General features: G+C 34.3%; 44 protein-coding genes (1 of these 44 running past the window's edge). 17 read left to right on the plus strand and 27 right to left on the minus strand.

Annotation, left to right across the window (positions count from 1 at the left end; translation table 11 throughout):
- From M2326_RS05225 to M2326_RS05270, 10 genes are all read right to left on the minus strand, one after another.
- On the minus strand, positions 1 to 435 hold a 435-nt coding region (locus tag M2326_RS05225; RefSeq protein WP_264618496.1), incomplete at its 3' end, for a transposase.
- A 185-nt stretch (positions 436 to 620) separates the two neighbouring features.
- A complete protein-coding gene (locus M2326_RS05230; protein WP_264618497.1) occupies positions 621 to 2,081 on the minus strand; it encodes an FAD-dependent oxidoreductase in 1,461 nt (486 codons plus the stop codon).
- 814 nt (positions 2,082 to 2,895) lie between these two features.
- Positions 2,896 to 3,966, minus strand: a complete 1,071-nt coding sequence (gene arsB, locus M2326_RS05235; RefSeq protein ID WP_264618498.1) for an ACR3 family arsenite efflux transporter — start codon at positions 3,964 to 3,966, stop codon at positions 2,896 to 2,898.
- Positions 3,967 to 4,182: 216 nt separating this feature from the next.
- Positions 4,183 to 4,794 (minus strand): arsenate-mycothiol transferase ArsC, encoded by a 612-nt coding sequence (locus tag M2326_RS05240; RefSeq protein WP_264618499.1) that lies wholly within the window; start codon positions 4,792 to 4,794, stop codon positions 4,183 to 4,185.
- Positions 4,795 to 5,199: 405 nt separating this feature from the next.
- Entirely contained in the window at positions 5,200 to 5,667 is a 468-nt protein-coding gene (locus M2326_RS05245; RefSeq protein WP_264618500.1) for a DUF6428 family protein, read from the minus strand.
- 170 nt (positions 5,668 to 5,837) lie between these two features.
- Positions 5,838 to 6,170 carry an ArsR/SmtB family transcription factor gene (locus M2326_RS05250; RefSeq protein WP_264618501.1) on the minus strand — a complete coding sequence of 111 codons (333 nt, stop codon included), beginning with the start codon at positions 6,168 to 6,170 and terminating at the stop codon, positions 5,838 to 5,840.
- Positions 6,171 to 6,263: 93 nt separating this feature from the next.
- The gene (locus tag M2326_RS05255) at positions 6,264 to 6,524 is read right to left on the minus strand and encodes a heavy-metal-associated domain-containing protein (protein ID WP_264618502.1); all 261 of its coding nucleotides are present in this window, start codon (positions 6,522 to 6,524) and stop codon (positions 6,264 to 6,266) included.
- Between the two features lie 185 nt (positions 6,525 to 6,709).
- Positions 6,710 to 6,970 carry a heavy-metal-associated domain-containing protein gene (locus M2326_RS05260; protein ID WP_264618503.1) on the minus strand — a complete coding sequence of 87 codons (261 nt, stop codon included), beginning with the start codon at positions 6,968 to 6,970 and terminating at the stop codon, positions 6,710 to 6,712.
- A gap of 176 nt (positions 6,971 to 7,146) precedes the next feature.
- Positions 7,147 to 8,349, minus strand: a complete 1,203-nt coding sequence (locus tag M2326_RS05265) for an ammonium transporter (protein WP_264618504.1) — start codon at positions 8,347 to 8,349, stop codon at positions 7,147 to 7,149.
- Positions 8,350 to 8,393: 44 nt separating this feature from the next.
- Positions 8,394 to 8,732 carry a P-II family nitrogen regulator gene (locus M2326_RS05270; protein ID WP_264618505.1) on the minus strand — a complete coding sequence of 113 codons (339 nt, stop codon included), beginning with the start codon at positions 8,730 to 8,732 and terminating at the stop codon, positions 8,394 to 8,396.
- 598 nt (positions 8,733 to 9,330) lie between these two features.
- Here M2326_RS05270 and msrA point away from each other — a divergent pair.
- Positions 9,331 to 9,948, plus strand: a complete 618-nt coding sequence (msrA, locus tag M2326_RS05275) for a peptide-methionine (S)-S-oxide reductase MsrA (RefSeq protein ID WP_264618506.1) — start codon at positions 9,331 to 9,333, stop codon at positions 9,946 to 9,948.
- Between the two features lie 190 nt (positions 9,949 to 10,138).
- Positions 10,139 to 10,675 carry a peptide-methionine (R)-S-oxide reductase MsrB gene (gene msrB / locus M2326_RS05280; RefSeq protein ID WP_264618507.1) on the plus strand — a complete coding sequence of 179 codons (537 nt, stop codon included), beginning with the start codon at positions 10,139 to 10,141 and terminating at the stop codon, positions 10,673 to 10,675.
- A 181-nt stretch (positions 10,676 to 10,856) separates the two neighbouring features.
- On the opposite strand, the gene M2326_RS05285 is transcribed toward msrB, so the two are convergent.
- The 16 genes from M2326_RS05285 to M2326_RS05360 all read right to left on the minus strand — a co-directional run bounded on the left by M2326_RS05285 (position 10,857) and on the right by M2326_RS05360 (position 25,349).
- The gene (locus M2326_RS05285) at positions 10,857 to 11,879 is read right to left on the minus strand and encodes a glycoside hydrolase family 113 (protein WP_264618508.1); all 1,023 of its coding nucleotides are present in this window, start codon (positions 11,877 to 11,879) and stop codon (positions 10,857 to 10,859) included.
- Between the two features lie 173 nt (positions 11,880 to 12,052).
- Complete coding sequence (locus tag M2326_RS05290; RefSeq protein WP_264618509.1) at positions 12,053 to 13,003, minus strand: patatin-like phospholipase family protein; 951 nt, start codon at positions 13,001 to 13,003, stop codon at positions 12,053 to 12,055.
- A gap of 17 nt (positions 13,004 to 13,020) precedes the next feature.
- The gene (locus tag M2326_RS05295; protein WP_264618510.1) at positions 13,021 to 13,278 is read right to left on the minus strand and encodes a hypothetical protein; all 258 of its coding nucleotides are present in this window, start codon (positions 13,276 to 13,278) and stop codon (positions 13,021 to 13,023) included.
- A gap of 28 nt (positions 13,279 to 13,306) precedes the next feature.
- Positions 13,307 to 13,888 carry a sigma-70 family RNA polymerase sigma factor gene (locus M2326_RS05300; RefSeq protein ID WP_264618511.1) on the minus strand — a complete coding sequence of 194 codons (582 nt, stop codon included), beginning with the start codon at positions 13,886 to 13,888 and terminating at the stop codon, positions 13,307 to 13,309.
- Positions 13,885 to 15,255, minus strand: a complete 1,371-nt coding sequence (locus M2326_RS05305) for a putative hexosyltransferase (protein WP_264618512.1) — start codon at positions 15,253 to 15,255, stop codon at positions 13,885 to 13,887. Before M2326_RS05305 ends, M2326_RS05300 begins: the two co-directional genes overlap by 4 nt.
- Positions 15,252 to 16,733, minus strand: coding sequence for a glycosyltransferase (locus M2326_RS05310; RefSeq protein WP_264618513.1), 1,482 nt, complete (start codon positions 16,731 to 16,733; stop codon positions 15,252 to 15,254). The genes M2326_RS05305 and M2326_RS05310 overlap by 4 nt, the downstream gene beginning before the upstream one ends.
- A 4-nt stretch (positions 16,734 to 16,737) precedes the next feature.
- Complete coding sequence (locus tag M2326_RS05315; RefSeq protein ID WP_264618514.1) at positions 16,738 to 17,427, minus strand: glycosyltransferase family 2 protein; 690 nt, start codon at positions 17,425 to 17,427, stop codon at positions 16,738 to 16,740.
- Positions 17,424 to 17,816, minus strand: coding sequence for a toxin-antitoxin system YwqK family antitoxin (locus tag M2326_RS05320; protein WP_264618515.1), 393 nt, complete (start codon positions 17,814 to 17,816; stop codon positions 17,424 to 17,426). The genes M2326_RS05315 and M2326_RS05320 overlap by 4 nt, the downstream gene beginning before the upstream one ends.
- A 313-nt stretch (positions 17,817 to 18,129) precedes the next feature.
- On the minus strand, positions 18,130 to 19,722 hold the full coding sequence (locus M2326_RS05325; protein ID WP_264618516.1) for a 4Fe-4S binding protein: 1,593 nt from the start codon (positions 19,720 to 19,722) through the stop codon (positions 18,130 to 18,132).
- A complete protein-coding gene (locus M2326_RS05330) occupies positions 19,719 to 21,020 on the minus strand; it encodes an NAD(P)/FAD-dependent oxidoreductase (RefSeq protein ID WP_264618517.1) in 1,302 nt (433 codons plus the stop codon). Before M2326_RS05330 ends, M2326_RS05325 begins: the two co-directional genes overlap by 4 nt.
- A gap of 89 nt (positions 21,021 to 21,109) precedes the next feature.
- The gene (locus tag M2326_RS05335) at positions 21,110 to 21,874 is read right to left on the minus strand and encodes a hypothetical protein (RefSeq protein ID WP_264618518.1); all 765 of its coding nucleotides are present in this window, start codon (positions 21,872 to 21,874) and stop codon (positions 21,110 to 21,112) included.
- Between the two features lie 15 nt (positions 21,875 to 21,889).
- Positions 21,890 to 22,582 carry a TIGR04283 family arsenosugar biosynthesis glycosyltransferase gene (locus tag M2326_RS05340; protein WP_264618519.1) on the minus strand — a complete coding sequence of 231 codons (693 nt, stop codon included), beginning with the start codon at positions 22,580 to 22,582 and terminating at the stop codon, positions 21,890 to 21,892.
- Complete coding sequence (locus tag M2326_RS05345; protein WP_264618520.1) at positions 22,575 to 23,333, minus strand: DUF547 domain-containing protein; 759 nt, start codon at positions 23,331 to 23,333, stop codon at positions 22,575 to 22,577. Before M2326_RS05345 ends, M2326_RS05340 begins: the two co-directional genes overlap by 8 nt.
- A gap of 68 nt (positions 23,334 to 23,401) precedes the next feature.
- The gene (locus M2326_RS05350) at positions 23,402 to 24,274 is read right to left on the minus strand and encodes a sterol desaturase family protein (RefSeq protein ID WP_264618521.1); all 873 of its coding nucleotides are present in this window, start codon (positions 24,272 to 24,274) and stop codon (positions 23,402 to 23,404) included.
- Positions 24,275 to 24,868: a TIGR04282 family arsenosugar biosynthesis glycosyltransferase gene (locus M2326_RS05355; protein ID WP_264618522.1), complete on the minus strand. Its 594-nt coding sequence runs from the start codon at positions 24,866 to 24,868 to the stop codon at positions 24,275 to 24,277.
- Positions 24,858 to 25,349 carry a rhodanese-like domain-containing protein gene (locus tag M2326_RS05360; protein WP_264618523.1) on the minus strand — a complete coding sequence of 164 codons (492 nt, stop codon included), beginning with the start codon at positions 25,347 to 25,349 and terminating at the stop codon, positions 24,858 to 24,860. The genes M2326_RS05355 and M2326_RS05360 overlap by 11 nt, the downstream gene beginning before the upstream one ends.
- 185 nt (positions 25,350 to 25,534) lie before the next feature.
- On the opposite strand from M2326_RS05360, the gene M2326_RS05365 reads away from it, so the two are divergent.
- From M2326_RS05365 to M2326_RS05390, 6 genes are all read left to right on the plus strand, one after another.
- A complete protein-coding gene (locus tag M2326_RS05365; RefSeq protein WP_264618524.1) occupies positions 25,535 to 27,031 on the plus strand; it encodes a sulfatase in 1,497 nt (498 codons plus the stop codon).
- A gap of 706 nt (positions 27,032 to 27,737) precedes the next feature.
- A complete protein-coding gene (locus M2326_RS05370) occupies positions 27,738 to 30,824 on the plus strand; it encodes a SusC/RagA family TonB-linked outer membrane protein (RefSeq protein ID WP_264618525.1) in 3,087 nt (1,028 codons plus the stop codon).
- A 13-nt stretch (positions 30,825 to 30,837) separates the two neighbouring features.
- Positions 30,838 to 32,604 carry a RagB/SusD family nutrient uptake outer membrane protein gene (locus M2326_RS05375; RefSeq protein ID WP_264618526.1) on the plus strand — a complete coding sequence of 589 codons (1,767 nt, stop codon included), beginning with the start codon at positions 30,838 to 30,840 and terminating at the stop codon, positions 32,602 to 32,604.
- An 8-nt stretch (positions 32,605 to 32,612) separates the two neighbouring features.
- The gene (locus M2326_RS05380) at positions 32,613 to 33,077 is read left to right on the plus strand and encodes a hypothetical protein (protein ID WP_264618527.1); all 465 of its coding nucleotides are present in this window, start codon (positions 32,613 to 32,615) and stop codon (positions 33,075 to 33,077) included.
- Positions 33,078 to 33,168: 91 nt separating this feature from the next.
- On the plus strand, positions 33,169 to 36,090 hold the full coding sequence (locus M2326_RS05385; protein WP_264618528.1) for an outer membrane protein assembly factor BamB family protein: 2,922 nt from the start codon (positions 33,169 to 33,171) through the stop codon (positions 36,088 to 36,090).
- Position 36,091: 1 nt separating this feature from the next.
- Positions 36,092 to 36,781 (plus strand): T9SS type A sorting domain-containing protein, encoded by a 690-nt coding sequence (locus tag M2326_RS05390; protein ID WP_264618529.1) that lies wholly within the window; start codon positions 36,092 to 36,094, stop codon positions 36,779 to 36,781.
- Positions 36,782 to 37,530: 749 nt separating this feature from the next.
- Here the strand turns inward: M2326_RS05390 and M2326_RS05395 are convergent.
- The gene (locus tag M2326_RS05395; RefSeq protein WP_264618530.1) at positions 37,531 to 38,679 is read right to left on the minus strand and encodes a helix-turn-helix domain-containing protein; all 1,149 of its coding nucleotides are present in this window, start codon (positions 38,677 to 38,679) and stop codon (positions 37,531 to 37,533) included.
- A gap of 455 nt (positions 38,680 to 39,134) precedes the next feature.
- Between M2326_RS05395 and M2326_RS05400 the strand changes: the two genes are divergently transcribed.
- The 9 genes from M2326_RS05400 to M2326_RS05440 all read left to right on the plus strand — a co-directional run.
- Complete coding sequence (locus M2326_RS05400) at positions 39,135 to 42,665, plus strand: SusC/RagA family TonB-linked outer membrane protein (protein ID WP_264618531.1); 3,531 nt, start codon at positions 39,135 to 39,137, stop codon at positions 42,663 to 42,665.
- Positions 42,666 to 42,680: 15 nt separating this feature from the next.
- Positions 42,681 to 44,570 carry a RagB/SusD family nutrient uptake outer membrane protein gene (locus M2326_RS05405; RefSeq protein WP_264618532.1) on the plus strand — a complete coding sequence of 630 codons (1,890 nt, stop codon included), beginning with the start codon at positions 42,681 to 42,683 and terminating at the stop codon, positions 44,568 to 44,570.
- A 37-nt stretch (positions 44,571 to 44,607) separates the two neighbouring features.
- Positions 44,608 to 47,691 (plus strand): SusC/RagA family TonB-linked outer membrane protein, encoded by a 3,084-nt coding sequence (locus M2326_RS05410; RefSeq protein WP_264618533.1) that lies wholly within the window; start codon positions 44,608 to 44,610, stop codon positions 47,689 to 47,691.
- Positions 47,692 to 47,703: 12 nt separating this feature from the next.
- A complete protein-coding gene (locus M2326_RS05415) occupies positions 47,704 to 49,464 on the plus strand; it encodes a RagB/SusD family nutrient uptake outer membrane protein (RefSeq protein ID WP_264618534.1) in 1,761 nt (586 codons plus the stop codon).
- Positions 49,465 to 49,775: 311 nt separating this feature from the next.
- Positions 49,776 to 52,787: a beta-galactosidase gene (locus tag M2326_RS05420; RefSeq protein ID WP_264618535.1), complete on the plus strand. Its 3,012-nt coding sequence runs from the start codon at positions 49,776 to 49,778 to the stop codon at positions 52,785 to 52,787.
- 4 nt (positions 52,788 to 52,791) lie between these two features.
- Positions 52,792 to 53,484, plus strand: a complete 693-nt coding sequence (locus M2326_RS05425; RefSeq protein ID WP_264618536.1) for a fibronectin type III domain-containing protein — start codon at positions 52,792 to 52,794, stop codon at positions 53,482 to 53,484.
- A 304-nt stretch (positions 53,485 to 53,788) separates the two neighbouring features.
- Positions 53,789 to 55,630: a T9SS type A sorting domain-containing protein gene (locus M2326_RS05430; RefSeq protein ID WP_264618537.1), complete on the plus strand. Its 1,842-nt coding sequence runs from the start codon at positions 53,789 to 53,791 to the stop codon at positions 55,628 to 55,630.
- A gap of 318 nt (positions 55,631 to 55,948) precedes the next feature.
- A complete protein-coding gene (locus M2326_RS05435) occupies positions 55,949 to 56,185 on the plus strand; it encodes a sulfatase-like hydrolase/transferase (RefSeq protein WP_264618538.1) in 237 nt (78 codons plus the stop codon).
- Positions 56,186 to 56,229: 44 nt separating this feature from the next.
- Positions 56,230 to 57,671 carry the 5' portion of a glycoside hydrolase family 2 protein gene (locus tag M2326_RS05440; RefSeq protein ID WP_264618539.1) on the plus strand. 601 nt of this gene lie beyond the right edge of the window, so only the first 1,442 of its 2,043 coding nucleotides appear in the window; it begins with the start codon at positions 56,230 to 56,232; the stop codon falls past the right edge of the window.

Genomic DNA, 57,671 nt, shown 5'->3' on the forward strand with positions numbered 1-57,671 from the left:
ATCAACGATGATAGACTTCGAACGAATAATACCTTTTTCGATAGCAATGGCTACTGTTTTGTTTATCAATAGATTTAATAGGTCGGTATCCTTTAGACGTAGTTTTCTAAATTTTGTTAACGAACTCGGATTGATAACATCGTCTTCTGGATTCATATCCAAAAAATATTTGAAGGACATATCGTATTGAGAACGCTCCACGACATCAATATCGGAAACAGTATAGATTGTTTTAAGTAGTAAATACTTAAACATACGAACGGGACTTTCTGCCATTCGCCCATTATTGGGACAGTACTTATTTAACAACTCATCGTAAATGAATGAAAAATCAATCAAATCATTAATTTTTCTTAATAGATTTTCTTTTGGAACTATTAAATCATACAACGAAGAATACTCGCTGAATTGTATTGTTTGTTGTTGTACTAACATCTAAAAAACACTTATAATTAGATTTAAATATAAGAAAAAAGGAGTAGAAATCCATAGATATCTACTCCTTTTTATGTGTCAATTTATTAGAAAGACTTTTTCAGTGCCCTCTTGGTTAGGTTTAGGTCTTTTTTTTAAAGTTCAGACGAGAGTTGTCTGTAATAATTGTATAACCTTAGATTATTTTAATATTTATTTTTCCTATTTAAAACACGTCCTCTCGGCTCGTTGCCTTCATGGAGTACAATGTCTGAATGTAAAAATTGTGCAGCTTCTGCTGAATGTTTTACTTTAATAGCAGATCGTTCTAGCATTTCTAATTCGAAGGGATTTAAAACCGTTTTTCGCAATCCGTTTTCTCGCCAATTCGACAGTGGTCTGCATTCACGAGTGATCGTACGAGCAAGAGATAGTGCATCTAGTAAGGCTTGATTTGCTCCTTGTCCTTTGAAAGGACTCATAGGGTGAGCTGCATCTCCTAGTAGTGTTATGAAATTATTTTTTTGTAATAATTCTATATTCAATAATTCTCTGTCATAAACTGGATAGCCAGAAACCTGAGTTGTTAAAGTTGCAGCTAAAATTTGCGGAATAGGAGTATGCCATTGTGTTCTACGGCAGGCTTCTTCTTTAAGGGCTTGTGGCCCTCTAAGGCTTAATACCTTTGCCTCTTCTTCGGGCAAAGGGTAGCTTAGTTGCCACATTATCGAGTCTGAATCATAGGGCATGATGTAGATTCGCTCATTGCCATTGGCAGTTTGGAAGACTGTAGCAGAATCAAGTAAGCTGCTTTCAAGCCCATCAAGAGCAGTCAAAGAGCAAATACCCAAAATAACAATACAATCTAGGTAGCGCAAAGGGGTAAGGTCATCACCAAGGAGTAATTTTCGTACTGTACTGCGAATTCCATCTGCTCCAACCACTAGATCTGCCTTGATAGTTTTTAGTTCTCCATTTACTTCAAAGCTGAGGTTCATTTTTTCATCGTCAGACTGCTTAAAGTTAATCAACTGATGTCCCCACTTTACCGCATTGTCTGCACCGAGTTGTTCTAGTAATGCTAATCGCAACGACTGCCGCGCGATATGAATATTAGTTCGTTTGGGCGGTTTTTTTTCCTCACCTTGCATCCACTTTCTCATTCCCCATTCGCCAATTACTTTTCCATCTGTAGTATGAACCAAATGTCTGGTAGAAACAACTCCATTTTTTAAAGAAATAATACCCAATCCCTCGATCGCTTTACTCGCTTGTTGCAAAGTAAGTCCATAGCCTTGAGATCGAGCATTAAAGCTACTATCACGTTCATAAAGTGTAAATGGGATTCCACGGTGCAAGCAAGCCACAGCCAAAGCAACGCCACCGATACCACCACCTATTATAGCAATGTTGGGATAGTTTTCTGTGTCAACTTCGGGAGGGAATACGGAAGAAATTAAACCCGATCCAGCACAATTTGGGCAAGAATCTAGGTGTGCCTTAGGACGAATAGGAGCTATTCCGTCACCATTCGATTTTTCAAAATGTTCCAATGCTTTTTGATAGTCGAGTCGTACTTTTTTATTAATTCTTCTACTTTTTTTTCCTCGTCCATGGCAGTCAGGACAAAAAGTCCAACTAGTGGCTGAGTTAATGACTGGTTTCACTTGTTTTTTAATTTATGGAAACAAATATAAAACAATAATTAGGAAAGGAGATGAGAACCTTTGTAAGTTGGTTAGAACCAAAAAAAAATATAATTGTGGACGTTATTCAATAAGTGACATGATGGAGGTTACTTTATGTTTATAGAAACTATTGGTTGCATATGTGATTTAAGTTTTTTAATAGTTGCTATAAAGGGATATTTTTTTGTTGTGAAATTTTCAAACTGGAACAGTGTATCGGATTGTATCTGAAGTCAAGTCTAATAGCTATCGGGATTGCACAGCTTCAGGGCTGAAAATAAAGATTATAGGAGACTTCGAAAAGTGAATAAGTTAAGAATGATTTATTAATTTTAATCTTTCGGAAGAATAAAGCAATCATTCATAGTGCTTCATTTTTTGAGAATAAAACATTTGAATTTATATAGATTATAAATGAAAAGGCTTGTAATTATTTATTGTTGCCGATATACTTTGTGAGCATATAATGAAATTCTGCGCTAACTATTTGTGATTAATCCGAGCGATCGTGACTAGTAGAGTGGTAAGTATACCCAACGTAAACTAAATATAATTAGTGATAGGTTGATTAATCAGATTTTACTTTCACTTACTTATTTGGATAGTGATAATTTGCAAAATCTGTATGAAACACAAAAGGTGTATTTCTGGACGGAGGTGACATTGCGTGAGGGATTGCAGCTTGCTACCGAAGTAGCGCGAAAAGCCCGACCGCATTACTGAAAACGGGCTCCTCACCGCAAAGTAAGGAGCCCGTTTTTGAGTAATGGGGTCACGCCCAAATAATAATTTTTTAGGCAGTAACTGTGTAATATTTTTTCTGGAACCAGAAGGCCAAGTTTACCAATGCGATTAGGGCGGGAACTTCGACTAAGGGGCCTATGACTCCGGCGAAGGCTTGGCCACTGTTGATGCCGAAGACTCCAATGGCAACGGCTATGGCGAGTTCAAAGTTGTTTCCGGTGGCGGTGAAGGCTATGGCGGTTGCTTTGGAATAATCGGCTCCGAAGTATTTGCCCAAATAGAAACTGCTCACGAACATCAAGGTGAAATAAATCACGAGCGGAATGGCGATGCGTACGACGTCCATTGGGATTTGCACGATCAATTCGCCTTTGAGGCTGAACATGATGACGATGGTAAACAGCAAAGCGATGAGGGTGATCGGGGAGATGAACGGAATGTATTTGGTTTGAAACCATTCTTCGCCTTTGAGGGCAATCAGTCCGTAACGGCTGATGATACCGAGTGCAAACGGAAGACCGAGATAGATCCCAACGCTTTCGGCGATTTGTGCAATGCTGATGTTGACTTCGAAACCAGTGTAGCCAAAATAAGGAGGCAAAACGGTGATAAAAAGATAGGCATAAACGCTGTACAACAACACCTGAAAGATGGAGTTGAGGGCGATTAATCCTGCGGCATATTCGCGGTTTCCTTCGGCGAGATCATTCCACACTACAACCATAGCGATACAACGGGCAAGACCGATGAGGATGACGCCAATCATGTATTCGGGATAGCCGTTGAGGAAAAGTAGTGCGAGGGCAAACATCAAAATGGGTCCAACGACCCAGTTGAGTAATAAGGACGCACCTAGGATTTTGGTATTTTTGAAAACGGTTCCCATTTGGGAGTAGTTGACTTTGGCAAGTGGCGGATACATCATTAATATGAGTCCGATGGCGAGTGGAATATTGGTTGTTCCTGACGAAAACGAGTTGATAAACCCACTGCTAGACGGAATAAAATACCCAATTGAAACTCCTATTGCCATAGCAAGGAAGATCCACAAGGTAAGGTAGCTGTCAAGGAAGCTTAGTTTTTTTCGGTTGGCGGCTGGTGCGCAGTTGTTTGCTGACATTGTTTGTTTATTGGAGTGATTTAGGATATGACCCGAGCGATAGCGAACAGACGAAGTAATTATTGATAGAACCAAAATATAAGATTTTGTAAAGGGTCTTCGACAAGCTCAGCCTGAAAGAGCGCTATAAAATGTATTGTTATTTACAAGAAAATTAATCTTAGCTAATCTGTGTTCAATTTAGTTCATGCTTATTCATGGAATTAGTGTCTAATTTTATTTGATTAGTGAAAACACATAAAATAATTCGGTAGCGATTTGTACGCTTCTTTCTTGGTATTTTTCTACTTTTTGTGGTGTGTTGTCAAATGCTTTCGGATCTTCAAATGTAATTGGAATTCGTTTTTCGGCTCCTGCGATGAATGGGCAACCTTGGTCGGCGCTAGAACAGGTTAAGATCGCAGCAAATTCTGATTGAGGATTGAAAGTATCATCAAAAGTTTTTGAAAAACAGATAATAGGATGTTGGTCTTGATTGTATTTTATGGCGTAAACAGGGTTTGTACCCTCGGATAGCATTTTGATTTGAAAACCAGCATTTTCCAATGTTTTTGCCGCCATGGGGTACATTGCTGTTGCTTCGGTTCCTCCAGAATAACAAACTACTTGTGGAATGGTGTAATGTGCTGCCGCTGCTTGCGCCCATACTTGTGATAGGTGACTACGACGGGAATTGTGGGTGCAGATGAAATTAAGAGCGATTTCTTTTTTGTCTGCGTACTTGGTTTGAATAAAATCAACAAGCGGTTGTAAAACGGTTTTCCTTTCTTCAGAAATGGAAGTAAAGTCTAGTGTTGCAACTAGTTTTTGAATGGATTCGAATAACATATAAGTTTCGGTTTTTATGTGATTTTTTATCGATTTGTCACAATGAGCTTGTCGAAGTACTTTATTCTAGTGAGGTCTTCGACAGGCTCAGACGGACAGTTGGTGGTTACATTGAGTTTGCAATAGTTTGTCACGCTGAGCTTGTCGAAGTGTTTTTTTTAAACGAGGTCTTCGACAGGCTCAGACGGACAGGTGGCAACTTAACTTTATTTTGAAAACGTTTGTCACACTGAGCTTGTCGAAGTGATTTGTTTTAGCAAGGTCTTCGACAGGCTCAGACGGACAGGTGGCAACTTAACTTTATTTTGAAAACATTTGTCACACTGAGCTTGTCGAAGTATTTTATTGCACTAAAAGGATTGTTTTAGCGAGGTATTCGACAGGCTCAGACGGATAGTGGTTGTATTAACAACAGTTACCGTCAGGAGAACAACAAGGTTCGTCACTTGAATCTGCGATTTTTACTTTTTGTTTTGCTGGTGAAATTCCACAAGCGTCTTCGGCTAGACAAGCGGTTTGTTTGTTAAGTAATGTAAAAGCGGTTCCGTTGAAACCTAAGTCGTATTTCCCAATAGTTTCAGACTGGTATTCAACTTCGATTTCGTAATCTTCGATACCTAATACTTTTTCAGACAAAGCGATGATGCTGGCTAATTTGGCTGGTTTTAGACGGTGCTCAAAATCGTTGGCGTTCCATAATTGGAAGTTAACAACAGATTCCTTACGAACGGTTCCACCACAATCGATGAAGTTTCGGATGATTAGTCCAACTTCGGTTACGTGAAAATGTTCTGGAACGAAAGTTCCGTTTGGTAAAACGAAGGTTACTGTTTCTACAGTATTTAAGATTGGTTTAATTTCTGACAGTTTCATATTGTATGTGTTTTAAATTTGTATTGTGTTTGATGGTATGCTGATAAAACGGATTCACTTTCGCGAAATCACGGATAAAAAGCAGATTTTTTTTAATTTTATTATCTTATTTTTTTAGTTAGCAAGCGAGGTTTCTAATAATTAAATCGGTGCTAATCTGTAGTTTATTTCTAGCAACAAGAACTGTTCTTGCTCTCCAAATAAGTATCTACAATCTGGAAAAATCCTTTTATTTTAGAAAAACCTACTTCGTCAAGACAGTAACAAATTGTATTGCCCTCTAAGCTTCCTTTAATTAAACCTGCATTTTTTAATTCTTTCAAATGTTGTGAAACGGTAGGCTGGGAGAGTGGTAATTCGTTGACGATATCACCGCAAATACAGCTATTCACTTTGATAAGATGTTGTATAATGGCAATTCGTGCTGGATGTCCAATGGCTTTGGTTAGTGTTGCAAGTTGGTTTTGCTCTATTGTGAAGTGTTCTGTTTTTGTTGTACCCATCGTTATATATTTATATTGCAATATTACGATAATAATAAGTGTAAAAAAAATAAATTGATTTTTATTGTGATAATATTATTAATCAATTCTAATTTAAACATCCAAACTTTCTTTTGGAATAGCATGAAAACCAACTGATTTTACTTTGGATTCTACTTGTTCTATAGTAATGATTTTGGTTGAATATACTGTAATTTCTCGTGGGAATGTATGGTTGTTTATCACTACATCTTTTATTCCGACAAGGGTTAAGATACTTTTTTTAATTATTTTTAAATCGGCTGGTTCTGTTGCATTAGTACCAAAAATACGGCCGTGATTTCCGGGGATGATGTTGTTTGATAGTAAGCTCATGATGATTGTTTTTTAGTTTGATACAGATTTAGATTCGTATTATATACTTAAAATTACGAAATTTTAAATAGTAAATCAACCTATTTGAGGGAATAGTTAGTATTTTGTAAATGGGTAAAAAAAAACATCCTTTATCTAAGGGGTAGATAAAGGATGTTTTTTGAATTTAAAATTCAATATAACATTTAAACGTGGAAAGGATCTTTGCTGATGGCGTGAAAACCAACTGATTTCACTTTTGATTCGATTAAATGTACAGGAATTAATTTACTTGAAAATACTTTAAATTCTCTGGGAAAAACCGATAAATTGATCAATACCTCTTTAATACCATCGATGGTTAAGATCATTTTTTGAATTGTTTTTAAGTCTGTTTCTTCTTTGGCATTTGTGCCAAATGAGGTACCGCGATCACCGGGGATCACATTATTTGATAGTAAACACATAGGTCATTTTTTTAATTATTTTGATAAACTAATTGTAAACCTAAATTACAACATTAATGTATTGGTAGATTTTTATTTTAGTTATACTATTCTAAATATAGTCTTAGATTTTTGTTAAAAAAAAACTCCCAACAATTGATTGTTGGGAGTTTTAGAAATCAGTAAGCTATTTGTGTTTAATCATTATATACATTTGAACCGTGTTCATGAATATCAAGACCATCAATCTCTTCTTCTTTAGTTACTCTTAATCCCATAGTTTTCTTAAGGATAAAAAGGACTACAAAAGATATTCCAGCTGCCCATGCACCAATTGCAAGTACACCAATTGTTTGAACTCCAAGTTTTTCAAAACCACCACCGTAGAATAAACCACCGTCTGTAGCAAAAAGACCAACTAATATAGTTCCTAATGCTCCACAAACTCCATGTACAGATACTGCTCCAACTGGATCATCAACTCTTAATTTTTTGTCGATAAATTCAATAGATATCACGACAACCATACCGCAAATTAAACCAATAGCAGCAGCTCCCATAGGATCAACCGCAGAACAACCTGCTGTTACACCTACTAATCCTGCCAAAACACCATTTAAAGTCATTGAGATATCTGGTTTTCCATACATTTTCCATGATAAGAACATTGCTGCCATAGCACCCATCGCTGCAGCTATATTTGTTGTGATAAAAACTCTAGTAACATTTGTTATATGATCTCCAGAAATTGCTAGTTCAGAACCAGGGTTAAATCCAAACCAACCTAACCATAGGATAAATACACCAAGTGCTCCAAGCACAATATTGTGTCCTGGAATTGCGTTTGATGTTCCATCAGGATTGTATTTTCCTATTCTTGGACCAACCAAAGCTGCTGCAACAAGTGAAGCCCATCCTCCAAGGGAGTGTACAACTGTAGAACCAGCAAAATCAGTAAACCCCATTTGAGCCAACCATCCACCTGCATTCCATACCCAGCTTCCAGAGATTGGATAGATTATTAACGTCATTAATAAAGAGAAAATTAAGTAGGTTGTAAATTTTGTTCTTTCTGCAATAGCTCCAGAAACTATAGTTGCAGCAGTAGCAGCAAAAACAGTTTGAAAAAATAAACTATGCATGTCAGTTGCATCGTCAAAGATTAAACTTGGTGTTCCAATAAAAGAACCAATTGATTCTCCGTACATTAATGAGTATCCTAGTAACCAGAAAGCAATACTCCCGATACAGAAATCCATTAAATTTTTCATTATTATATTTCCTGTATTTTTTGATCTGGTAAAACCAGCTTCAACTAGTGTAAAACCAGCTTGCATAAAAAATACTAAAATTCCGCAGATTAGTACCCACATTATGTCCATTACAGTATTCGTATCCATAGTTTATCTTTTTAATTATTATTTTTTATTGGGTCAATTTTTAATTATTTTAATGTTTCTCCACCTTTTGCACCTGTACGAATTCTGTATGCTTCTTGTATGTCAGAAACGAATATCTTACCATCACCTACATGTCCTGTTGATGCTGAATCAAGAATGGCTTTGATTGTTACTTCTTCATAGTCATCATTTACAACTATTGAAAGTTGTCTTCTTTGTATGTCAGATGTACTATAAGTAACTCCACGATATACGTGTCCTTGTTTTTCATTGCCTAATCCTGTTACATCCCAATAAGTAAAGAAACTTACTCCTACTTCGTGTAATGCTTTTTTTACATCAGAAAATTTTGATTTTCTAATTGTTGCTTCAATTTTTTTCATGTTTAATTTTTTTTTGAAATAAGATTATAACTTCAACTATTCTAATATAAGCGTTATCTTCTTTTTGTTGATTAATTGTTAATTTATTCTTTGTTTTGAGCGAATTTATTAACTTTTTCTAAAGACAAATAGTAAAAGACTAACTTTTTGTTATATTTTGAATCGAATTATTGATATTATAAATTCATGTCCAAATAAATTGGTAATTACTATTTATATGTAAAATGATTGCTATATTGATAATGCTATTTTTTTGTTATAAGGCCTAATTATATGGTGTTGTTTGTATTTTTGTTTTATAATTATGTAGTTTTAGGCTGTTTTTTACTAATTAAAATAGTTATACCCCATTATTTTTAGGGGTATTTTTTTTATGCTGTTATATTGGTTGTAATTTTAAATGAGGATAGGGTAGTTTTTTGTCAGGATGTAATTAAAGGGACGTCTATCAATAAAGAATACTGCTTAATGGAATTATGATTGTTATCTTAAGGTTTATACATGGACTATTGTATACAAATTACTTCTAACATAACTTTAGCAATTGTTATAAAACCAAAGCCAATTATCCACCGTATATTAGTTAAAACACACAGATATGAAAATACTACCACTTTTTGCCATACTAATGACATTTATAAGTTGTCAATCCCAAACCAAAGAATTATCCTTGAAACCCAAACCTGGAAAAGCAGTTGCTGTCTTTGCCGAAGGTTGTTTTTGGTGTAGTGAACACGTTTTTGAAGCTGTTTATGGTGTCGATGAAGCCATTTCGGGCTATAGTGGAGGAACAGCCAAAAATCCGTCCTACCACCAAGTAGGAAGCAATCAAACTGGCCATGCCGAAGCGGTAGCTGTTTTTTATGATCCCAAAAAAGTATCTTATGCACAATTAGTAGATGCTTTTTTTGCCTCTCAAGACCCAACGACTCCCAATCAACAAGGTCCAGATATCGGTTCGTCCTACCGATCTATTGCTTTCTACGGAAACTTAGACGAAAAGAAAATTATACAAGACAAAATTGCTGCTTTAAGTGTCGCTAAAGTTTTTGCAAAACCAATTGTTACAGAATTAAAACCCGTTTCAACTTTTTATGAAGCCGAGGACTACCACCAAGATTATGTAAAACTCAACCCGAATCAAGGTTATGTCCAAGGGGTATCTTTACCGAGGTTTAATAAGTTCAAAAAAGTATTTAAAGGAAGATTGAAGTAACTCTTTAAATATATTATTCTGCCGTAAAGATTTGATTATGAAATGGTTATGTATCGAAATGGTAATTTTTTTGCTAAAAAAGTGTACTAACTTAAACGATTTTGGGAAATTATTTTAAATTAAAAGAAGTACATGCTGCCTCTTTCTTCTTTATGTAGTCAAACTAATTATAAATTAAAAATGTAAAATTATGAAACGTTACTTATATCTATTAGCTATTCCAATTGTTTCTCTAGTTTTTATGGCTTGTATGCAAGCGAAAAAAGGGGATAAAGAGATGCAAGATATTGAAAAACCCCCACAAGAGAAACTGTCGTTGACGGATACCTCTTTGGTAAAAGTCACAAAGTCGGATGCGGAATGGAAGAAGCTTCTTACTGCTGATGCCTACCACATATTAAGAGAAAAAGGAACTGAATATCCTTTTCGAAATGCTTTCTATGACAACCATAAAAAAGGAAATTACTTTTGCGCTGCTTGTAAATTGCCATTATTCTCGTCAAAAACAAAGTTTGAGTCGGGTACCGGATGGCCAAGTTTTTATGATGTTTTAGACAAAAGTAGAGTTCATGAAGTGGTTGATAAAAGCCTCGGAATGGTGCGTGGAGAGATTGTATGTGCCCGTTGCGAAGGTCATTTGGGACACTTATTTGACGATGGTCCAAGTCCAACAGGTTTGCGATATTGTATGAACTCTGGTGCTATGTTATTTCAGGAGAGTAAATAAAAGGATAGTAATAATTATTTAAGCTTGTCGTAAACCTAATCGAAAGGTTTTGGCAAGCTTTTTTTGGCACTTAAGTTTTATGAATAATGACCATTCTGATTAATTTCGAAAACTACTAAACAATGATACATTGAAAACATGTATGTATCCTATGCTTTTTATTGAGGAATTCATTCTCAATTTATTCATACCATTTGGCAATCACTGCCAGGGCTGGTTTGTCTTGCGGGGTGTAATCGAGTTCCTTTTTTTTGTGGTAATCGTCAGCATACCATTTCCATGCAAAACCACCTGCATACCATTTTTGATGGTTCAAACTTTTGAATAATGCTTCGTAGGCAGTGGCTTGTGCAGCATTATTGAGTATAGATTGATTTTCTTTCCAAGGTTCTAAAGCTACATAGTCCGAATTGCGATAGCCAAACTCGGTAAAGAGAATGTCTTTTGACCATTTTTTGTGCGTTAGTTCCATTTTAGAGAGGTGTTTTTTCCAACCTGTTTCGAGTTCTTCTACACTTGGGTTTTCTTTGTCTGAAAGCGGAAAATAGCCGTCTATTCCAATATAATCCATTTGTCGCCAAAACGGAACACTATCAAAATCATCCCAATTGGCGGCATACGTCAATTTACCAGTATATATTTTCTTTATTTTGGCAATTAGTTGCATCCAGAATGCTGGACGTTTGGCAATAGGATTTCGAAGTTCTGTTCCAAAACAAAACAAATCTACTTTTGATTCTTGTGCAATTTGTGCGTACTCCAAAATATAGGTTTCATAATCGGTTTCCCAATTTTCCCATTCCTCATTGGTTTTAAAGTCCAAATTGCCAGTATAAAATTGGTGATTCACCCAAAGATGTGGTTTTATCATCACCTTCATCTGGTAGCTATGTGCTTTTTGAATGCATACTTTGATACCGTCTATACTTTCTCCCCACCATTGTCTTTTATGGTTGTAGATTACTGCAGCTTTGTCCATATCTACAAAAGCATATGGGATGAGTGAAATGGCATTGACATGATTTTTTACTAAAGCTTCAAATGTACTGTTGTTAATTTCTTTAATGGGAGCAACCAAGTTCATTCCTTTATATTCGATCAACTTTTTATTGGGTACTATTTTATTTGTATCTGCACTACAATACCCAATCACGCCAAGGGCTGATATAGCGAGTAGAAATAAGAGGGAAAGTAGTTTTTTCATAAAGATAAATATAATCATAAAGAATGGAATGTTCTTTTGGTCAGTTTTAATTAGTTGCTTGTTAACGTTCTATTTTACTGGTAAAGATAGTTGGGGGATAAAAGTAGTGCCATGCCGAAGTATGATTAAGTAGGTGAGGACTTAAAAAGGTTACATCGCTTATTTTGAGTATGTTAATCTTCTATGGATTCCTTTGTAGTTATTTTTAATTTTACGTCCTCTTGTGGTACAAGACAAAAACTATCTGGTTGTATGGATTTTGCATATTCGTATCCATCTTTCCACCATTGTGTCATTTCTTGTGTGTCAAATATCAACGGATTGTCTGTAAGATTATCAGGAGTGAAATAAAAATTAATTTTGATGTTTTTGTTCATACCAATTAGTTTTCCAATGATAATGTCTTTAGAATTGTTGGTATTCTTCATAAACTCAAACGTACGAAATAGAAGTGAAAAGGCATTAGTGATTTCAGGCAAATGCAAAGATTGATTTTCATTTTCGAGTATAATTACATCAATTTCGGTCGCTCCATTTTCTATAGCACAAGATATTGGAACAAAATTTCCAAAACCGCCGTCGGCATATTGATAGCCATTTTTGTTCACCAAACTCATAAAGGGTACGTAATTGCAGGAAGCCCAAGCCCATTCACAAAAATCTTCACGGGTACAATCTTTAGAGTTGTGGTACTCTATTTGGTTCAAGGTTAGGTTGGATACCGTTACAATAACTTGTTTGTTTTCTTTTTGAAGGCGATCATACTCATCAACAGTAATATTTTTTTGGATGAGTTTTTTGAGGTTTAGGCTTTCGCCAAAAGTAGGAGAGCCTTTGATAAAGGATAAAACCGAATTAAAGTGATTGATTTTGGTATCATAACCATTCTCATTTTTTGTAATAATAAAAGGAGAAATGCTGAAAATATCTTCCTGAGAAACTGAAGTATAAATATTTTTTATTTTGTCGATTTCGCCCAGGGCCAAATGAGGCAAAAGCAAACAACCCGTAGAGCAACCAACGTATAGTTCATATTTGTTGCAACAATCATTGATTAAATATTCGGCTACACCACCAGCAAATGCTCCTTTGCTGCCACCTCCTGAAATAATTAATGCCCTCATTTTTGGTTGTTTTATGGTTAGGTTCTTTTGATTTTATTGATGATGTCTATCTTTTTTTCATCGCTCAGCTTCTGTGTTGTAGCACTTTTTTTGGAACCAAACCACTTTGTGATAAAACTATCAATTGTTTTGGATTGATTTTCATAGGCACTACATGTTTTACACATTGCCTTGTGGGTTTGTAATTGTAGTTTCTCTTTAATAGTCAAAGGAGTTAATTGTTGTTTGTCAATTAATTCGGTTGTGATTTTGCAGGATTTGACTAGCATTTGCATGATTTTGTTCATTTTTGTTTGAAATCCGTTAATTCCATTTGGTTTCTAGGCATTTTTTCAAAAGCAGTTTTGCTCTATGAATGATCTGCCAATAATTAGACGCTGTAATTTCCAATTCCTTACAGATAATATCTGCTTTATTATCCGTTAAGTATTTGGAGGTTATGGCTAGTTTCCATTTTTCGGGTAAATCGTCCATACAGTGCTGAAAAACCATATTGAAATCGACATTATCTAACAATTCACCATCTTGTTCCCAGATTGGATTAAGTTCTTTATCCACCCAATTTTCGGTCGTATTGAACAGTCCATCAGATAGTTCATAACCACTTTCTTCGGTCAGGCTAAAGTTGTTTTTGGTCGTGCGCGCGCTCAGGCGGTAATAATCGACTACTTTATTGTTTAAGATGGCAAATAACCAAGTTTTGGGCTGGCTTTTGCCTTGAAAACTTTCTATTTTATTGAAAGCTGCTAAGAATGTTTCTTGTACCAAATCTTCGGCAGTTTCTTTAGAAGAGGTTTTGTACAAAGCCCAAGAGTAGAGCTCATCACTAAATTGATTGACCCAATTTTCTAAAACGGTTTTTGAATTTTCTATGGAAATACTCATGTATTTTTTATCCTAAATGTTGATTTGGTCAAATATACATATTTTTTAAGGTCCAAATTATCACGAAATTCTAAAATTATAAATAAAATTACAATACCGTATTCTAAACCAATCAACCAAAAGTTTTCTTGAAACACAATAGTACTATAGGCACTATAACTCAAAACAGCCATTAAACTCCAAACAATAGGGTAGTAAAAACGGGTAAAAACACCAATTAACACCAAATTGATAATGTACCAAGGGTGTACTGTCGTCGCTGTCAAAAAGTAAACTGTTAAGACCAATAGAAAACTTGTAAATAATTGTATGCTTTTTTTATTATCTCCCATAAAACTTTGGTAAACGATAAATAGCACCATTAAAACCGGAATTATTTTTCCCGTGGTTTGTATAATGTTATATCCTGTGACCCAAAAACCTATTGCTCGTACTAGGTAATAAATACTGGCATTGAACTCAAAATTTGTGAACCAGAGTCCAATTGTATTGGTATAATTTTCTACCAATTCTGTGGATAAAAAAGGTAGAAAGAATAGTAAATTTAATACCAGTACGATGAGGTAAAACGGAATAATTCTTTTCCATCCTAATTTTTGCAAATAGAGTGGTAATAAAAGCAAAGGGAGTAATTTGGTCGAAATAGACAAAGCGAGTACCATAGCGGCCGTTTTCCAGTTTTCTTTCGATAATAAATACATACTCCAAACAAAGAAGAATAACATGACACCTTCAAAATGTAAATTTGCGGTCAATTCAATAACTACTAATGGATTGAGAACATACCAAAAAATTCGGTGTTTATCTAATCCAAATCTTTTTAATAATTTCGAGCCAAAATAAAGAGTTCCAAGGTCTGCAAGAATAATAAGGAATCGCATGCCTACCACAGCACTAAAAATAGTGTTATTGCTAAAGTATGCGGCAATGGCAAATGCTACTTGGTTTACTGGTGGATAATTGGAGTAATGACTAGCACTCAATGCTCCCATACCGTCATACAACGCTTTAGCATTGGCTATCGAAAAATCGGATTGATTAATAAGGTTATCTGGTAAATATAAATACGGATTCATGCCTTGCAATAGCAAACGACCGTCCCAAATAAATCGGAAGTAATCCTGAGATAAGTTGGGTACCACGCTCCATAAAATAATTCGTATTATGATGGCAACACCAACTAAAAAAGTAAAATTATTTTTTTGTAAATAAATAATTTGATAGGTACAAAAAAAGAGAAGTACAAAGTTAATCACCAAAGGAACAAATTCTTGCCGCTCTAGCATATACCCCAAATACCCATAACAAAACATACTAATTAATAGATAAATGGTGGTTTTGATGGTTTTGGAATCTAGTAACTTCATTTTGGGGCTACAATTGATTGGATGAATATATAGGCAAAACCGATACAAAGCATCAGATGGAGAAATAAAATACTAAAATCGTATAAGTAAAACGAACTATATATGCCGAAGGCGAAATAACTCATCAATAAACCTTCGAAAATGACGTTTTTGGAGATTTTTTTATTCAAGTAAATATTTTGCTTCCATTGATCTTTCATACCTTCAATATTTAATTTTGGAGTCCGTACAAACTCACTTTTCTTTCCCCATAAACCTTCCAAAACGGCAATAGTGTTGTGAAAAGAAAATCCCATGGCTATAGTATAAAAAATAAAAAATAGTTTGCTATAGCTCATAAAATTTGTAAAACCACCTCCGTGAATGCTTTTATAAGTAACCCAATAACTAATAAAAAATAATATGGAAGTAATAATAAAGAACATCAAAATATCAAATAATCTTTCTAGTTCGGGCAGTTGATGTTTGATATACAGAACTGGAATACTCAATATTGCCATGACAAACAAAGCCAAAAACATAGAGCTGTTCAAAAGGTGTAAAATCCCGTGGGCTTTGGTTTTAAAGCCTATATTATTAGACTTCCACACACGTTTGGCATTTTTACTAAAGTTTTCGGCTCCCCCTTTGTTCCATCGAAATTGCTGTGAACGGGCTGCGCTAATGATGGCTGGCAATTCGGCTGGTGTTTCTACTTTTTCAAGGTATTTGAATTTCCAATTTTTGAGTTGCGCACGGTAACTTAAATCCAAATCTTCAGTCAAGGTATCGCTTTCCCAATTTCCGGCATCAAGGATACAGGTTTTGCGCCAAACTCCTGCTGTTCCATTAAAATTAATGAAATGTGACTGCGAGTTGCGTCCCACTTGCTCCAGTGTAAAGTGAGCATCCAAGGCAAACGCCTGAATCTTGGTCAGTATCGAATAATTACGGTTCAAATGGCCCCAACGGGTTTGCACGACACCAATTTGTGCATCCTTAAAGTAAGGAATAGTTTGCAGTAACCAGTTTTTTTGAGGAACAAAATCGGCATCAAAAATCACAATCAATTCGCCTTTTGCAGTAACAAGTCCTTCCTTCAATGCTCCTGCTTTAAATCCTTGCCTGTTATGTCGACATATATGTTGTATATCCAAGCCGGTTTGTGCCAATTCGGCAATCAACTTTTGCGTCATTGGTACGCTATCATCTGTACTATCGTCGAGTACTTGGATTTCAAGTAAATTTTTTGGGTATTCCAAGTTGGCAATTGTTCGCAACAGTCGTTCTACCACATACTTTTCATTGTACAACGGCAGTTGAATGGTGACAAATGGGTACGCATCACCTTGCTCAAAATTATATTGAGGGCTATGGTCTTCTTGTTTTTTACTTTTTATATAGTTAAGCAACAAGTTGAATTGTGCCAAACCATACAAAAATATCAAAAGTATAGCGAGGCAATAAAAAAATAAAATAATATAAGAAATAGATACCATAGAATTATTTGAAGGTATATTTAAAAATCCAACCGATGATTTTAACACCAGCCATAACAGTTCCTTTTAAGGTTCCCGAAACTTTTGAAACTCCAATTCGGTTTTTATAATGCACCGGAATCTCTACATAAGTCATATTTTGTTTCAGGACTTTCAATTGCATTTCTACTGTCCAACCATATGTTTTGTCCTCCATTTTCAAAGCTAGCAATTTATTATATTTTATGGCACGAAATGGACCTAAATCACTAAAATTGGCTCGGAAAAACAAACGCATTAAAAAAGTAGCCAACCAATTACCAAATACTTGTTGTGGGGTCATCGAGTGCTTTTCGCGTAAAGCCGACACACGAGCACCAACGACAAAATCAATGTTATCCTCCAAAATAGGCTCCACCAATTTGGATAATTCTTTGGGGTAATCAGAGTAATCCCCGTCCAAAAACACTACGATATCAGGCTTTTGCTGTTTGTTTGCTAAATAATCCAAACCTTTTAGACAGGCATTACCATAGCCTTTTTTATTTTCAGACAAAACGGTTGCTCCAGCATTTTGAGCCACCGCAATGGTATTATCAGTAGAGTTGTTGCTTACTACAATAATTTCGCTTACTGTATCTGGAATCTCATTGATGACATGCGCAATAGCTTTTTCTTCATTATAAGCGGGTATAATTACAACAATAGTTTTCATTTATTTTGATCATTTCGGTAAGCCGATAGGCTCGTCCATTCATTTGTTTTTGTACCCATTTTATATTTTTCGGCCTTGACAATATCACCGTCTTTGTACAAGATTGACAAGCCATTTGCTTTATCATTTAGGTATTCTGTTTTTCGAATAATTGCTCCTTCAGCCGTATAGAAAATCCACCATTTGCATTTTTTATTAGCAACAAAATGACCTTCCTCTTTTTTGGCGCCATTGGCATAGTAATAGTACCAATAATCAACTTTTTTGCCCTGTGAAACCCAACCTTCCGATTGCAGTGTCCCATTCGAATAATAATTTTTGGCATATTCTCTAGGTTCCGAATTGCCGAAAATAGTCATAAATACCAGAAAAAATAGTGCTTTTGTCATTTTTAAATTACTATTAGAAAAGTTTTTAAATAAAATCGTATTGTTCTAAAATTAAATTTGGGCGTGCCCTGCCAAAAAAAAGGCAGGTCGGGCTTTCCGCTATATCTTTTTTGGAGCAAAAAAAGCCCCAAAAAAGGATGCCGCTCCAATCCCTCACGCAAAGCGTAAACTAGAACATAAGTATGTACGATTAAATTGTCGAAATAGTTTTCAATAACTACAAATTAATGCAAGATAATCCTGAATTGACTTGTAAAACAGTAGAAAACACTCTAAAAAGCTTTTTTTTAATGCAAAAGTACAAATGAGAAGGTTATTTTTGATTGATTAAATCCATCAAGTCAACATCATTACCCAACAAGATTTCATTGGCATTGATACGACCTGCAGGAGTATCGTTCTCCAATTTCAATACACCACGAGGGCAAACTGCTGCACAAATTCCACAACCTACACAAGAAGAACGAACAATGTTCTCTCCTTTTTGAGCATAGCTACGTACATCAATTCCCATTTCGCAATGTGTAGAACAGTTACCGCAAGAGATACATTGTCCACCATTGGTAGTAATTCTAAATTTTGAAAACAAACGTTGTTGCAATCCCAAAACGGCAGCCATAGGACACCCAAAACGACACCAAACACGATTTCCCAAGATAGGATAGAAACCAACACCAATCACACCACTAAAGGCAGAACCAATTGCAAAACCATACCATTCTCTCAATTTATAACTGTCTATAAAAAAGATGTTTTGATTACCAGAAAAATAATTCATCAAAATGGCAATAACCATGATAGCGACTAGCGATAGCATCGTGTAAACTGCATCTTGATCCATATCTTTTCTTTTGAAAACATATAGCGCTGTAGTAAACACACCCAGAAAAAGTACAATTCCCCAAACAAATTGATCTTTGGTAATAAAACTCAACTCTGGATTATTCGATAAAAAAGTAAAAATAACGGCAATAGTCATTACAAATGAAAACACAAGAACTGAATGAATCATCCAACGTTCAATTTTCCAAGCTTTCTCAGAGTTGTCACTCAAATGACGGAAAGAGTCACCAGCTGTTTCAGCTAGACCACCACATCCACATACCCAAGAGCAATACCAACGTTTTCCGTAAAAATACGTTAGGATAGGGGAGATGATAAAAATCATCGCCACTCCAAAAACTAACATAAACATTCCTAGATTACCTCCAGCAAGCATCCCTTTGACATGCCATTCATCAAAAAAGTAATAATTAAGTGGCCACATGTTTTTTATATCCTTAGCAAAATAAGCTTGTTCAGGATTAAGTTTTGTCAATATCTCTGGAATTAAAAAGGCAAATCCCAACTGAAAAAACATGACCGATATTGTGCGGACCAATTGGTATTTATTATGTCGGTATTTAAGGATAAATTTATACCCTAGTCCTACAATCGCCATGGTGTATAGTGTTCCATACACAAACCACTGTGTGGCTGGTTTACCGTTTAAAATTAAACTCAAAGGATCAAAAAAGCCAACAATTCCGGTATTTTCTCCTCCTTGTTCATTAAGTCCCAAATATTTTGGAAACCAATATAGCGCAATATAAAAGGAAGTCAAAATAATACCGATCATCCATCCAATTGTACCTTTGTGTGTTAAGCTAGATGTCCAGACGTGGTTGTTACTTATTCCTTCAGGTCGGTTCAAATAGAAACTATTGGCATACAGTACAATTCCAGTAATTATAGATAGTAAGGAACCCGTCAACCAATATCCTTTGTTTGGGAATTCTACGTTAAACAAGGCCAAACTCATAATAAAGAGACCAATAAGACCAATAGCTATCCCTGTTTTTTGTACGCCTGTGAGGTCATTATGTTCTTGAGAAGCTATGGATATATTTTTTGCTGATGTACTCATATTGATTTATTTTTAATACCCACACATTGCTTTGTGAACTGGTTTTGGATTTCTTTTTCATGGGAGTTAAAAAACTCAGGGTCAAAATTGGCTGCTTTCAAGTGCTGAATTACATACTCTACAGACTGATTATCGGTTAAGACTTTGTCAAAAAATTCGTGACGCATTCGGATACCAAAAGTGTTGATACCAAGGAAACGTCTATTGCTGCTATCAAAAGCAATTCGGATGGCTTTTTTACCTCCTTTGTGTTCCCAATAAAAATGGGTTTCGTTTTCTTTTGGTTTTGCCCACACCCAACCGTATGTTTGGTATTCAATGTCTAGAAATTTAGCCGAATTAAACCAATGTCCTGGTTTATATTCTGTCGGTTTTCCAGTAAGTGTTTGCGCTAGCGCTTCGCCCATCATTCTTCCGGTGTACCAAACAGCTTCAATTGGTCGTCGTTGATCAATGCCTTCGTGTTGTTCTGCACAATCGCCAATGGCATAAATGTTTTTAATATTAGTTTCTAGAAAGCGATTCACTTTGACACCTCGACCCAATTCAATCCCCGAATCTTTCAGGAAATCAATATTGGGTGAAACACCGGCGGTCAAACCAACAATTTGACATTCTATTATTTCATCTTTGTCGGTGATGATGGCTTTTGCTCGGCCATTTTCATCAGAAATAATCTCTTTCATGCTGGTGCCCAACCTCAAATCAATATGGTGTTCAATAATATGGCGGTTAATCATTTGGCTCTCTCCAGCAGGTAAAACACCGTTCCAAAAGCTGTCTTCACGTACCAAAAAGGTGACTGCAATATTTCGAGCGCGCATCATTTCTGCAAGTTCAATTCCGATTAATCCACCACCAACAATTACAGCTCTTTGGGTAGTAGTTGCCCATTTTTCTAGGTTATCCAAATCTTGTTTATGGTATAATCCTGTAACGCCTTCGAGGTCTTGTCCTGGCCAGCCAAATTTATTGGGTTTGGATCCGGTAGCTAGTACCAGTTTATCAAATGTTATTACGGTATTGCCATCTAAAAGGAGTGCTTTTTCTTTGGTAAATACCTCCGATACCTTTTTGTGAATCAGGTTGATATTGTTTTTCTTCCAGAAATTATTCTCGTACGGTTGCGTGTGCTCAAATTTCATGTGTCCCATGAACACATACATTAACGCAGTTCGAGAGAAAAAATAATCTGTTTCTGCAGAAATAATGGAGATTTTAGCGTCAGAATTTTTTCGAATATGCCTAGCCAATGTAACTCCAGATATTCCGTTTCCGATGATGACAATATGTTCCATATTTATAATCTTTTTTTTAGTATTCAGGTTTGGGGTCTTCATTTTGGATCAGTACCAAGTAAACATTACTTCACTACTGCTTGATTTCTTTAAATAGTTTTGAAATCTTTTCCCGGAGTAAAAGTATCGGCTGTTACGGTGATGAATTTAATATTAGATAAACTTGCATTTCCAATAGTTTCTCCAAATTCGTCTTTTTCGTTCCAAGAACAAAATTGCCATTCGGTTGCAAAAGGAACCCCGTCTACTGTTTCAAATTTTTTATATTGAATACCGTGAGGTTGTTTCTCAGCATCTTCTTTTTTAGTTTTAATAGTAACAATATAGGCCAATTTTTCTATCAAATGAGTTTCTTTATTACTGTACACTACGTACCAATCGTCTGGTGCATCTCCTGTACCCGACTCGAAGGTTAGTTTTTGAGTTTCAAATAAGTCTTTGTTAGTTCCTTTATTATCATAAGGTGTCCAAATAGTACCGCCATCACTCATTTTATAAGGAAACATAAAAAAGTAAGCCCAAGTATACGCATCAAAGCGAACTGATTTTTCTGAAGGTAGATTTGGAGAATAGAACACTTTATCTTTGTCGTATATGATTTTTGAACCGTCTTTTAATTCGATTAAGCCTTTGCTAGAATTAGTTAACAATGTCATAGTACCGTCCATTCTTTCTTGACCGCCAAATTCTATTTTGATATCAAATTGTAATGCATCTTGATTTTTGAAAATTTCTTTTTGATGTGCCTTCTCTGCTTTCGTTACAAAAGAGGCTTCTTTTTCTGGAGATTTACATCCCATGAAAGCAAATGATAAGGCGAAAACGGATAGACTTGTTTGTTTTAATAAATTCATTGTTGTGTACTATAATTAGATAATATTTTTTCGATAATAAGTTTGCAAATGTGCCAATGGAAATCCCAATTTTCTTTTGAGATGGATGATGATAAAATGGAATTGCAATTTCCAAACACCATTTTGTTGGTATTTTCTAGCCGATGTAATTACATATTGTGGGATGACTACAAATTGCTTTTTGATATAAAGTCTTTCAATAATTTCATTGTCTTCATAAATGGTGTAATCTTCATTAAATCCACCAATTTCATCAAACAATTTTTTAGATACAAATAACGATTGATCGCCGCCTCTACAACTGATGTGGTTGAAACGAGTAAACCATTGAGAAGCCAATAAAAGAGGATGTTTAAGGTCAAATTTCATTCGAAAACAACCGGCATTTGTTCCATTTTTAAACTGTTGAAAGATTGCTTTATCAAAATTCTTTGGTGGTATACTATCGCAATGCAAAAAATACAGTAGTTTACCAGATGCTGCTTTGGCTCCTGCATTCAATTGTTTGGCTCTACCTTTTGGCGAAGAAATCAATTGTATGTTTTGCACTTGTTGTACTTTTTGAGTAGAGCAGTCTGTACTGCCTCCATCAACTACAATAATCTCATAAGGAATCGTTTTTGAAACCATACGTTCTAGATACAACAAAGCCGACTGAATAGTGTCAGCTTCGTTATAGATAGGTATGATTATAGAGATTTTATTCATTTAAATTCCAATTGTAATCTTTGAAAGAAATTTTTGCTTTTGAATTAATTTTAATAGTACTGTATTGGTTTAAGAAATCAATAATAGATCCTTTGGTTTTGAAATCACCACCAAACCAATTGAAAATTTCTGAAATTTCAATGCTTGAAGCTGTAATTGTATTTTTAGTTTTGTCGTTAATGAAATCTTTGGCAACGGCTGCAAGTTGTTTGCTTAGTTTTGCTTCAGTATAAGCTTCATTTAATAAATTTGGACAAGAATATGAGGCACAGTTAATAGCGAAATGTATTCTAGGCTCTCCCATTTTTCTAAGGATTTCGTGCTCTACTTGCTCCAAGCTATATGATTTCCCTCCAAGTTTAAAGAATTTTTTACCCCAAGGATTGCTAATTTCTTTAATACTCTTTACAGGATAATTGTCCACAATTAATTTTACAGTGTAGGCATTGTACACATTAATCCAGTAAGACAAAGTTGCATTACGGCTCCAAGAGGAGTTTGGTATGTTGGCCTCAAGTAAATCAAGATAAGATTCCAATTTTTTTTTATCTCTTAAAAATCCTTTATAATTTACTTTACCTGTACTTGATACATTTTTCTTCAATAAGGTATTCCATTTTGTATGGTCTACATTTCTTGCTAGGTTAGCAATTGTTATTTCTTGATCTACAGTATTATTTTGAACAGTTGCAATTTCATTTGCAAAAAGGAAAGCTGGGCTAAAAAGCAGGGCTATAATTATTTTTTTCATGATTGTGTTTTTAAGTATGTACGTAAGAACCGTCGATGAAGTTTGGCTTTCCTGACAGAAAAAAAATATTATTTTTTAAGAGGGTAGAATTCTTGCTCCAAAAAGTCGTCTGGAAAATGGTTGTCATTAGCAAAACCGAGCTCAATATCTTTTCCGTCACTCGGGATATAATGGGTGCCAAAAAGGTAATCCCAAAGACTTAATGATATTCCGAAATTCACACCATATTTGGTTGGCATTTTTTTGCTGTGGTGCCAAATGTGCATTTTCGGGTTGTTCAAAATGTATTTTAAATATCCATAATCCCAACCAATATTGGCGTGGTTGAGGTGACCAATTGCGATAGTAATAAAGTGTACGATAAAAACATCTTGAATGTCTACACCACCAATAATGATAATCGGAATATATAAAATGGATTTGTACACAATAGGTTCCATCCAGTTGTATCTAAAGTGCGCAGCAAAACCCATCTCTTTGATACTGTGATGCGTTTGATGAATTTTCCATAAAAAGGGGACCGCGTGTAATAGGCGGTGCACGTTCCACTGAATAAAATCACTGATGATGAAAAATATAAAAAGTGATAATGGAGCCGGAAGATCTGAAATTGAAAATAACTGAATGGAGGTCAATTGAAGGCCTACGAGTCCCAGCAGATCGTTGAGCACCTGAGCAGTTACATTAGATAAAGCTATGAGTAAAATAAGGTTGAGCAAGAAGAAATTGAAGAACAAATAAAACAAGTCCAACCAAAAATCTTTACGCAGTATTTTTTGGTCTTTTCGCCATGGAAAAAGCAATTCCAATACCCAAACGGTTAACGAAATGATAATTAATCCATAGAAGTAGTTGTCCCAGTTCGGGAAAAGTATTTCGTTTTTTAAATAATTGAAATATCCTTGGTAAGATTCTAAAAGTATGTGGCCGTAATTTTCCATTTATTTTAATTGATAATTACTTTTTTCTAAATCCTCAATCGTATCGATATCGTTTAAGGTCTTGAGTAAGTATACGTGATGTAAAGGCAGGTCATTCAAGGTGTCTGCAAGTACAGAGGAAGTTCCCCATTGTTTATTTTTAAAAATCGAAGGAAATATTTTCTGTAATCCTAGGAGGTAATAACCACCATCTTGTGCGGGTCCAATGGCAATTTCGTTATAGTCCATCGCATGAAAGGCATGTTTGATATCAATAGTTTGTAGATCGAATAAATCACTCCCCACAATGATACATTTTTCGTGACCTAGCGCAAATAGTGTCTCAAAAGCAGCTTTCATCCTTTGACCTAAATCGCCGTCAGCTTGTAGCTTTTTGTTATAAATTTCATTGTCCCAAATATCATCTTCGATAATTTGACTATCATAAAAAACATATTTGTCACAGTCCAAATACTGCGTTTGTAGCATAGTGTGTTGCAACAAGTCTTTGTAGACTTCCAACGCTTTCTCGTCCCCAATAGATTTTGCTAATCTGGTTTTTACTTTTCCTAGGGTCGGGTTTCGGGTAAATATTAGTAAGGCATTAGTTTTCATAGATTTTAATTCCTTTTTTTAGGTAAACACTCCACTCTTTGTTATAAGTATGTATGCTGTCTGTCGCATTATTTTTTTGGTTGACAACTGTACCACCATTATTTTTATACTCAAAAATCCCACCATAAAGATTGTGAACGTTTGTATAACCTAGGTTTTGTAATTTTTCTCCAATTTTCTCCGAACGAACCCCTATAGAACAATATACGAGAATAGGAGTTTTTCGGTTTTTAATTAAATGAGTGATTTTTTCGGTTTGAAAATGATCAAAACCTACATGTATTGCATTTGGAATGTGGCTTACTTGGTATTCTTTGGGTTCACGGCTATCTAGAATGATAAAATTAGATTTTTTTAATTCAGTTGCTTTGACATAAGGCACTGATTGATTATTGTGTTTTTTTAATACAGTCGAAACGCTATCTTGTGCAAAGATTGTTAGATTGAAACTTAAGAGTACATATAATAGGAGTAAGCGCATACTATTTAATAATTTAGTAAGATTAGACGAAAAAAATCATAAACCTGACTTTGTGATAGCAATTTAGTAAATAATAGTCTTTTGTTTACTAAGGGATACAAACTATTAATTAGTGAGAACATTAAAAAAGAGACAAAAGTCGTATTTTGTTATGAAAACAAATAATTAACCAAAAAAAGATAGCGATGAATAAATTAATTTACGGAATAACCTTAATTATTGGACTTACGGTCACACAGGCTCAAACGCAAAAACCAAATATAGTATTTATTGTAGTAGATGATTTGGGGTATGGAGATGTGGGATTTAATGGTTCCAAATTTTATGAAACTCCTAACTTGGATAAATTAGCCAAGGAGAGTTTAGTATTTGATAATTCGTATACTTATCCTACCTGTTCGCCTTCTAGAACGGCTATTTTTACTGGTAAACAATCTTTTAGAACGGGTATTTATACAGTTCCTGTTTTAGAAAAAGGAACTGATCAAGAAAATATTTTTTCACGATGGACTGTTGGTAGAGAACATCCTATTTATGCAGAACCATTAGCAGAAGCGGGATACAAATCAATTCATTTGGGGAAATGGCACATTGTGGGACCAGACCCTTTGAATGAATTAAACATGCACTATCCTTTAACGAAGAGATTGGGACAGCCTGATCCAGGTAATTATGATTGGGTTGCGCTTCACAAATCAAAGGAAGTACAGCAGTATTATCCTGAAGGTAGAGGTTTCTTGAAAAATGTAGGTGGAACTTTTAGAGGAGACCCAGCCTTTGAATTAGGAGGGTATAAAAGTGAAACAAAAGGATATAAGGCACCTTTTAGTAATCCGTTTATTGAAACTAAAAAAGGTGATGAATGGCTGACCGACCGTTTAACTGATGAAGCATTAGAATTTATGGAAGCGCATAAAAAGGAACCGTTTTTGATCAACTTAGATTTTTATGCCGTTCACAATCCTATTGTAGCACGTAATCAAGAATCGTTGGATAAATATTCAAATAAAGAAGGAGACCCTATTATGGGACAAGGTTTAGGAAAAAGACGTCAAACAATGGTTGAATATGCGACCATGGTAGAATCTGTGGATCAAAATATTCAAAGAGTCATTGATTATTTGGATAAAAATAATTTAAGAGAGAATACAATGATTATTGTTACATCTGACAATGGGCAAAATGAAGGACCTAGTACGAATAATCTGCTTAGAGATTCCAAAGGATATATTTATGAAGGAGGGATTAAAGTACCTACATTGGTGAATTGGAAAGGAAAAGTAAACGCTAGGAGAACTGATGTAGCGATTTCAGTTTTGGACTTCTTTCCTACCTTTATGGATGTTGCAGGTATTAAAGATTATAATGGAATTTTGGACGGAAATTCAATTACACCAGAATTTAAAAAAGACACTAAATTTTTTGTTAAGCGTCCAATATTTTTACAAGTTTCGAGTCAGTATAAACATGGTACTTGTTCGGTTATTAGAAAAAAAGAATTCAAATTAATCCAATTTTTAGCAGATGGGAAATTAGAATTATATGACTTGTCTAAAGATCCATTAGAAGCAAATAATATTGCAGAAAGCAACAAAAAGGTAACGAAAAAGCTGTTAGCAGAGTTAGTCAAATGGCGTCATTCAAACCATGTTCCTTTACCTCCAAACTCAGTTGTCGATTAGTATATTACATTTTGACTGAATTTGATTTTACGTTTCAAAGCCAATTTTAGATTGAAATAGTTATTAAAAAAAAACAGGTTGTTTCACTATTTGTGAAGCAACCTGTTTTTTTATACCTTTGATTTTTATGGTAATTTAGTCATAATTCTTATTTTTAACATATATTTAGAGTTGTTATTGTTAAGGTATTTATTTATTATTATGAATTATAATGTATTGTTTGTTAATGTTTTAGTTCTTTTTCTCGCGCCTTTCATTTTGATGGTTTACTCATGGAGACAAGTTATTTACGGAAAAGAACATTTTTTATTAAGATTATTTTAACCTTTACATTATTGTTATAATTGCGAATATAGTAGATTAAACTAATGATTTTTATTATTTGTAAAATTAATACCGAAAATATTTAAGGTATTCGTAGTGATAGTTGTCCTATTAGTAAAATAAAGGATTGGCAAGGTGAGAATGAAAAAAAGAGCATAATTTTTAAACTAACTAAAAACTAACTAATGAAAGTTATCCAATTTAAAAAAGAGTTTTTGAACTCTACGTAAGAGTCTTAAAGCGAAAATTATTTATTAGAAAATAGTAACGAATGTTATTCATTTTTAATATTAAATACGAGAGGTATAGCAGCTAAAAAAGCTACAGCTATTTTATATAAAATAAAAGATAAATATACTGCCATTAATCAAAAATTAATCAAATGAGAATAAAAGAAAAAATGATGTCAATAGGAAAAACTTCGGGTTTTCTAATGATTGTTTTGCTTGCACTTTTCTGTACAACTACAGCCAAAGCTCAAGAAATTACCGTTCAAGGTGTTATTAAAAGTGCCGATGATGGAATGCCTATTCCCGGAGCTACAGTTATAATTAAAGGAACTACAAAAGGTACTGTTACCAATTTTGATGGAGAATATGCCATTAAAGCAAAAATGGGTGACATGATTTCGGTTAGCTATATCGGAATGATGACTAAAAATGCTGCAGTAACGAGCAAGTTTTTGAATGTTGTTTTGAAATCGAGTAGTCAAGACTTGGATGAAGTAGTAGTAATTGGGTATGGAACCGTAAAGAAAAAGGAAGTAACAGGGGCGGTATCAAGTTTGAAAGCAAGTGATATTGAAAATTTTGTTACTCCAGATTTAGGTAGTGCGATGCAAGGTCAAATTTCCGGAGTAAATATCGTAACTTCTTCAGAACCTGGAGGAACTTCAGAGATTTTAATTAGAGGGGTTACCTCTGTATCAGGTTCCAATACTCCTTTGTTTGTTGTCGATGGTGTTCCACAAGAAGGAGATCCAGGAATAAGTCCAAATGATGTAGAGTCTATAGATGTCTTAAAGGATGCTGCATCGGCTGCAATTTATGGTACACGTGGAGCTGCAGGAGTTATCTTAATCACAACAAAGCAAGGAAAAGCAGGTACCATGCAAGTACGTTTGGACGGAAGTATTGGTTATGAGAAAGTAAAAGGAGGAATTGCTTTGATGAATACGGCACAACAAACGTATTTTGACATGATTTATAATAGAAATTTATCTCCAGGGACAGCAGATGACCTTTTTGCTTTAAACTTAGATAAGACACCTTCTGGGTTTCAAAATGACACTAAATTAACAGATCTTTTGTTTGTAGATAATGCTAAAACGCAAAATTATAATTTAAACCTATCTGGTGGAACCAAGGATTTAACGTATAGTATTTCTACCAATTTATATGATAAAACAGGAGTAGTGCGTAATACTAGTTTTCAACGTTTTAATACTAGAGCAAATGCAAATTACAATAAAGGTAAATGGAAAATCAACGCTAGTGTAGGAGTTTATCAAGAACAAACCAGTAGAGGAGCAAGTGGAGCGGTAAATCAATTATTGAAATACAAACCTACTCAGGCAAGTATTGATTTTGATAACCTAGATGGTCCAATATTGAGTGAAGATAATGCACAAGACTTAAATAGTCTTGGGAATGTCTTGGCAAGTTTCAATAACTCCGATATCACAAAATCGGCTAAATCATTAGCAAATTTTAATTTAGGATATGAATTAGCCAAAGGGCTAAATGTCTCGTCTCAAATAGGTTTTAATCAATCTAATAGTTATAGAAAACGTTTTGTACGTTACCAACCTATCATTTTTGCAAGTGGAGCAGATTCTGGTAGATCTGATAATAGTAGTGTTCAAAATGATTCCCAAATCAAGTCTTCTTTGGTTTGGACAAGTGCGATTAATTATAAAAAATCACTTGGAGATCATAATTTTGGAATTATGGTTGCTTACACAAGAGAGCAGTACAACACAGAGCAGTTTTCTGCTCAGAAGTTTGGTGTATTGGATAATGCAGTTCAAGTACTTAACGGAACAACAAATAGACCCGAAGTGAGTTCAGGACCAGATGAGGTTCGTAAATTGACTGGTTTTATTACAAGATTTCAGTATGATTATAAAGGAAAATACTTGATAAGCTCTAGTATTCGTCGTGATGGTTCTACTCGTTTTGGTGAAAAAAATAGATATGGAACTTTTCCATCTGTTGCACTAGCTTGGAATGTCTCAGATGAGGCTTTTTGGTCAAAAATGAAAGGTGTGGTAAATAACTTTAAAGTACGTTTGAGTAGTGGAACAGTAGGTAATGAAAGTATTCCATCTTATCAATATTCTGGAAATATTACTCCTGGTTATGATTATGTTTTTGGAGGTACTTTAAATTATGGTTTAGCACAAGATGGGTATGCAAATCCACTTATTAAATGGGAAACTTCAAAACAAAATAACATTGGTATTGATTTAGGTTTATTTAAAAATAAAGTGACCGTTTCTGCTGAATACTATAACACTAGTAAAGACGGAATGTTGTTTCCAGTAACGCTGCCAGGATCTGCTAGTGGAGTTGATGGATCTACAGTAATCTATAATATTGGAGATATGACCAATAGCGGTTTTGAATTGGCTGTAGGCCTGAAAGGGAAAATTAACAAATTAAACTACAGAATGAATTCGACCTTCACAACAAATCAAAATGTAATTAAGAAAATTAATGGCGAAGGAAGTTATTTGTTTACAGATGATAGTGGCTTAGTAAGTGGAGCCAAAGCCGATTCTCAAATTACTGTTTTGGCAGAAGGACATGAAGCTGGTGCTTTTTACTTATTCACTACAAATGGTATTGCAAATACCCCAGATAAATTGGCTGATTATCAAAAAATTGTACCTACTGCAAAAATGGGTGATTTAATTTATAAAGATAACAATAATGATGGTGCTATAACCAATGGAGATAGAGTTTACTCTGGTAGTGGACTAGCAAAATACCAAATAGGGTATAACTTAAATTTAGATTATAAAGGCTTTGATTTATCGTTTAATCTATATGCAGCTTTAGGTCAAGAAATTATGAATGGAGCCAAAGCTACAGCATATGGTAATGGACGTAGTGAAGATTTAGTTTACTCTTGGTCAACTGTAAATCCAGATTCAAATATCCCTGCATATAGAGGAGATATCAAATCACATCCGAACTACAAAGGGTATACTGATCAATGGTTAGAAGATGGTTCTTATTTGCGTGTAAAAAACATCACTTTTGGATATAGTTTACCTAAAAAATTGGTAACTAGTTTGGGAGTTTCAAAATTCAGATTGTATGTTACGGCTCAAAACCCTTTTACTTTTACTAAATATACTGGTTTTGACCCTGAAATAGGTGGAGGAATCAATTCAAGAGGATTAGATAAAGGAAATTATCCATTGGCTAAATTTTATTTAGTAGGATTGAATTTTAATTTTTAAAAGTATAACAATTATGAAAAAATTGAATTATAAATATATTGTAATCGTAATGGTGGGACTTTTAAGTTCATGTAGCCAAGATTATTTAACAGAGTCAAATCCAAATTTAATCGCAAGTGAGAATTATTGGAAAGATTTGACCGATACAAACAAGGGATTAACCGCTGCTTATTCTTCTTTGTTGAATTCTTCTGCTTTAAATATTGCTGAAGATGCTTTACGATCAGATATGGGATGGCCAGGTTTTGGACGACCAGTAAATACTAGTAAAGGGGATGGTACTTTTTGGTATTATCAAACCTATAATAATGGTACCTCTGGAGTTAATGACCACTGGAATGCTTGTTATAAAGGAGTTTACAGAGCCAATCAAGTAATTGAAGCTTTGAATAACCTTAAATCTGCAGGATCTATTGATGCTACCAACACTGCTGCATGGACAGAACAAATGGCAGAAGCTCGTTTTTTGAGAGGATTATTTCATTTCTATCTGCATTCTTCATTTAATAAAGGAAGTATAATTATAAGAAGTTCAGTTCCAAAAATCCAATCTGATTTTACGACACCACTTTCAAGTTCAAGTGAAGTTATTGCTTTTCTTAGAGATGATTTAAAATTTGCTTTTGATAATTTACCTTATGCGCCATTGGCAAAAGGTAGAGCTACCAAAGGGGCTGCTGCAACTATTTTGGGAACTAGCCACTTGTATGAAAATGAATTGGTAGATGCTAAAAGTTATTTCAATGATATTATAACAAATTCAGCATACGGATATTCACTAGTAACAGACATGTCATTATTATTTACTACAAAAGGAGAATTTAATAAAGAATCTATTTTTGAAATTGAATATAACAACGTGTTTAGACTCGATTTATCAACTTTTGATGCTCAAAGTATGACAAGTCCTTTAGCAGTATATACATCCAATTCTGGAGCGAATAGTTTTTATGTACCAACTTGGTTGGCATATGCTTACAAAAAAGAAGTAATGGATGTTAAAGATGATCGCAATTATTATTTGAAAGCAGGAGTAAAAACACTTCGAAATGTGCCATTAAGAGCTTCGGCAATGGTCACTTTAATTGAAGATGAGCAAACAGTTTATTATTTAACAGGAATGGTACCAGATAATGTAAAAGTTTCTGCCAACGGAAAAGGTTGGGGATATTCGTTTTATAAAAAATATACGAATCATGACTATTTAGATTCCGAAAATAGTTTGCCAGTAAATAAGAATTATTCAGGTAAAAATGTAACCGTAAATAGATTAGCAGATGTGTATCTAATGCAAGCAGAATGTTTGTTGAAAACTGGTGATGTTCAGGGTGCTATTGTTTTGATTAATAAAATTAGAGCCAGATGGGGATTGAGACTTTTGGGTGTAAGCTATGATGCTTCAAAAACATTTGATGGTGTTACTTATACCGCTACAACTCTTATGGATCGTTTGATGTATTTTGAAAAACCATTAGAACTATCAGCAGAAGGTCATGCAATACGTTATAATGACTTACGTAGATGGGGAATTTTAACGAGTAACTTTCAAAAATTGGCAAATGATGATTATTTTGTTGAAGATTATACTTATCTATCTACCGTAACCAACAAAAATGTAACTAAAAAGTTAACTTCAATAATAAAAACTAAAGGGACAAAACCAAGTCTGGCAGTTGATTATGAATATGATATTTCAGCAAATAATTTTAATGAAGGAAATCAAAGCTATTTACCAATACCATTTAGCGAATATGCCAATAATACAGCTATAAAAAAATAATATATACTATGAAAAAGATCAGCATTATCATATCAAGCCTATTATTACTTTTTAATATAGGTTGTACCAAAGAAGAGACAATTCGAACTAATTTTAATGATTTTACATGGTATACTAGTATTCCAAATGGGCTTACTTATACTGTAAAACCTGGTGAAAGTATTTCGTTCATTGATTTGTCTCAAGGAGCTTTATCTCATGAATGGACTATACAGGAAGGGAATGCTTATTTATCACCAAAGTTTGTAAAGGGACAAGATTTAACGCCTTATATTATTCCAAATAAAGGTTTAGTGACCTCTGATACAACCGTATTTGTATTGTTCCCAAATGAAGGAACGTTTACAGTTAAATTAAAAAATAGTTATAATGCGAAGGTCGTTTATCCAGGTGTTGTGCCTATTGAAGCGGTAAAAGTTGGAGATGTTTGGGTAGCCGAGAAAGTATTTACTATTACGGTATCTGCCATTTAAGATTCTCATTTTGTTTATAAAATCTGAAAAAGGTTATGGCGTGCTAATTATATGATTATCATGCTGTAACCTTTTTTTTAAATCATTAGATATGGAATATAAATACACATTTTTTTATTGGCCTATTTTTCTTTTATTGAGCTTATGTACAGTAAGCATAAAAGCGCAAACATCCCCCAATTTAGTAAACAATCTCTACTATGGTTTTGAGGGTGGAGGCCAAGGTTGGAATACTAACCAACCAGCAAATTGGTCATTTGATAATACTAAAGTAGCAACAGGTACATATAGCTTGAAATTTAATTCAGAAGCTATTGCAGTAAGTACTAAAGATGTCAATTATACAATTTCTAAAATAAGGTCAGCGGTTAAGGATGGGAAATCCTATATTGTAGCTTCTAGTTATGAAGGAACGGTTCTAGGAATTCGTTATGATGGGAAGAAAATATGGGAAAATAAATTATCAGGATTTATGAATCATGATCTTTGGTGTGAAGATATTACAGGTGATGGTATTGATGAGATTTTTGCAGCCAATGCTAATGGTACTCTATATTGTCTAAATTATGACGGTACCATCAAATGGCAGTTTAAGCAAAATGAAGCACCTATGTATGCTGTATGTGTAGTTAGTAAAAATAATATTCCGTATGTAGTTTGTGGCGGTTATGATAAAAATATTTATTATCTAAATGCTAATGGTACTCTTAAACAAACTTTAGCTTCCTCAAGTTACTCCGTAAATACAGTTTTTGGAGGAGCAACAGCACCAACAAAAGTCCATATTGCTAATTTTATTCGAAAAGTAAAAAAAGGAGATGGGACTGATATGTTGGCCGTTTTAGGAACAAATAATAGCATGCAAGTAACTGGGAATATGTATTTGTTTGATGTTTTAGGAACATCGGTCATTACACCTTCTGTTAAAATAAGTTCAGGAAAACCTGTAGGGGAAATGCGAACAGTATCAATAAATGGAGCTTCTAAAATTTTGATGGGAAATAGTACCCATATTAATGATTCTGCATTTCTTGAATATGATCCTTTAAATTCAGCTACAGCGCAACAAGTATTTGATATCTCAAGCATCAGAAATAAAGTAGGTGGTTTTGGATATCGTGTAGTGCAGCCTGAAATTATTCCTAATGGTGCAAGTTATCAATATTTTGTGTTATTTGGGAATCATATTATTTTAATATCACCAGGTCAAACAATTGCTAATGCAGAGGTTTTAGAGTGCTTGTATTCTTTTAATGATATGTGGAAAGACCCGTTAACGGGAAATATTATTCTAGCAAGTAATCAAAATGGCGGTAGCGATATTCATGTCATTGATCCCTCTAAGCCTGACTGGAAATTGGGATACAAAAATATCACTTCACCTGGGAAAATTCAAACCATTTTGGACAATACAGCAGCCTTAACGACCAAATTAAACACATTCGTAAAACCTAGTTGGGAACGTAATCCAATAGAGGTTAATTTATTATATGACAATACAATTGGTCTAAATACAACATTGTATAATACGCCAACTTTTGTTTCTCAGTTTTCTACTTCACATGCTCAAGATGGAGCAACATGGGATCGAGCTAATTTGGGTAATTTAGAATACAGAGATAAAAGAGATGGACGTAGAACTTATGACTGGACAGAAGCGCAGGCGTTGAGCTTTATTTCTGGTAAAACGACGACTAATGGGGTTGCTTACTGGGGTGGACATGGTAATGATCCTTATATGTTCAGTAAGCAAACTAGTCAAAAAGTAATTGATAATACGAATTCAGTTGCCGATCGCAAAACAGTTTTAATCTATCCTGAGCTAGGGGACGATAGTGATGATTTTAAATTTGTTTTGAATGATTTATTTTATCCATTGGCAACATATGGGCAAAATAAAAATTTAAAATTATTTATACGTTCCAAAAATATTTTTTGGCAAAGTAGTATTTATCTACCGATGTGGTCAAGATTACTTTCTGGTGAGTTTAAAAACGTTTTTGTTCCTTCAATGGAAGAGACTACGGATAAAACAATGGAATTGAGTTTGGCTGGAAGAATGGGCGTTTGGGCAAGTGGAGCAGTTGGTAGTTGGGGTGCGAGAGCAGTACCAGATAATGCTAGTTTTGATCGTTTGAGACAGTTTTCAGATCAAACTTTAGACAATCACTTTTTGCGCCAGTTGATTTATGCAGCAGCGAGTGGAGCTCAATATTATGATAATTTTACCAAGCCAGATTTGTTTCCTATACTATTAGCTAAAGGAGCACTTTTTGTTCCAAAGCGTTCTGAATTAGTTAGTTTGTCACCTGTACATCTAAGTATGTTTGAACCTGATGCTCATTATCTAGAAGAGGGTACGGAAAGTAAATGGTTAACTAATTTTGATTCAACTTTTGAAGATGCTAATTCTTTTGTTTTTAGTCGAATGAATGGAACTTGGCCTGGTGCCCCTTTAACCGATTGGGATTTTTCAAAATACGCAGCAGGTATGAAAGAACGCCGATTGAATTTTTTACCCAATTATCCAAACGGAATGGTATTGATTACGCCACCACAAGCAGGTGTAAAGGCTGATGTAACAGCAGTACGAGGTTTGATGAAAAACAATCTGCACCCTTTGTATAAAAATATATTAAAAGAATATTATACTGACGGACATTACTATTATTCAGCAGATGGGGTGACAAAATACGATGCGAATACCTATTATCAAACCGTTAAAGCTGAAATTGAGGCAGGAGCAAAGAAAATTCCAATTACTGTGACTGGAGATGTGGCTTGGGTAGTTGCTCAAACGGCTCCAAGACATTTGCGATTAACGTTGGTTGACAATGGCTATATCAACCCTGATGCTCGCGTGGCTACAGTAAAATTCAATACCATAAATCCAGTAAAAATTATTGATGTGGTAGATGGAAAACAATTCTTCCCAACAGGTTCAACAGTGAGTATTGATGTGCCTTGTGGACTGTTTCGGTTTATTGATGTGGAACTAACAAATGATTTGTAATATGAAAAATTTAAATAAAAAAAGTAAAGTAAGTATCATTTCCATACGATATCAAATTTTGGTGCTGTTGTTTTTATTACAATCAGGAATAACTTTTGTTCGTGCACAACATACACCGTTTGTAATTACTTGCGGGGAAATGATCAAGGAGGCAAAGATCTCCTTAAATCAAGGAAATTATAAAATGTATGTCAAAGTATGGATTGATTCAGATGCAGATCTATTGGGTTTTAAAACCAGTATCAATCCAATTGAGAATGTACTTGATTGGAGATTTAAAGATGTTGCCAAAGGACAGTGGGTTACTTTATCAAAAGAATTTACCATTCCCAATGCAGTAGTGGATCAAAATTTTAGTATCGAAATTTTGGAAGAGGAATATAATGGAGTAGGTTATGGTAATTTTTACGTAGATGATTTTTATATAGAATATATTTCAGTTTTAGGAATTGAAGAGTTTGAAATAGGGAAGGTAGCAGTTTTTCCTAACCCTAGTTCGGAACTTGTTAGTATTAATTGTCCTGTTGGAAGTGAAATCATTGTATACAACGCATTAGGATTAGTAGTCAAAAAATTAAAAAAAGCTCAGGAAACCAATATTATTCCAGTCTCAAATTTGGCATCTGGAATCTACTTTGTAAAAGTACAATTAGACGCTAATCAAACCATTAAAAAAATAGTGGTGAAATAAGGGATTGGCAAAATCATATAACGTCTAGTATGTCTAGACGTTATTCTATGAATTATATTTTATACCCAATCAATTAAAACGAATCGATGATGAAAATAAAATTAATAGTAGTAACTATATTAGATTTATAGTAGTGTATTCAGAATATCCGCTCAAAAACTAGTTTTTGACTTTGAAATGGTAATAGAGTAATTTGGAAAAAATTAAAAGAAGCAGTTACAATATCGAGCGATAAAGCAGTTTCAGTAAGCAAGAGCTTAAAATACAATTGTACCAGAATACCTGTCATTGAAGGTCAAAATTCACAAGTTTATAATAGTGGTAGTGAAGGCGGAAATTTGAGTGCAGGAACTTATATCTTTTCTTTGAAATTTATGGCTGATGAAAACCTAAAAGTAGGAAGGTTTATTGTAACAGTTTCAAAGCCAAGGATAACTATCAATTTTAAAACTGATAAATTAGAAAAAGGAAAATGGATTGACTTCTCTCAATAATTGGTTCTAACTAAGGCATGTGAAAAGTTAAGAATAACAGTTTCTACAAATCCTAAATGGGGAGGAACTGGAATTTTCTATATTGACGACCTTAATATAGTTAAGTGTAATAATAATCTCTTTTTTTAAACAAGAAAGCCCTCAGAAAATATTTTCTGATGGCTTTCTTGTTTTTTATTTAGTTTAAAGACCAAGTACTATGATCAAGACCTTACGAATAAATATAGTGTGTCCAAAGAGTTGATCTGTAAAGAATTAAAAAGGTACAACTAGTATGCTTTTTAATCCTAAGTTTGTCCTGTCTTTACCATAGACCTGATAAATAGCAGTGAAATTATCCTTTTCAGCCATATGCTCTTTATTAAATTTTTTCAGGAATTCGTTGTCTGTAAAATGTTCAATTGTAGCTTTTACCCCCATATCATGATTTGAGAAGAAAATAAAACATTCATTGTTTTCAGGACCTTTAAACCTAGAAACAATAGAGAAATCTTCACTTTCTTTACCAAAGTAGGTGGTGTAAATAGTATCCTTTAAATTTGGATGTCCACTGACAATCAGATGTTGATTTGTAATTTTAAAATAAGGGTTAAAATTATTAAATAATGACGTTAGTTTGGTGTTATTTATATATTGGCCAACATATATTAAGTTTCCATTTTTTAAATCATCTACAGAGATATGGGAAGAAAAACGTATACCAAAGTTGGAATTTAGATCGTAAAATAATTTTGCCACATGTTGTACTGCTATGACTCCCATACTAGTTATATAGGTGTAATTTGCAGGTTTAATTATTTCTTTTAATTCTGAATTATTTTCCATAAAAGCATAATAGTCTTCTGTTGAATTAATGGAGAAATCACGAGTCCAGCCTTCATTATTTGTAATAGTTTTTCCTGTCATTCCAAAAACATCCCCTACGATGAGGGTCGTTGCTTTTTTATTTTTAAAAAATGATTCCCATACTACAGGTGGTTCTGGTTTTAAATTACTAAAAATAAAAATTATACTAAGAGCCACTAGGAGTAAATATGGAATGACATTCTTTAACTTAATTTTTTCTAAAGTTGAAGTATTTGGGGTTAGCTTTTCAAATCGTACACTGTATTGACCTTTGTCAATAATCAATCTCCATTGAATGTCTTGACCATCTGTTTTGTAATATAACTCTATTTTTTTTCTAAGATTATATACATTAACACGTACTCTAGGGTTGTTTTTGTCAGATATTGATTTGTCACCAAAAAATTCTAAATCGATAATGTCTTCCTTTAAGAAATCACCAGCCAAAGTTGCCTTTACTAAATACTTAAGTAAAGCAGAGCTTTTAGGGGCCTTTTGAAACAATTCAGTTTTAATAATATTTTCACAAAGGATAAGTTTTTTTTCGTCTGAAAGCATTCTTATGGTGTTTTTAATGTTGATTTAACGGTTACAAGTACCGTTAATTAGGGGTTAAATATAGTTATTTTTAACAAGTTGTCTAGTTTTACAGAAAACAATTTATGTTTTTATTGGGAGAAAAATTATTATAAACTCATAATTGTGTATTTATAAATGATATAAATACAATTAATGATCTAAATACTAGCTAACAGCGATTATTGTTTTAGGATTCATTTTTAGAAAGCAATACATGCCCCGTTTAGTCTGAAGGAATTAGTATTTGATCACTTTTAAGGACTGCATCAAAATTTTATTAAAAAAGGAAGGAGAAAATAAATGAAAACATAAATACATAGCAAAACTAAATAATAAAATGAATAACCAGAAACTATGACAACAGTCTCTGGTGTTTCAAAAGCAATATTATTGCGATAAAAATTAACATTACTAACCAAATAAAAGACAAAATTATGAATAAAACCTTTAGTCGTTTCAAAAAACGACCAAAAATGACTTTTACCAAAGCTTCTTTAATAATTATGATAACTTTTATTTTATTTATAGCAAGTGGTTTAACCTCAATTTATGCCAATTCTCCCTATCCTCATAAAAAATTGGATATTAATGTTCAAAATCTAACTGTTGAAGAGTTATTTAAAGAAATTCAAAATAAAAGTGAATATATCTTTTTATATAAAGACGGAGTTCTTGATAAGCACCACAAGGTTTCAATGAATCTAAAAGGAATAAAACTCGAAGATATTTTAAATGAATCATTTTTAAATACAGTTTTAGATTACACCATTACAGATAAACAAGTCGTCATAAAAAAGAAAAAGATTCAACTTGCCGAAAAGAATGTGAATCAGAATTTTTTAGTAAGTGGTGTTATTAATGATGAAAATGGGCAATCAATCCCTGGTGCTACAGTGCTGGAAAAAGGAACGACCAATGCAGTACAGACTGATTTTAACGGAAAGTTCTCTTTGAAAGTTAGGTCTGAAAACGCTGTTTTAGTTATTTCCTATATTGGTTTTGCTACTCAAGAAATTAGAGTTAATTATCGCACAACAATATCAGTAAATTTAAAGGAAACCGTGTCAAGTTTAGACGAGGTGGTAGTTGTAGGTTACGGTACGCAGCGCAAAGTTAGCGTAACTGGAGCTATTTCCTCTGTTGGAACAGATATCCTAAAACGAAGTCCAGCCCCTAACTTAGTCGGTGCTTTGACTGGTCGTCTCCCCGGTTTAACTGTTATGCAATCTAGTGGCCAACCAGGTAAAGAGGATTTTGATATATATCTACGCGGTGCCAGTACGTTAAATGGTAAATCACCTTTAATATTAGTTGATGGCGTACCTCGTGACAATATCACAATGCTTGATCCTAATGAGATTATGGATGTGTCTATTTTAAAAGATGCCTCTGCAACAGCGGTCTTTGGTGTACGTGGGGCCAACGGTGTGATTTTAATTACAACGCGTATGGGTACCGTAGGAGAACCGCAGTTAAGTTTTTCTGCTTCATTTGGTAGGCAAGATTTCTCTACGGATTATAAAAAATATAATTCTTGGGAGCAAGCAGCTTTGGTAAATCAATCTTATAAGAATGATGGATTGGCTTTACCTTATTCTCAAAGACAAATCGATAATTACAAAAATCAAGTAAGTGATTATTATCCTAATACTGACTGGTTTGCTGTGTACTTTAAACAATTTGCACCCCAGAGTAGATATAACGCCAATCTTTCTGGTGGAACGGAACGTGTAAAGTATTTTATAAATATGGGTTTTACACAACAGGGTAGTGTAGTAAAAATAGAGGACAAGGATGTTTTGGGTTATGATGCTTCTTTCCGCTTAAATCGCTACAACTTCCGTTCTAACTTGGATATTAAAGCCAATGATTGGATTAAGGTAGGTATTAAATTAGCAGGATATATCAATAAGGTAAATGAACCTAATAGTTTTAATAACACCTATGGTAGTGCCTATAATTATTTTGGACGAGTATTTAACCAACAATCAACTACACCTGGTCCTTTTGTTACCGATCAAATGGTACAAGATTATGGTTTAGTGCCTAATACTTTAATGGGCGGTCAAGAAAGTCTTTATGGTGAGATTAACAATCAAGGTTTTCATCGTAGTGATCAAAGTACTTTAAACGCCACAACTTCCTTGGATTTTGATTTAGGTTGGATGGTAAAAGGACTGTCTTCTAATGTACAAGTGTCATTTGATACGGATAATCAAACCGAAGTTTTTGGTAAAATGGGTAATGGTTTTAATGCAGGTTACAACTTATATACGTATGGAAATAATGAAGAGGTTAATCCTATTACTGGAGAAGGGCATGATGTTATAACTTTTATACAGGCTTCAGACTTTGGTAATTATAAAATTAACACCAATAAAAGTTATGCGTTCTCATTTAAACTAAATGCACAATGGCGTATCAATTACGAACGCATTTTTGCAAAGAAACACCATGTTGGTTTCATGGCTTTGATGCAACGTGATAATAAGGAGATTAAGAGTGGCTCAAGCATGTTCTTATTACCTTATAATGTTATTGGTTTGGCCAGTCGAGCCAGTTATGCTTACGAAGACAAGTATATGGCTGAATTTAATATTGGATATAATGGTTCTGAGCAGTTTGCAAAAGGCAGACGTTTTGGTGTTTTTCCTGCGGGCTCTGTTGGATGGATGGTGACAAATGAAAAATTCATGAAAAATTTTAAGTTTCTTTCAAAATTGAAATTTCGTGCTTCTTATGGTAAAGTTGGTAGTGATAATATTGGGGGCAAACGTTTCTTATATATGGATATGAATCAAATTGCGGGTAATGGGCAAAATAATAATATAGGAAATGGCAACACAGTGAACGAGTCACAGATTGGTAATCTTGATTTAACTTGGGAAATAGCCTATAAGCAGAATTATGGTGTTGATCTAGGTTTCTTTAAAAATAAATTGACCTTGGGTTTAGATTACTACAAAGAGAGACGGGAGAACATCCTGATTGGAAGAAATTCGGTATCTACGATTATAGGTGTTCCCACAGCTATTATGCCAAAAGTAAACATGGGACGTGTTGATAACCATGGATATGAAATTGAATTAGGGTACAAGAATAGGTTGAATAAAGATTTATACATCTCTGCAAAAACATCTTTCAGTTACAACAAGAATACAGTAATTGAAAGCGATGAATTAGATAAAGGATCTACGTTTGCTTATGGTTATAATCAAGAGGGTTTCTCAATAGGTCAAAACTTTGGTTATAATATTGATTGGAACTCACCGGGTAAAGGTTATTTCCTTTCTCAATCTGAGATAGACAGTTATGCTCAATACAATGGTGTTCAGCCTCGTGTCGGTGACTTTGTTTATAAAGATATCGCTGGTGCAGTTGATGCAAACGGGAATACTATTGCAGACGGTATAATAGATAGTAAAGATGTTTCTCCAATCGGTAAACCAAGTCTACCGCGTTACAATTACAGTTTATCGCTCAATGTAAATTATAAAAACTTTGATATTAGTGCATTATTTCAGGGTATAGGTAATAGTTATAATTATTATGATGGTTATGGTATCAACCAAGCTCAAACATTATCATTCCAAAAAGTACACGAACATGCTTTTAATCCTGATATGGTAGAAACTAACGCTGATGGTCAATTGTACTATGCAGGTGGTGCTATTACTTATCCGGCATTATCTACTAAAAATAATAACAGTAGTGTATCAAGAAATGATTTTTTTATAGCTAACCGTAGATTCATCCGTTTAAAGAACTTTCAAATAGGCTACACTCTTCCAAAGAAATGGAGTAAATCAATCGGCATGCAAGAATTCAGGTTCTATGCTAGTGGATTAAATTTACTGACATGGAGTAAATTACCTTTCGACCAAGTTGATCCAGAGCAACGTAGTGCAAGTTCTGTAATGCCCATTCAACGTACAATAAGTGTTGGCGCTAATATTAGATTTTAATTTTAAACAAAGAAAATGATGATGAACAAAACATATTATGTCGTTACCATATTAATACTTTTTGGCTTTAACAGCTGTCAAGATGTTTTAGATGTAGCGCCTGAAGGACAACATTCACTTGATGAGATTTTCTCTGATGAAAACACTACTGGTGCATATCTCAATTCATGTTACGATTCAATGAATAAACACGGTTTTGAGTATAGTAAAGGTGGAAGTAGAAGCGGCCCACCTATTACAATGGCTGATAATTGTTATTTTTATGATAGTTGGGGAAATACTCAATATGATGGTTTTACAAATACTTGGGGTATAAGCCCAGTTTGGTCAGATAGTCAGTTTATAGGACATACGTTATGGGACTTGAATAATCGCAATATTCGTCGTTGTAATATCTTTTTGGCCCGTATGGCTGATCCAAAGACCGTAGTCCCTGATGAGCAGACACGCTTGCAATGGACAGCAGAAGTAAAAGTTCTGCGTGTATATTATTATGAAGAGTTGATTAAAAATTACGGACCTCTTCCAATAATAAGTGAAGTGAAATCCGCTAGTTATGACGGAGCAGATCTTGATCGTTCAATGAGTTACCATGATTGTGCCCAATGGATTTTTAAGCAAATAGATGAAGCGGTTAAAGAACCTAATTTACCTTGGCGTTTTAATAATTCTAATGATAAAAGTAGAATGACAAAGGGAATTGCCTATGCTATAAAATCAAGAGTTGCTGTTTTTATGAGTAGCCCCTTGTTCAACAATGGTCAAAATTATTGGTCAGAAGCAGAAACGATAACAAAAGATTGCTTAAATCAATTACTTAGCCATAATTATGAGTTGTACAAAACGGTAAGTGACCCTGCTCTTTATGGGACAAATGCTTATCGTGAATTATTTTGTAAAAAGGTTGATTATAGTGATAATCCTACCAATAAGGAGAATATTTATGAAAGTAGGACTGAAATCGATACTTATAATTACATGCAGTGGTTATATGGTACACCCATTAATAGTGATAAACGTTCAGGATTAAACCCAACGCAGGAGTTAGTTGATAGTTATCCTATGGCTGATGGTTCTTATGTTTTGGATCTAGAAAACCCTTATTCAGATGAGAAACATTTGCAACCCAATTTCAACACTACTTCTTCCTATGATGAACAGAACCCCTACGTAAACAGAGATCCACGGTTCTACGCTACGGTTCGTTATAATGGTAGTCAAACTATAAATTCTAAGAAAGTTATGACCGATTTATGGACTTTTTATAGCGGTAATTGTGGTATTAATCCAAGCGATAAAAAACGAACTAAAACAGGTTATTATGATAATAAATATCGTCCTGAAGATCTAAGGAGAGGTAAATGGACTTTGAAGGCTTCCTTCCCAATTTATCGTTTAGCGGAATTGTATTTGAATTATGCTGAAGCTGCTATAGAATCCAATCATTTAGATGATGCTCTTATACTTGGACTTAACCCTATTCGTGATCGTGTGTATATGCCACACATTACATATACTAGTCAAAATGATTTACGCTTAAAGTATAGAAATGAACGTCGTATAGAAATGGTTTATGAAGAAAGGCGTTATGAAGATATTCGCCGTTGGCATAATCCGGGTGAAGAAGTTTCTGAATTTCGCTGGACTACTGGTATGTGGATAGATTATAACGGTACTGTAAATGGAAAAGGGATGCCTACCAAAACTCCAGAGATAAATGATTTTACCTATAAACGTGTTATTTGTGGTGACGGTTGGGATTATACTAACAATACATGGACAGGGACAGGGAGAGAACGTATGATTTATGATTCCAAGTATCTATTAAGTCCTATTCTTCAACCGGAAGCTATTCGTTTAGAATCGGTTACTGGTAAAAAGTGGCAAAACCCAGGATGGGAGTAATCTATTATCATTATTATAAATTAATAAATTTAATTTTATGAATCTAAAGAAATATTTATTTGGTTTTTTATGCTTCATTTTCATAGGCTTTATGTCTGTGCAACATGTTAGCGCACAGGCAACCAATATAACGAACATAAAAAGTTTGAACGGTAAGATAATGGATGTTTATAATCATCCACTTTCTGGAGTAGTTGTTTCCGTATCTGGAGAAGAACGTGGAGCAATAAGTAATGCTGATGGTACCTTTACTATACTGGGAGTATATAAAAGTACCGATGAGTTTACCTTTAAAATGCTTGGCTATAGGACATTGATCACAAAGTTGAGCGAACAAACAGATTTAAACGTAAACATGGATAGAGATGTGTCCAATAGTAACCAAGTAATTCCTCTTTTGCGTGATAGTCGTGAAAATTATACACTAGGGGCATCAGCTGTTACCATCAGCGGGGATGAATTACGTCGTACACATCAACGTACAGTTTCTGCTGCTTTGGCAGGTCGTTTCCCTGGTTTGTACGTTACTACAAATAGTAGTGAGCCTGGTAATGAGACATACGGATTTAATATTCGTGGTAAATCTACTGTTAATGGTGGTGGTGTTAAAGTACTTGTTGATGGAATGGCATTAGGTATAAATTCCGTCCGCCCTGAAGATGTAGAAAGTGTAACGGTGCTTAAAGATGCTCCCGCATTGGCACAATATGGTATGGATGCGACAGGGGGTATTATTCTTATTAAAACGAAAGTTGGTGAGAGTGGACGTCCTAAAATTGTTGTTAGTGTAGATTATCAGGTACAACAAGCATTAAAAACTCCTGATATTCTGTCTTCAGGTGATTATGCTGAATTATATAACGAAGCAAGTTTAAACGATGGTGGTATTGCTAAATATACTGCTGAGGATATTTCTAAATTTCGTTCAGGAGAAGATAGAAACCTTTATCCTGACAACAATTGGTATGAAAGGTTCACAAAACCAGATTTGAGCAGTGTTAATGTTAATGCTTCTGCTACTGGTGGTGGTGAATATGTGAAATACTACACAAGTATAGGCTACCAGAAAATTGGCAGCCCGTTCAACACAGAAAGTGCATTAGAAGATTATGGTCGCAATAAAATTAACTTGCGTTCTAATGTTAATGTAAAAGTAACTGATTTTATTCATGCTTATGTAAAGTTGAATGCTACGGTAGATCGTAATTACTTTAACAATGCAAATGGAGGAGAAACAGGTGTTATGTCATCTTTATTTGATTTGGCTCCTACTATTTATGGGCCGTTAACTCCCTATGTCAGCGAAACTAATCCTGGTGGAAAAGTAGTTGTCACGACTAACGAGACAAACCCGACTTACGGGCGTTTGAATAGAAGCGGTTTCAAGAAAACAACAAGTCTTGATCTGACTTCGATCTCTGGTCTAAATTTTGACTTGGGGAGTATAATAAAAGGTCTATCTACATTTGGTGAGATTAAATTTCATACGTACTCTAATTCAAACTTGATGGCTAATACAGATTATGAACGTTGGACTCGTGACTTAACTGATGTTGATAATTTGGAATTTTTCAAATATGGTACTTCTATTCGTAATCCATTGGCATTCGCTAAATCCGTAAGTAATAATTTACGTTTTGAGTATGAATGGGCCGTTGATTATAAACGTCAATTTGGAAATCATGGTATTCATGCCAATGCTTTCTTCCATGAAGATTATATCAATGGAGATAACATTACAGAAGATTTACCTGAATATAAAATTACTTATGGTTTCTTGGCTAATTATTCTTATAAGAATTTCTTCTTTGCAGATTTCGTAGGAAGTTATGTAGGATCAGAACAGTTTGCACCAAGTGAGCGTTGGGGGCTCTTTCCTTCTGCAGATGCTGCAGTAGTATTGTCTAATTTGAGTTTCATGAAAGGCAGTAATACTCTTACCTTTTTGAAACTACGTGCTTCTTACGGTATAATTGGTAATGATAACTTTGGCGGTGATCGTTTCTTGTACAAAGATAATTTTCATGGTGGTGGATCCGTACATATAAAAAATGCAGGTAAAGCTTATATCGAAGACCAATATGGTAACCCATTACTAACATGGGAAAAATCACATAAAACTAATTTTGGTATTGATGCTTCAATTTTAAACATGTTTACTTTAAACTTCGATTATTTTATTGATAATACAGATAATATTTTGATTTCTGACGCAACTATTCCTTCTACTATAGGTATGAATTCAGACGATCGTGCTAAAATAAATTCGGGTAAAATAGATAGCCATGGTTTCGAAGCCGCTTTAGGTTGGAGCAAGGAGTTTAACAAAGATTTTGGTGTTGGATTAAAAGGCCATGTGGGGTATTATCAAAATGAGGTAAAAGATTTAGGGGAATTACAAAACCCAGAAGATTACGCATATAGATATCGTAAAACAGGTTACCGATTAGGCCAGCGTTTCGCTTATCAGGTTGATTACAGTAATGGTAACGGCTATTTCAATTCTCAAGATGAGATTGATAACTCAGGTTTAGTTTATCAAGGACAAGCACCTCGTCCTGGAGATTTCATTTATAAAGATGTGAATGGAGATGGAACTATTGATGCTGCTGATGAAGTGAAAATGGGTGATACGGGTAGTCCTCAAGTAGAATGGGGTTTTGAAGCTAATCTTCGTTTTAAAAACTTTGATTTTTCTATGTTATTACAAGGCTTAGGTAAATTTGATAAATTCAACAATGGTGTCGGGTATTATAGTAGCTATAATAAAGGAACATTCTTTGCTGATAATAAGAATGCCTGGACGGCTCAAAGATATGCAGACGGAAGTATGATTGCAGGCCCAGCCTTGACGCTTTCTGGGAGTTCAAGCTATCGTTCTAATGATTATTGGTCCGAAAGCAAAGCCTTTTGGCGAATAAAAAACATAGAAGTTGGGTATTCTTTACCTAGTGAATTAACGAAGATATTATCAATTAGTAATCTTCGAATATATGCAAGCGCAGTTAATTTATTGACTTTTGATAATTCAAAGTCAGGTGATGTTGATATTGAAAATAATAATGTAACGAACTTCCCTACGCAACGTTATTTTTCTGCAGGAATTAATGTAACATTTTAAAATATTAAAAAGATGAAATTTAAAATAAAACTCTTAACAGCTTTTTCTATAGGGCTTTTATTCACCTCGTGTAATGATACATTTGATTATGGTGAAGACAATCGTGTAAGTTATGATTATATTTTTTCTGATTATGGAGGAACGGGAGATTATGTGAATACATGTATGTCGCATATTCCCGCATTGGCTAACTGGAGAGGAGGAAACTTCTTAGCTGCATTTACAGATGAAGGTCAGGATGGTTCTTCTAGTAAACAGGCTAGTGCTCAATGGAAATATTACGATGGTCAAATGACGTCGTCAAATAATTTTATGGGGAACATTTATGATGGTATGTATGAAGGCATTCGTAATTGTAATATTTATTTAACTAATTATAACCCTGATATTTATTATAAGTTACCGGAACTTAGAGGAATATGGAAAGGTAACGTACTTTTGACTCGTGCATTTTACAAATGGCTTTTGGTGAAACACTACGGTCCATTACCCATGAATAATGAGATTTATAGTTTAGATCATGATTATTCTAAAGATGTGCGACCTAGTTACGCTAATTGTGTAGAAAGTATAATAGCTGATATTGATTCGGCTATGCTTGAAGATGACCTTCCTTGGAGTGTAAATAATAACGATAATGAAGGTACTTTGACAAAGGGTTTTGCGATGGCTTTAAAATCACAAGTAGCTTTATATGGGGCTAGTAATAATGCAATAGAATGGTCACAAGCTGCAACTATTACTAAAGATTGTTTAACTGCTCTAAAGTCACATAATTATTCAATTTATAAGGTGGCTACTAATGCTTATCAAAATGCTGGATCTCTTAATTCTTATCAGGATATGTTTTTAATTCATCCCGCACTTAGTTCAAATCGAATCAATACGGAATATATTTATAATCCGAACGGTACGTTGAATCTTTGGCAAAAATATGGTTTACCTATGAATGCTTCTAACGGTGTTACTTCTTCTGGCTTTTGTCCCTCTCAGGAATTGGTAGATGCTTATGAAACAAGCGATGGAATGCCTATTTTAAATCAGAAGACTCCATATCTAGATAATGAGCATCTGCAGCCCAACTACAATCCGGCTGCTCTAAAAGCTAATGGTGGTTTATATGATCCTGAATCCCCATATCAGAATAGAGACCCTCGTTTGCATGCAACAATAATCTGTAATGGTGATAACTTTGATTTAACGAATGGCAATAAACCTGTTGAAACATATGTTGGAGGTAATAATGGCTTTAGTACAAATAATGAACAATATACAAATACGGGTTATTATTTAAGAAAATTCAGTCATTGGGGGTCAAATAAGAACGTAAATAAGGATGGTACTTGGCCTTATTTCCGTTTGGCAGAGATGTATTTGAACTTTGCAGAAGCGTCATTCGAGGCAAATAGTGTTAATTCCGAAGCTAAAAGCGCAATTGATGCCGTTCGTGATCGTGTTGATATGCCCGCTTTGCCTACCGGATTGAGTCCCGAGGATTTTCGTTTACGTTTGCGTAATGAACGCCGTGTAGAATTTGCTTTCGAGGAAGAACGTTACTTTGATTTGCGTCGTTGGAACATCCAAAATGAAAAGGAAGGTATCATTACTGGTATGAAGATTACGAAGGTTAACAGTGATCTAAGCTATGAACGTGTTGTTGTTCAAAAACGTAATGTTACAGAACCTAAATATAGAGTAATGCCCATACCAAGAAATGAAGAACTTAGGTATGCTAAATATGGTATAAGCTGGCAAAATGAAGGTTGGCAGTAATAATGCTAGCTACTAAGAATTAGAAATGTAAAGAAAGGGTTGCGTCAAATAATTGACTCAACCTTTATCTTCGAGTTCCTGTTAATAGTGAGTTGAATTAATGTTCTGAAGATCTACGCAAGCACGTAAACTGAGAACTGTAGCAAATACCCTGTAAGAAGCTCCCTATTTAGGGTTTGCACCTAATGATTGATGGTCTTGAGACAAGATTATAGTTCTACCTTTTTTTGGTTAATGCCCTCTGTTACGATTTTTAATAGAGGGTTGTATTTATCAATAAACATAACAAACTGATTTAATCCTAAAAACTAATGAAAACAAATAGTACCGCTTATTTTACGGTCTTTTTTATGTGCCTTTTTGTACAGCAAATAACTTATGCCCAGAGAGTTCCCAAAATAAATATTGAAGATTTTAAAGGGACGGAAGAAGATGCAGTAAAAAAAATTGATACGCTTGAAATCTTGATTTCAAAAGCAGAGACTGAAGGTCTTGATGTCACCAAAGAAAAAATGACTATTAGCACCGCTAAAATCTTTTTGCTTTATGCTAACTGGGATGAAAATAATAAAGAATTGAATGAACCTTTATTAAAAACAATACAATCATTTCATCAAACTACGGCAGCGAACTTAGCAGAGCATCTCGCAACCTTTGAACGCAGTGAGGTTATTATGATGGTCGAAGAAGCTATAAGCACAGTAAAAGCTATCATTAATGGGGATGTCATTAGAAGATCCATACCTATTATAGATTGGTCGAAGGTCTCTGTAGTAAAAAACGAATTAATTGAAAATGGAAAACCTGTATTTTTAAATGATTATACATGGAAACCAGGAAGTGCCAGTACTTATAATTTAAATGAATATCTTGGAAATTTAAGTACATTTTACACAGCCCCTAGTCACGTTGCTAATGAAAGTGGCGCCATAGCTTCTTATATTTTAAATGACTTAAATAGTAAACCTTCAGGGACTATTGGAGGTGTTTTTATAGGACAAACTAGCGTTCCAAACTGGTTAAAAACAAAATATCCTACTATCAATAAAGGTGGAAGTGAATTTTTTAAATATGACATAAGTAGTCCTGGTATGAGAGAAATTATGCAAAAGCTTCTCGCTGGTGTTGGTCCCATTATAAAAGGAAAAAACTACAACAAACTAGGGTATATGTTGACAAATGAACCTCATTGGAATATTTCTGGTACTTGGGATGTTGTTGAATTCTCTGATTATGCAAAGGACAGTTTAAGAACTTGGCTAAAAGATAAACATAAAACCATTGAAAATTTAAATATACGTTGGGGTAAAAATTTCACAAGTTTTGATGATGTTATTATTCCATCACTACCCATTAACGAATCTGAAAGAGGAACTCCTGTTTGGTATGATTTAATCAGATTTAATCAAGACCGCGTTGCAAGTGGGTACCAATTTATGGCCGATGAAATTAAGAAAAATGATCCAGAAGGTAAATCTCATATTAAAATAATCCCAGGGTTCTTTACAGGAGGAAGTAGACACAGTGGTATTGATTTTGAGCAATTAACAAATATTACAAGTACAATAGGTAATGATGCTGGAACCCATAATTCACGTATGTGGGGGAGCCAAGAAAAATGGGAAGCGCGTTACTCTTATCACTGGAGAGAACTTTCATTAAGTTATGATTTCTTAAGATCTGTTGCCCCCAATAAAATAAACTATAACTCTGAAAGCCATTTTTTATCCGCTGGCTCATTTAGAGATTTGTTTCTAAGTCCTTCTTATGCCAGATCTGCGTATTGGTTAGCAACTTTACAAGGAATGAATGTTTCTCAATCATGGTATTGGCCTAGAGAAAGCGATGGTTCTATTAGAGCTAAAGAAGGTAAAGGTTATGCAGGGTCAAACGTTCAGCAACCAAGAATTGTCAATGAGATTGCTTCTACTTATATGGATTTAAATGCTAATGCTGACCATATTTCTGCACTGCAACACAAGAAACAACCTATTAGAATATTCTATTCTGAAAGCGCTGCAATAAATAGAGGAAGTTTTATGGACGATATCTTCGATATTTATGAAAGTCTTTATTTTGAAGGATTATCTATTGGTTTTGCTACTGAAAATATCATTAAAACTCAAGCCAATTCTAACTGGGATGTTATACTTATATATAATACAGAATCCTCAACCATAGCTGAAATGGAGGCTTTACAGTTGTATCTAGACAATGGAGGTACTGTAATATTGGACTCTAAGAGTCTTAAAAAAGATGAATACGGAAAAGTACATATGCTGGTTTTAAACAATGATAAAGGAGGTGTGTTAACTACAGTATCAACTCTATCAGATTTTGCTGTAAAAGCTAAAAATATAGCGGATACTAAACATCGATTTCCAAGTATAACACTCTCAGAAACGAATAGTTTAGGCTTGAAAGGCTGCGTTTGGAGAGCTTACACTAGTATCGATGGTAAGGAGATTATATCCATTGTTAACATCGGGAAAACGCAAGCATCAGTAACACTTGGCTTAAGAGGAGCTACAAATGCGATAACGTGTGTGAATCTATTAACAGGTGAAAAATTAAATGCCGATTTCACAATGAAGCCTGAAGCTGTTTTATTGTTGGAAGTTAGAGAGAAAACAGCTGAGGATAATAAATTTACGATTACAATTAATGGAGAAACCTGTGTTGGTGAAAATAATGGAAAAATCAATATTATTCCAGATGTAGAACAAAACTACATTGCTACCTTCAATGGTACTGATAGCAATTTTACAGATGATTTAACTCTTGAAGGCGTAAGTCCAGGAACTTATAATTTATGTATTTCTGTTGCGGGCGAAACCTTTATGCAATGCTACAGTTTAAAGGTTGAAGCAGCTACAACGATTACAGGTAAATCATCATTGATTTCGAATATGATTGCAGTTGAATTAGAAAAAGGAACACCACCTTTTAGCATTGATGTAAATGGAAAAATGGTTTATGAAACCTATTCGGATGCTTTTTCAATAGGGGTTAATCAAGGAGATAAGGTTCAGATAAAATCGAGCATTGCCTGTGAAGGAGTCCTATTAGAAACGGTTGATTTCTCGGGCTATATTAAGGCATTTCCAAATCCAACTACTGGTTCCGTACAGTTTGCGCTACCTATTCCAGATAAAGAGATTACAATCAATCTATATAATACTCAATCGAAATTATTATCATCAAAAGTATATCCTGTAATGGGTGGAACAGTAGAGCTAAGTGTAGGAGATAAACCTGTAGGGATTTATTTTGCAAAAGTACTAGGGGAAGTACCTATCAATATTAAAATTATAAAAAATTAGTCTGATGAAAAATATAAAACATATAGTACTTGCAGGTATTTTGGTATGTTCTTGTTCAGGTGATGGAGCAGACTCTGGTGGACAAACAGAAAATAAGGCTCCATCTAAAGTGTCATCGTTAACATACCCGACGAATAATTTATTATGCATCTCAAATACATTAGATTTTCAATGGGAAGCTTCATCAGACCCTGATGGAGATACTGTTTCTTATGTATTGGAAGTTTCAAAAAACAATCAATTTTCAACTATAGATCAATCATTTTCTGTTTCGGGAACTACTAAAACGGTAACATTAGAAAAAGGTGTTGCCTACTATTGGAGAGTTAAAGCAAAAGATAGTAAGAATTTAAGTAGCGATTTTTCTCCTGTTTATAAATTTTATACTGAAGGTATTGGAGCTATAAATCATTTGCCTTTTTCTCCAGATTTAATCTTTCCGGTATTAAATTTAGTGACTTCTAGCAGTACTGTCAATTTGAGATGGAATGCTAGCGATGTAGATAATGATGCATTAAAGTATGATGTTTATTTAGGAACATCAAATCCTCCACTAACTAAAGTTGGCGAAAACCAAAGCATAAATAATTTAATTATGAATTTGAATGCTGCAACAAATTATTATTGGCAAGTAGTTGTGAAAGATGGAAAAGGTGGAGTGACTATTGGACAAGTTTGGAATTTTAAGACGAATTGAAATTAGAATTTTTATATAGGACCTCGAAAATTACCTTACAAAAACCAGTACGATTATCAGATAATTAAAAAAAATATAGTTTCATTAAGGGGGGTAATATTATTGGGTTACTTTTCTTGTATGGTTTAAAACAAGCATAAGAAAGTCAGTGGCCTTTAACTAGATGAACTAGGTAAATTAAACCATTGTTAATACCTAAAAATAAGTATGAAAATACTTTCACAACTAGATAAAACTCTAAAATGAGAGATTGTGAAGTATACAATAAAGAAAAAGAATCCATCATTAATTAAATCAAAAAATCATGAAATTAACTACTATAAATCAACTATTGTCATTTTTGGCAATAGCACTACTGTTTTCAACATCCGAAACATTTGCGCAGAATGAAAGTGATTTTTATATCCCATTTACCGGTGGTATTACAAAAAATCTAAAAACTGATTTTGGAGTTGATAATCTATTTTCTACGGATGATTCCCAAGCATTACGTGATGCTATTGATGCTGTTGCCGCTGTGGGTGGTGGAAACATCTACATTCCCGAAGGGAATTATACCTTTCAAGGTATTGGTAACCTGAAATCTAATATAAATATTATTATTGATGCTGGAGTGGTGATTAGACCATTGGGCGGTCCAACAAAATTTTCGATGTTTCTAATTGGAAATGACGAACCACTTGTTGAAAACTGGAGCATAACAGGTGTTGGAGGAAGGTTTACGATTGACTTAACGCAGACTGAAAATCCCGAAGTTTTTGTTTTTACAGTAAACAATGTTAAAAATTTCAAATTATCTGATTTCAACATATTAGATAAAAAAACAGAATATTCAAATATAGCAATTGGACCAGCTAAATATAAAGGAACTTGGTGTTTTCCTGAAAACGGTGTTGTAGAAAATTGTGATGCAAATGATTGTGATTATGGTTATGGTTTAATGCAAATGCAAGCTGGGAAACATATTTATTTCAATAATATTTCAAGCACAGGAGGAATTCCCTTAAGACTAGAATCAGGTTGGAATGCTATACAAGGGACAATTGCTAGAATTGATGATATATACGCTAGGAATGTTCGTTGCTATAATGGACAAAGTGCTGTATTTTTAAGTCCACATACTATGAAGCAAGGAGTTGTTGATATACGAAATATTACCACTGTCGCTTGCGAATGGGCTGTTAAAACTGAAAATGGCTACGCTACATCAGCCCAGGCTACTAAAGGTCATACTCCTGGAAGTTTCGATGAAAATTCTGTTATTGCCAATATCAATGCCACTTATGGTGATAATGCAACAGTAAGATCGCAGGTTCTAAGATATATCCCTTGCGAACTTAGGAGCCTTATTGGGCCATACCGAAGTATAGATAGAACTTATCCTGCACCTTCGGTTGCACCTATTGGGGATTTGGCTCCTTTGGCAAGTAAAGGTACTTACCAGGTCAAAATCTGGGATGTTAGACATTCGGGTTACATGGATTTTGTTCCTACAATCGTGAATGAAAGCGGTGATGATTATGAAGATTGTACCACATCAGTTTGGAATCCTAATCCAGGAACCATTTCAGATAGATTCAATTTACTATCGCTAGTTGCTCCTCCTACTGTTAACAAAGATGATAATGTCAACTTATCAATAAATTATCAGGCTGATAAAAATGCAGATATATATTTTCAATTATTAAACAATAGTACAGGCAAAGTTGAGTCATCTACCAAAGCAACGGTTGAAGCTGGAAAAGGTACAAAAACGGCAACGGTACTAGTACCGTCTTCTCTTGATGATGGTGAATATGTTTGGAAAGTTTACGTTACTAAAATAGATGGAACAGTAGAAGATGATCAAGAATTTACGAGTGTAATTGTTGGAGAAAAACTAGGTGTAGATATGGTGAATATTGGAAACGCATTGTTAAATGATTTTGTTGTTTATCCAAATCCAACTTCAGAAATTATTAACATCAAAATAAATGACATTACAAATACATCTGAAATTATTGAAATATTTAATATTCTAGGCGATCGTCTTTATGAAAAATCAATAGCATCTAGGTCTCTATGTCAGATTAATGTTTCGGGCTTTCCTGCAGGGCTTTATTTTATTAAAATTGGAACTAGCTTAAAATCTATAGTTATTAATTAATCATCTTTATTTGTGATGAAATTCAATTATTAAGATGAATTAAGAATTAAATAAAAGTAGAATGAGACAAACTAAAATATTGTAACAATACATAGACTATCATATACGGATTAAAGTGTGACGAAGCACTTTGATTCACACTTGATAAACTAACTAATGATCACTAATTTAATCCAAATTCATTTTTTTGTCTGTGATGAACAATATTTAATGGAGTTTAGAAGTAAAATAAGGAATTAAATTTGAGAATACTACCTATTTACAAAGGATTGTAAACAAAATTTAGAATTAATTTATTAAATATATAAAAATATAAAAATGAGATATAGAACGATAAAAGGAAGTGATTTTTTAATGCTTTGCCTTTTTATTATTGGGAGTGCAAATTTATATACCGATCAAAAACAGTCGAATATCCTGTTTATTATGATTGATGATTTGCGTCCCGAATTAGGTTGTTACGCTTTGCCGCAGATCAAAACTCCCAATTTAGATCAACTTGCCACTCGAAGTACTTTGTTTAATAATGACTATTGGACAAGTTTGGAATTTTAGTACGAACTAGTTTTATTAACAGAACAAATAAACATCAAGAATTAATGAAAAAACATATTCTATTACTAATCTTATCAGTGGGTATAGGATTACACGCTCAAGCTCCTTTTTTACAACATAGAAATCTAATCAAAATTGAAAATTGGAAATTTTTGAAGGGGGTTACTAATGATGCAGAAAATCCCATTTTCGATGATGCTCAATGGCAAAATGTGAAAGTTCCGCATACCTATTCTATGGATGCCATCAATGATATTGGCTATTACAAAGGTGAAGCTTGGTACAGAACTACATTTGAGGCAGCTGCGTCTATGAACGAGCAACGTACCTACATCCGTTTTGAAGGCGTTGGTCAAGAAGCAACTGTTTATTTAAACGGAAAAAAAATTGGCACACATATAGGAGGCTATTCTGCTTTTTGTTACGAAATTACAAACTTGATTAAAAGTAAAGGTCAAAATGTTTTGGCAGTAAACGTGACCAATGCACCCAATTTTAAAAGAATTCCTATCGATGATGCTTTATTCAACCATTATGGTGGAATCTATAGACCTGTACAGTTATTTTCTACTCCAAAAAGTGCAATAACTCCAACTTATTTTGCTAGTTCTGGGGTTTTTGTAGAAGCTACAAAAGTAACTCCTGACAAAGCACAAATGGAGGTACGAACACATTTAAGTACTATTGATAATCAGTCCAATAGTATTCTAAAATACAGCTTGAAAAATGCCGAAAATAAGGTTGTATTCGAAAAAATAAAATCTTTAAACACAATAAGCAAAGATACAATCATCGTTAGTCAGTTCGAAATTGCGAAACCGATTCTTTGGAATGGTCGTATCAATCCACATCAATATACCTTAGATGTTCAATTGATTACAGACGGTTCAGTTGACAAAGTCAGTCAGAAATTCGGAATAAAAACTTTTGCTATAGACGGTGATAAAGGATTTATTTTAAATAATAAAGAGTACCGTTTAAATGGGGTTAGTAAACATCAAGAATGGGAACAAGTGGGTCCAGCAGTAAGCGACGAAAATCTGGTTGCCGATATGGAATTAATTGATGAAATTGGTGCTACATCTTTGCGATTGTCGCATTATCAGCATTCGGATAAAACCTATGAATTAGCAGATGAAAAAGGGGTACTTGTTTGGTCAGAAATTCCATTTGTACATGATTGGAGTAGTCGAGAAGGTGGAAATGCCAACCAACAATTAAAAGAATTAATACTGCAAAACTATAACCACCCCAGCATTTTTGTTTGGGGATTATGGAATGAGGTTAGGTCTTGGAATGGAGATAAAGCTCCGGCTGTAGTCTTGACCAAAGAATTAAACCAACTGGCACACAAACTAGACAAAACAAGAATGACCACTTCGGCTAGTGATAGAGACATGGTGGATGATATGGGTGGAATTACAGACCTCCAAGCGTGGAACAAGTATTTTGGTTGGTATGGTAATTCTATCGAAGAAATGGCTAC

This window comes from Flavobacterium psychraerolatum, from assembly GCF_025960985.1.
Classification (GTDB): Bacteria; Bacteroidota; Bacteroidia; order Flavobacteriales; family Flavobacteriaceae; genus Flavobacterium.

Excerpts from the sequence above, each read along its gene's own strand:
- M2326_RS05385 (WP_264618528.1), top strand. The coding sequence starts at position 33,169 with ATGGAATATAAATACACATTTTTTTATTGGCCTATTTTTCTTTTATTG.
- M2326_RS05410 (WP_264618533.1), top strand. The coding sequence starts at position 44,608 with ATGAATCTAAAGAAATATTTATTTGGTTTTTTATGCTTCATTTTCATA.
- M2326_RS05425 (WP_264618536.1), top strand. The coding sequence starts at position 52,792 with ATGAAAAATATAAAACATATAGTACTTGCAGGTATTTTGGTATGTTCT.
- M2326_RS05360 (WP_264618523.1), bottom strand. The coding sequence starts at position 25,349 with ATGCGCTTACTCCTATTATATGTACTCTTAAGTTTCAATCTAACAATC.
- M2326_RS05420 (WP_264618535.1), top strand. The coding sequence starts at position 49,776 with ATGAAAACAAATAGTACCGCTTATTTTACGGTCTTTTTTATGTGCCTT.
- M2326_RS05435 (WP_264618538.1), top strand. The coding sequence starts at position 55,949 with ATGAGATATAGAACGATAAAAGGAAGTGATTTTTTAATGCTTTGCCTT.
- M2326_RS05370 (WP_264618525.1), top strand. The coding sequence starts at position 27,738 with ATGAGAATAAAAGAAAAAATGATGTCAATAGGAAAAACTTCGGGTTTT.
- M2326_RS05390 (WP_264618529.1), top strand. The coding sequence starts at position 36,092 with ATGAAAAATTTAAATAAAAAAAGTAAAGTAAGTATCATTTCCATACGA.
- M2326_RS05255 (WP_264618502.1), bottom strand. The coding sequence starts at position 6,524 with ATGAGCTTACTATCAAACAACATCATCCCCGGAAATCACGGCCGTATT.
- M2326_RS05340 (WP_264618519.1), bottom strand. The coding sequence starts at position 22,582 with ATGAATAAAATCTCTATAATCATACCTATCTATAACGAAGCTGACACT.
- M2326_RS05400 (WP_264618531.1), top strand. The coding sequence starts at position 39,135 with ATGAATAAAACCTTTAGTCGTTTCAAAAAACGACCAAAAATGACTTTT.
- M2326_RS05320 (WP_264618515.1), bottom strand. The coding sequence starts at position 17,816 with ATGACAAAAGCACTATTTTTTCTGGTATTTATGACTATTTTCGGCAAT.
- M2326_RS05310 (WP_264618513.1), bottom strand. The coding sequence starts at position 16,733 with ATGGTATCTATTTCTTATATTATTTTATTTTTTTATTGCCTCGCTATA.
- M2326_RS05305 (WP_264618512.1), bottom strand. The coding sequence starts at position 15,255 with ATGAAGTTACTAGATTCCAAAACCATCAAAACCACCATTTATCTATTA.
- M2326_RS05270 (WP_264618505.1), bottom strand. The coding sequence starts at position 8,732 with ATGAAAAAAATTGAAGCAACAATTAGAAAATCAAAATTTTCTGATGTA.
- M2326_RS05335 (WP_264618518.1), bottom strand. The coding sequence starts at position 21,874 with ATGAATTTATTAAAACAAACAAGTCTATCCGTTTTCGCCTTATCATTT.
- M2326_RS05290 (WP_264618509.1), bottom strand. The coding sequence starts at position 13,003 with ATGAGGGCATTAATTATTTCAGGAGGTGGCAGCAAAGGAGCATTTGCT.
- msrB (WP_264618507.1), top strand. The coding sequence starts at position 10,139 with ATGAAACGTTACTTATATCTATTAGCTATTCCAATTGTTTCTCTAGTT.
- M2326_RS05330 (WP_264618517.1), bottom strand. The coding sequence starts at position 21,020 with ATGGAACATATTGTCATCATCGGAAACGGAATATCTGGAGTTACATTG.
- M2326_RS05240 (WP_264618499.1), bottom strand. The coding sequence starts at position 4,794 with ATGTTATTCGAATCCATTCAAAAACTAGTTGCAACACTAGACTTTACT.
- M2326_RS05430 (WP_264618537.1), top strand. The coding sequence starts at position 53,789 with ATGAAATTAACTACTATAAATCAACTATTGTCATTTTTGGCAATAGCA.
- M2326_RS05300 (WP_264618511.1), bottom strand. The coding sequence starts at position 13,888 with ATGAGTATTTCCATAGAAAATTCAAAAACCGTTTTAGAAAATTGGGTC.
- M2326_RS05395 (WP_264618530.1), bottom strand. The coding sequence starts at position 38,679 with ATGCTTTCAGACGAAAAAAAACTTATCCTTTGTGAAAATATTATTAAA.
- M2326_RS05285 (WP_264618508.1), bottom strand. The coding sequence starts at position 11,879 with ATGAAAAAACTACTTTCCCTCTTATTTCTACTCGCTATATCAGCCCTT.
- M2326_RS05315 (WP_264618514.1), bottom strand. The coding sequence starts at position 17,427 with ATGAAAACTATTGTTGTAATTATACCCGCTTATAATGAAGAAAAAGCT.
- M2326_RS05405 (WP_264618532.1), top strand. The coding sequence starts at position 42,681 with ATGATGATGAACAAAACATATTATGTCGTTACCATATTAATACTTTTT.
- M2326_RS05250 (WP_264618501.1), bottom strand. The coding sequence starts at position 6,170 with ATGGGTACAACAAAAACAGAACACTTCACAATAGAGCAAAACCAACTT.
- M2326_RS05350 (WP_264618521.1), bottom strand. The coding sequence starts at position 24,274 with ATGGAAAATTACGGCCACATACTTTTAGAATCTTACCAAGGATATTTC.
- M2326_RS05375 (WP_264618526.1), top strand. The coding sequence starts at position 30,838 with ATGAAAAAATTGAATTATAAATATATTGTAATCGTAATGGTGGGACTT.
- arsB (WP_264618498.1), bottom strand. The coding sequence starts at position 3,966 with ATGTCAGCAAACAACTGCGCACCAGCCGCCAACCGAAAAAAACTAAGC.
- M2326_RS05345 (WP_264618520.1), bottom strand. The coding sequence starts at position 23,333 with ATGAAAAAAATAATTATAGCCCTGCTTTTTAGCCCAGCTTTCCTTTTT.
- M2326_RS05260 (WP_264618503.1), bottom strand. The coding sequence starts at position 6,970 with ATGTGTTTACTATCAAATAATGTGATCCCCGGTGATCGCGGTACCTCA.
- M2326_RS05265 (WP_264618504.1), bottom strand. The coding sequence starts at position 8,349 with ATGGATACGAATACTGTAATGGACATAATGTGGGTACTAATCTGCGGA.
- M2326_RS05365 (WP_264618524.1), top strand. The coding sequence starts at position 25,535 with ATGAATAAATTAATTTACGGAATAACCTTAATTATTGGACTTACGGTC.
- M2326_RS05295 (WP_264618510.1), bottom strand. The coding sequence starts at position 13,278 with ATGCAAATGCTAGTCAAATCCTGCAAAATCACAACCGAATTAATTGAC.
- M2326_RS05380 (WP_264618527.1), top strand. The coding sequence starts at position 32,613 with ATGAAAAAGATCAGCATTATCATATCAAGCCTATTATTACTTTTTAAT.
- msrA (WP_264618506.1), top strand. The coding sequence starts at position 9,331 with ATGAAAATACTACCACTTTTTGCCATACTAATGACATTTATAAGTTGT.
- M2326_RS05355 (WP_264618522.1), bottom strand. The coding sequence starts at position 24,868 with ATGAAAACTAATGCCTTACTAATATTTACCCGAAACCCGACCCTAGGA.
- M2326_RS05245 (WP_264618500.1), bottom strand. The coding sequence starts at position 5,667 with ATGAAACTGTCAGAAATTAAACCAATCTTAAATACTGTAGAAACAGTA.
- M2326_RS05325 (WP_264618516.1), bottom strand. The coding sequence starts at position 19,722 with ATGAGTACATCAGCAAAAAATATATCCATAGCTTCTCAAGAACATAAT.
- M2326_RS05415 (WP_264618534.1), top strand. The coding sequence starts at position 47,704 with ATGAAATTTAAAATAAAACTCTTAACAGCTTTTTCTATAGGGCTTTTA.